The organism is Polaribacter litoreus, from assembly GCF_054584775.1.
On record NZ_JBTLRD010000005.1, the window covers coordinates 230,687 to 288,357 of the forward strand.

56 protein-coding genes (2 of these 56 running past the window's edge) are annotated in these 57,671 nt (G+C 31.1%); 24 read left to right on the forward strand and 32 right to left on the reverse strand.

The annotated features are described in order from the left end of the window. The 10 genes from ACW9UN_RS06075 to lpdA form a co-directional block, all read right to left on the reverse strand. Positions 1–17, reverse strand: the beginning of a protein-coding gene (locus tag ACW9UN_RS06075) for a hypothetical protein (protein WP_459484846.1). It extends 262 nt beyond the left edge of the window; 17 of the gene's 279 nt are visible here — the first part of the coding sequence; its start codon is at positions 15–17; its stop codon lies off the left edge, out of view. 5 nt (positions 18–22) lie between these two features. Then, positions 23–2,602, reverse strand: coding sequence for a phosphoenolpyruvate carboxylase (locus ACW9UN_RS06080; protein ID WP_459484847.1), 2,580 nt, complete (start codon positions 2,600–2,602; stop codon positions 23–25). 156 nt (positions 2,603–2,758) lie between these two features. Continuing rightward, positions 2,759–3,142 (reverse strand): hypothetical protein, encoded by a 384-nt coding sequence (locus ACW9UN_RS06085; protein ID WP_459484848.1) that lies wholly within the window; start codon positions 3,140–3,142, stop codon positions 2,759–2,761. 39 nt (positions 3,143–3,181) lie between these two features. Further along, a complete protein-coding gene (locus ACW9UN_RS06090) occupies positions 3,182–5,146 on the reverse strand; it encodes a protein-disulfide reductase DsbD family protein (RefSeq protein WP_459484850.1) in 1,965 nt (654 codons plus the stop codon). Continuing rightward, a complete protein-coding gene (tilS, locus tag ACW9UN_RS06095; protein WP_459484851.1) occupies positions 5,146–6,471 on the reverse strand; it encodes a tRNA lysidine(34) synthetase TilS in 1,326 nt (441 codons plus the stop codon). The genes ACW9UN_RS06090 and tilS overlap by 1 nt, the downstream gene beginning before the upstream one ends. A 31-nt stretch (positions 6,472–6,502) precedes the next feature. Beyond that, positions 6,503–7,324: an alpha/beta hydrolase gene (locus ACW9UN_RS06100; RefSeq protein ID WP_459484852.1), complete on the reverse strand. Its 822-nt coding sequence runs from the start codon at positions 7,322–7,324 to the stop codon at positions 6,503–6,505. A 2-nt stretch (positions 7,325–7,326) separates the two neighbouring features. Beyond that, entirely contained in the window at positions 7,327–7,560 is a 234-nt protein-coding gene (locus tag ACW9UN_RS06105; protein WP_459484854.1) for a hypothetical protein, read from the reverse strand. An 89-nt stretch (positions 7,561–7,649) separates the two neighbouring features. Next, positions 7,650–7,832: a hypothetical protein gene (locus tag ACW9UN_RS06110; RefSeq protein ID WP_459484856.1), complete on the reverse strand. Its 183-nt coding sequence runs from the start codon at positions 7,830–7,832 to the stop codon at positions 7,650–7,652. A gap of 64 nt (positions 7,833–7,896) precedes the next feature. Next, complete coding sequence (locus ACW9UN_RS06115) at positions 7,897–9,207, reverse strand: anthranilate synthase component I family protein (protein WP_459484858.1); 1,311 nt, start codon at positions 9,205–9,207, stop codon at positions 7,897–7,899. Positions 9,208–9,273: 66 nt separating this feature from the next. After that, positions 9,274–10,674 carry a dihydrolipoyl dehydrogenase gene (gene lpdA, locus ACW9UN_RS06120; protein WP_459484860.1) on the reverse strand — a complete coding sequence of 467 codons (1,401 nt, stop codon included), beginning with the start codon at positions 10,672–10,674 and terminating at the stop codon, positions 9,274–9,276. A 103-nt stretch (positions 10,675–10,777) separates the two neighbouring features. Between lpdA and ACW9UN_RS06125 the strand changes: the two genes are divergently transcribed. Then, positions 10,778–11,251, forward strand: a complete 474-nt coding sequence (locus ACW9UN_RS06125; RefSeq protein ID WP_459484863.1) for a heme-binding domain-containing protein — start codon at positions 10,778–10,780, stop codon at positions 11,249–11,251. Continuing rightward, positions 11,252–12,493: a glycosyltransferase gene (locus tag ACW9UN_RS06130; protein WP_459484865.1), complete on the forward strand. Its 1,242-nt coding sequence runs from the start codon at positions 11,252–11,254 to the stop codon at positions 12,491–12,493. Between the two features lie 71 nt (positions 12,494–12,564). On the opposite strand, the gene ACW9UN_RS06135 is transcribed toward ACW9UN_RS06130, so the two are convergent. The 4 genes from ACW9UN_RS06135 to ACW9UN_RS06150 are packed head-to-tail and all read right to left on the reverse strand — an operon-like array spanning position 12,565 to position 16,751. Continuing rightward, positions 12,565–14,580, reverse strand: a complete 2,016-nt coding sequence (locus ACW9UN_RS06135) for a M3 family metallopeptidase (protein ID WP_459484867.1) — start codon at positions 14,578–14,580, stop codon at positions 12,565–12,567. A gap of 55 nt (positions 14,581–14,635) precedes the next feature. Next, entirely contained in the window at positions 14,636–15,118 is a 483-nt protein-coding gene (gene purE / locus ACW9UN_RS06140; RefSeq protein WP_397444603.1) for a 5-(carboxyamino)imidazole ribonucleotide mutase, read from the reverse strand. Between the two features lie 2 nt (positions 15,119–15,120). After that, positions 15,121–16,278, reverse strand: coding sequence for a 5-(carboxyamino)imidazole ribonucleotide synthase (locus tag ACW9UN_RS06145; protein ID WP_459484868.1), 1,158 nt, complete (start codon positions 16,276–16,278; stop codon positions 15,121–15,123). A gap of 53 nt (positions 16,279–16,331) precedes the next feature. Then, positions 16,332–16,751 carry a Rieske (2Fe-2S) protein gene (locus ACW9UN_RS06150; protein ID WP_459484870.1) on the reverse strand — a complete coding sequence of 140 codons (420 nt, stop codon included), beginning with the start codon at positions 16,749–16,751 and terminating at the stop codon, positions 16,332–16,334. A gap of 195 nt (positions 16,752–16,946) precedes the next feature. Here ACW9UN_RS06150 and greA point away from each other — a divergent pair, with 195 nt between their 5' ends. The 5 genes from greA to arfB all read left to right on the forward strand — a co-directional run bounded on the left by greA (position 16,947) and on the right by arfB (position 19,617). Then, positions 16,947–17,420, forward strand: coding sequence for a transcription elongation factor GreA (greA, locus tag ACW9UN_RS06155; protein ID WP_459484871.1), 474 nt, complete (start codon positions 16,947–16,949; stop codon positions 17,418–17,420). 128 nt (positions 17,421–17,548) lie between these two features. Then, a complete protein-coding gene (locus tag ACW9UN_RS06160; protein WP_459484873.1) occupies positions 17,549–17,938 on the forward strand; it encodes an HIT family protein in 390 nt (129 codons plus the stop codon). 81 nt (positions 17,939–18,019) lie between these two features. Further along, positions 18,020–18,652: a nicotinamide riboside transporter PnuC gene (gene pnuC / locus ACW9UN_RS06165; protein ID WP_459484875.1), complete on the forward strand. Its 633-nt coding sequence runs from the start codon at positions 18,020–18,022 to the stop codon at positions 18,650–18,652. After that, entirely contained in the window at positions 18,613–19,209 is a 597-nt protein-coding gene (locus tag ACW9UN_RS06170) for an ATP/GTP-binding protein (protein ID WP_459484877.1), read from the forward strand. The genes pnuC and ACW9UN_RS06170 overlap by 40 nt, the downstream gene beginning before the upstream one ends. Before the next feature lie 3 nt (positions 19,210–19,212). After that, positions 19,213–19,617, forward strand: coding sequence for an alternative ribosome rescue aminoacyl-tRNA hydrolase ArfB (gene arfB, locus ACW9UN_RS06175; protein WP_459484878.1), 405 nt, complete (start codon positions 19,213–19,215; stop codon positions 19,615–19,617). Between the two features lie 4 nt (positions 19,618–19,621). On the opposite strand, the gene ACW9UN_RS06180 is transcribed toward arfB, so the two are convergent. Then, positions 19,622–20,791 carry a BamA/TamA family outer membrane protein gene (locus ACW9UN_RS06180; protein ID WP_459484879.1) on the reverse strand — a complete coding sequence of 390 codons (1,170 nt, stop codon included), beginning with the start codon at positions 20,789–20,791 and terminating at the stop codon, positions 19,622–19,624. Between the two features lie 480 nt (positions 20,792–21,271). Here ACW9UN_RS06180 and ACW9UN_RS06185 point away from each other — a divergent pair, with 480 nt between their 5' ends. Then, on the forward strand, positions 21,272–23,620 hold the full coding sequence (locus tag ACW9UN_RS06185; protein ID WP_459484881.1) for a TonB-dependent receptor: 2,349 nt from the start codon (positions 21,272–21,274) through the stop codon (positions 23,618–23,620). 132 nt (positions 23,621–23,752) lie between these two features. Here ACW9UN_RS06185 and ACW9UN_RS06190 read toward each other — a convergent pair whose 3' ends face one another. Then, on the reverse strand, positions 23,753–24,238 hold the full coding sequence (locus ACW9UN_RS06190; protein WP_459484883.1) for a hypothetical protein: 486 nt from the start codon (positions 24,236–24,238) through the stop codon (positions 23,753–23,755). Positions 24,239–24,699: 461 nt separating this feature from the next. Between ACW9UN_RS06190 and ACW9UN_RS06195 the strand changes: the two genes are divergently transcribed. The 3 genes from ACW9UN_RS06195 to ACW9UN_RS06205 all read left to right on the forward strand — a co-directional run bounded on the left by ACW9UN_RS06195 (position 24,700) and on the right by ACW9UN_RS06205 (position 26,772). Beyond that, positions 24,700–25,563, forward strand: a complete 864-nt coding sequence (locus ACW9UN_RS06195) for a sigma-70 family RNA polymerase sigma factor (RefSeq protein ID WP_459484885.1) — start codon at positions 24,700–24,702, stop codon at positions 25,561–25,563. A gap of 78 nt (positions 25,564–25,641) precedes the next feature. Continuing rightward, a complete protein-coding gene (locus ACW9UN_RS06200; protein ID WP_459484887.1) occupies positions 25,642–26,151 on the forward strand; it encodes a DUF3124 domain-containing protein in 510 nt (169 codons plus the stop codon). A gap of 6 nt (positions 26,152–26,157) precedes the next feature. Continuing rightward, on the forward strand, positions 26,158–26,772 hold the full coding sequence (locus ACW9UN_RS06205) for a MarC family protein (protein WP_459484889.1): 615 nt from the start codon (positions 26,158–26,160) through the stop codon (positions 26,770–26,772). A gap of 7 nt (positions 26,773–26,779) precedes the next feature. Here ACW9UN_RS06205 and truB read toward each other — a convergent pair whose 3' ends face one another. The 7 genes from truB to ACW9UN_RS06240 all read right to left on the reverse strand — a co-directional run bounded on the left by truB (position 26,780) and on the right by ACW9UN_RS06240 (position 34,204). Then, the gene (gene truB / locus ACW9UN_RS06210; RefSeq protein ID WP_459484959.1) at positions 26,780–27,469 is read right to left on the reverse strand and encodes a tRNA pseudouridine(55) synthase TruB; all 690 of its coding nucleotides are present in this window, start codon (positions 27,467–27,469) and stop codon (positions 26,780–26,782) included. 58 nt (positions 27,470–27,527) lie between these two features. Further along, positions 27,528–28,322, reverse strand: a complete 795-nt coding sequence (locus ACW9UN_RS06215) for an undecaprenyl-diphosphate phosphatase (RefSeq protein WP_459484892.1) — start codon at positions 28,320–28,322, stop codon at positions 27,528–27,530. A 3-nt stretch (positions 28,323–28,325) separates the two neighbouring features. Continuing rightward, a complete protein-coding gene (locus tag ACW9UN_RS06220) occupies positions 28,326–28,568 on the reverse strand; it encodes a DUF3098 domain-containing protein (RefSeq protein WP_459484894.1) in 243 nt (80 codons plus the stop codon). Positions 28,569–28,571: 3 nt separating this feature from the next. Then, positions 28,572–29,450: a cell division protein FtsX gene (locus ACW9UN_RS06225; protein WP_459484895.1), complete on the reverse strand. Its 879-nt coding sequence runs from the start codon at positions 29,448–29,450 to the stop codon at positions 28,572–28,574. A gap of 75 nt (positions 29,451–29,525) precedes the next feature. After that, positions 29,526–29,927 carry a methylmalonyl-CoA epimerase gene (mce, locus tag ACW9UN_RS06230; RefSeq protein WP_459484896.1) on the reverse strand — a complete coding sequence of 134 codons (402 nt, stop codon included), beginning with the start codon at positions 29,925–29,927 and terminating at the stop codon, positions 29,526–29,528. Positions 29,928–29,991: 64 nt separating this feature from the next. Continuing rightward, entirely contained in the window at positions 29,992–31,434 is a 1,443-nt protein-coding gene (locus ACW9UN_RS06235) for a DUF5689 domain-containing protein (RefSeq protein WP_459484898.1), read from the reverse strand. A gap of 19 nt (positions 31,435–31,453) precedes the next feature. Next, the gene (locus tag ACW9UN_RS06240) at positions 31,454–34,204 is read right to left on the reverse strand and encodes a carboxypeptidase-like regulatory domain-containing protein (RefSeq protein WP_459484900.1); all 2,751 of its coding nucleotides are present in this window, start codon (positions 34,202–34,204) and stop codon (positions 31,454–31,456) included. A 143-nt stretch (positions 34,205–34,347) separates the two neighbouring features. Between ACW9UN_RS06240 and ACW9UN_RS06245 the strand changes: the two genes are divergently transcribed. The 3 genes from ACW9UN_RS06245 (at position 34,348) to ACW9UN_RS06255 (ending at position 38,148) form a co-directional block, all read left to right on the forward strand. Then, entirely contained in the window at positions 34,348–35,403 is a 1,056-nt protein-coding gene (locus ACW9UN_RS06245) for an endonuclease/exonuclease/phosphatase family protein (RefSeq protein ID WP_459484901.1), read from the forward strand. A gap of 65 nt (positions 35,404–35,468) precedes the next feature. Beyond that, positions 35,469–37,145: an RluA family pseudouridine synthase gene (locus ACW9UN_RS06250; RefSeq protein ID WP_459484904.1), complete on the forward strand. Its 1,677-nt coding sequence runs from the start codon at positions 35,469–35,471 to the stop codon at positions 37,143–37,145. Between the two features lie 40 nt (positions 37,146–37,185). After that, positions 37,186–38,148: an L-threonylcarbamoyladenylate synthase gene (locus ACW9UN_RS06255; RefSeq protein ID WP_459484906.1), complete on the forward strand. Its 963-nt coding sequence runs from the start codon at positions 37,186–37,188 to the stop codon at positions 38,146–38,148. Here ACW9UN_RS06255 and ACW9UN_RS06260 read toward each other — a convergent pair whose 3' ends face one another. Together ACW9UN_RS06260 and ACW9UN_RS06265 are read right to left on the reverse strand one after the other, a co-directional pair. After that, the gene (locus ACW9UN_RS06260) at positions 38,149–38,493 is read right to left on the reverse strand and encodes a phage holin family protein (RefSeq protein WP_459484962.1); all 345 of its coding nucleotides are present in this window, start codon (positions 38,491–38,493) and stop codon (positions 38,149–38,151) included. A gap of 96 nt (positions 38,494–38,589) precedes the next feature. Further along, on the reverse strand, positions 38,590–39,906 hold the full coding sequence (locus ACW9UN_RS06265) for a serine hydrolase domain-containing protein (RefSeq protein WP_459484909.1): 1,317 nt from the start codon (positions 39,904–39,906) through the stop codon (positions 38,590–38,592). Positions 39,907–40,003: 97 nt separating this feature from the next. Between ACW9UN_RS06265 and ACW9UN_RS06270 the strand changes: the two genes are divergently transcribed. Beyond that, complete coding sequence (locus tag ACW9UN_RS06270) at positions 40,004–41,218, forward strand: aminotransferase class V-fold PLP-dependent enzyme (RefSeq protein ID WP_459484911.1); 1,215 nt, start codon at positions 40,004–40,006, stop codon at positions 41,216–41,218. Between the two features lie 80 nt (positions 41,219–41,298). Here the strand turns inward: ACW9UN_RS06270 and ACW9UN_RS06275 are convergent, their stop codons facing one another. Both ACW9UN_RS06275 and ACW9UN_RS06280 read right to left on the reverse strand, forming a co-directional pair. Continuing rightward, positions 41,299–42,831, reverse strand: coding sequence for an SGNH/GDSL hydrolase family protein (locus tag ACW9UN_RS06275; RefSeq protein ID WP_459484914.1), 1,533 nt, complete (start codon positions 42,829–42,831; stop codon positions 41,299–41,301). A 19-nt stretch (positions 42,832–42,850) separates the two neighbouring features. Then, positions 42,851–45,718: a TonB-dependent receptor gene (locus ACW9UN_RS06280; protein ID WP_459484916.1), complete on the reverse strand. Its 2,868-nt coding sequence runs from the start codon at positions 45,716–45,718 to the stop codon at positions 42,851–42,853. Between the two features lie 189 nt (positions 45,719–45,907). Between ACW9UN_RS06280 and ACW9UN_RS06285 the strand changes: the two genes are divergently transcribed. Continuing rightward, positions 45,908–46,846 (forward strand): bifunctional riboflavin kinase/FAD synthetase, encoded by a 939-nt coding sequence (locus ACW9UN_RS06285; protein WP_459484917.1) that lies wholly within the window; start codon positions 45,908–45,910, stop codon positions 46,844–46,846. Positions 46,847–46,968: 122 nt separating this feature from the next. After that, complete coding sequence (serS, locus tag ACW9UN_RS06290) at positions 46,969–48,243, forward strand: serine--tRNA ligase (RefSeq protein WP_459484919.1); 1,275 nt, start codon at positions 46,969–46,971, stop codon at positions 48,241–48,243. A gap of 72 nt (positions 48,244–48,315) precedes the next feature. Here serS and ACW9UN_RS06295 read toward each other — a convergent pair whose 3' ends face one another. Further along, positions 48,316–48,459: a hypothetical protein gene (locus ACW9UN_RS06295; RefSeq protein ID WP_459484921.1), complete on the reverse strand. Its 144-nt coding sequence runs from the start codon at positions 48,457–48,459 to the stop codon at positions 48,316–48,318. Between the two features lie 124 nt (positions 48,460–48,583). On the opposite strand from ACW9UN_RS06295, the gene ACW9UN_RS06300 reads away from it, so the two are divergent. From ACW9UN_RS06300 to ACW9UN_RS06310, 3 genes are all read left to right on the forward strand, one after another. Further along, positions 48,584–50,392 (forward strand): tetratricopeptide repeat protein, encoded by a 1,809-nt coding sequence (locus ACW9UN_RS06300; RefSeq protein ID WP_459484923.1) that lies wholly within the window; start codon positions 48,584–48,586, stop codon positions 50,390–50,392. 87 nt (positions 50,393–50,479) lie between these two features. Then, positions 50,480–50,809: a DUF4286 family protein gene (locus ACW9UN_RS06305; protein WP_459484926.1), complete on the forward strand. Its 330-nt coding sequence runs from the start codon at positions 50,480–50,482 to the stop codon at positions 50,807–50,809. 1 nt (position 50,810) lies between these two features. Continuing rightward, complete coding sequence (locus ACW9UN_RS06310) at positions 50,811–50,993, forward strand: hypothetical protein (protein ID WP_459484929.1); 183 nt, start codon at positions 50,811–50,813, stop codon at positions 50,991–50,993. A gap of 5 nt (positions 50,994–50,998) precedes the next feature. On the opposite strand, the gene ACW9UN_RS06315 is transcribed toward ACW9UN_RS06310, so the two are convergent. After that, a complete protein-coding gene (locus tag ACW9UN_RS06315) occupies positions 50,999–51,844 on the reverse strand; it encodes a hypothetical protein (protein ID WP_459484931.1) in 846 nt (281 codons plus the stop codon). A 125-nt stretch (positions 51,845–51,969) separates the two neighbouring features. On the opposite strand from ACW9UN_RS06315, the gene rsmA reads away from it, so the two are divergent. Together rsmA and mgtE are read left to right on the forward strand one after the other, a co-directional pair. Further along, positions 51,970–52,773 (forward strand): 16S rRNA (adenine(1518)-N(6)/adenine(1519)-N(6))-dimethyltransferase RsmA, encoded by an 804-nt coding sequence (gene rsmA / locus ACW9UN_RS06320; RefSeq protein WP_459484932.1) that lies wholly within the window; start codon positions 51,970–51,972, stop codon positions 52,771–52,773. Continuing rightward, entirely contained in the window at positions 52,763–54,112 is a 1,350-nt protein-coding gene (gene mgtE, locus ACW9UN_RS06325) for a magnesium transporter (protein ID WP_459484933.1), read from the forward strand. Before rsmA ends, mgtE begins: the two co-directional genes overlap by 11 nt. Before the next feature lie 238 nt (positions 54,113–54,350). Here mgtE and ACW9UN_RS06330 read toward each other — a convergent pair whose 3' ends face one another. The 3 genes from ACW9UN_RS06330 to purN form a co-directional block, all read right to left on the reverse strand. After that, positions 54,351–55,010 (reverse strand): hypothetical protein, encoded by a 660-nt coding sequence (locus ACW9UN_RS06330; RefSeq protein WP_459484935.1) that lies wholly within the window; start codon positions 55,008–55,010, stop codon positions 54,351–54,353. A 122-nt stretch (positions 55,011–55,132) separates the two neighbouring features. After that, positions 55,133–55,768 (reverse strand): ribonuclease H1 domain-containing protein, encoded by a 636-nt coding sequence (locus tag ACW9UN_RS06335; protein ID WP_459484936.1) that lies wholly within the window; start codon positions 55,766–55,768, stop codon positions 55,133–55,135. Further along, positions 55,761–56,333, reverse strand: a complete 573-nt coding sequence (purN, locus tag ACW9UN_RS06340) for a phosphoribosylglycinamide formyltransferase (RefSeq protein ID WP_459484938.1) — start codon at positions 56,331–56,333, stop codon at positions 55,761–55,763. The genes ACW9UN_RS06335 and purN overlap by 8 nt, the downstream gene beginning before the upstream one ends. Positions 56,334–56,506: 173 nt before the next feature. Here purN and ACW9UN_RS06345 point away from each other — a divergent pair, with 173 nt between their 5' ends. Beyond that, entirely contained in the window at positions 56,507–56,743 is a 237-nt protein-coding gene (locus ACW9UN_RS06345) for an acyl carrier protein (RefSeq protein WP_004569249.1), read from the forward strand. Between the two features lie 7 nt (positions 56,744–56,750). Beyond that, on the forward strand, positions 56,751–57,671 hold the 5' portion of the coding sequence (gene fabF, locus ACW9UN_RS06350; protein WP_459484942.1) for a beta-ketoacyl-ACP synthase II. Its footprint extends 333 nt past the window's final position; the window shows 921 of its 1,254 coding nt (coding positions 1–921); its start codon is at positions 56,751–56,753; its stop codon lies off the right edge, out of view.

The window sequence follows — 57,671 nt, forward strand, 5'->3', positions numbered from 1 at the left end:
TTAAAAACTTCTTTCATTGTATTTATGCAGAATTTCTACTAGCGTTTATGTTACCAAATAAAGATCGCATTACCATTTTTTCATACATTTCAATTTCACTAGCTTCTGCACCAGATTTCTGTAAATCTTGAACCTTTTTTAGCGCATATTGTTGAATAGTTAGTAATGGCAATACAATTTTTTCTCTTATCTCTATTGATGCTTTTCCTACAGGTTGATTTTCCATTAATTCTTTGTGTCCTGCAAGCTTTAGTAATAAACGTTTTGTAGTTTTATACTCTTTATGAATCAACTTCCAAAAATCGCCATAAAAAGGATCATCAGCCATATAAGCCGTTAACCCAAAGAACGATTTTGTTAAACTCATCATACTATTTTCTAACAACGTTTTAAAGAAATCTGAAGAGTTATAGAAATCAACTATTTCTTCAAATCTCCCTGCATCTTCGTATTTTTTTAAAGCTGTACCTACACCAAAAAAACCTGGTACATTTTGCTTTAATTGACTCCAACTGCCTACAAAAGGTATTGCTCTTAACTGAGAAAAATCTAAAGTATCTGAGTTTGATCGCTTACTTGGTCTACTACCAATATTAGTTTTGGCATAGTATTTTAAGGTACTCATTTTTTCTAAATACGGTAAAAAACAAGGATGATTTTTAAAATCTACATAAGCCTGATAACTTGTAGAAGCCAAATCTTCAATCAATTCTCTATGCGTATCATTAATTTGATCTTTGGTAAAAACTTCATTTTTAATTCCAGAACTTAACAATTGTTCTAAATTGTACTGTGAAGAATCTTCTGTACCAAAATTAGAACTTATAGTTTGTCCTTGTATTGTTAATTGTATTTCTTTATCTTCAATTGTTGGTCCTAAAGATGAGTAGAATTGATGCGTTTTTCCTCCTCCTCTTGCTGGTGGTCCTCCTCGTCCGTCAAAGAAAATAACTTCAATATCAAACTCTCTAGAAACTTTAGTTAAAGCTTCTTTTGCCTTAAAAATACCCCAATTTGCCATTAAATATCCACCATCTTTGGTTCCATCAGAAAAACCTAACATAATGGTTTGCTTATTTTTTCTTTTAGACAAATGGTATCTATAAGATTTATTAGAATACAACTTACGCATTACACTTTCTGAATTCTCTAAATCATCAACCGTTTCAAAAAGCGGAATAACATCTACAGGCAATTCATTTTCGAAACCGCATAAATTTAACATAGCAAAGGTTTGCATTACATTTAATGCTGTTTGGTTATTGCTAATAATATATCTATTTGCACCTCGTTCTCCATTTCTTTGTTGAATGGTTTTTAATGCGTAGATAGACTGAATGGTTTTTTCAGACATTTCATCAGTTAAAATAGCGGGATCTATGTTTCCTTTTACTACCGATAAAATTTCAATCTGTTCATCTTGAGACAAACTGTGATAATTTTTTGGAAAAGTAGTATCTCCTGAAGCCAATAAATCGTCAACAATTTGCGTAAAAGCTTTGTGATGAACTCTACTATCTTGTCTAAGATCTAATGTCGCAAAATGAAAACCAAATATTCTAACCTTGTTGATAAAGTCGTTCAATTCGTCTATAAATAATCCATCGTGCTTTTTTTCTACAATTTCTCTAGCTGTTTCTAGCTCTTTTAATAGTATTTTTTGTGAAAAATTTACTTTTGCATAACTTCTAACAACATGTTTATATAAACGTTTTTCAACGCCAACTAAAATTTCTTGAACACCATCAAAAGTAAAACGTCTTTTTAAACGTCTTACATCTCTATAATAACTCCTTAAGATAGATTGACGCAACCTTTCTGCAACATCTAAAGTAATTTGAGTAGTTACAAACGGGTTTCCATCTCTATCGCCTCCTGGCCAAAAACCAAGGTCTATAATTTCATTTTCTAAGGGTTTACCATCATAAATATGATGCTGAATGTAATTGTATATTTTAGGTACAGATTTATAAAAAACATGCTCTAAATACCAAATTAAGCTAACAGCTTCATCAAAAGGTGTTGGTTTTTTCTTTTTATAAAATGGTGTTTTACCTAATTGTGCAAGTAGCTTTTTAATGAGTAATAAATCGTCATTTTGTATAGCTTTATCTAAATCTGTAATGATACCCAAAACTGTACCTGGATAAAATTGCGTAGGATGTGCGGTTAATACAATACGAACCTTAAACTCCTCCAAGTGTTTTTTAAGTTCTTCTCTTTTATTTCTTAAAATTGCAGTTTCTTGCGAATTACGTAGCGTACCAAAACCCTCCATATTGTTTACAATAGGAAAAGCAGCGTCTTCTATGGCATCAAACAAAACTACTTGACGCTCTATATATTGTATAAAATGGAATAATAAATCTTTTTTTACCTCTTCTTTTGAAGAGTCTACATATTTTTTAAAAAATTTTTCAACTATTTGTGTAGGGTTCTTTCCATTTTTAAATCCTTTTTCACATAGTTTATGAAAAAGAGGTAACAAAACACCTGTGCTATTAATGGTATGGAATGGAAGTGTTGCAAATATGCTGTTATAAATTTGATATTTAGACAACACATTGTCGTTAAATCTAGTTAATTGTGGTAGTGCAGACATATTTTTGTATTTGTAGGGTAAAACTACAAAAATCAAAAATTAAAGAACCTGTGTTTTTGGAAATAATTATTCTAAAAATTACGAAAACCGTAGAAATTGAAGTCAATTTTCTATAATTGTTTAATTTCTGATAAAACTTATTGATTCTGTTGTTTTTTAATCTGTGGCTTGAACTGAAAGTAGATTTGGGCATTGCAAATTCCAACGAGTTGGATTGTTTTCAACTAAAAAGGCTATGGGTAAATTTCTATCTTGATGTCGTTTATAATCGTAAATAAAATCGGATTGCGTATTACTTAAATCTTCAAAAAAAAGTGAAGGTTGATTAAAATCTGAAATAAAATGACCTACATAAGCAAATTGAACATGACTTAAGTTTAATTTTTTATGAAGATTAGCAATTGAATTTGAGTTTTTAGATAAACTGGAAAATGTATAAATACTAACTGCTTTTTTTGAAGGTGCTTTTGTTGCGTTTTGAGCGTGAATAAAACATCCTAAAAATAAAGAGATGGTAATTAAGAAGTGTCTTAAGTTCATGCTAGTTGTTTTTCAAAAATGTATCAAAAATCATTCCATTTACTTCTTAAACCTAACTAATCCTTCTTGTAACCAAGAATAGTAAGTGTCTCTATCTGTATATTGTTGTGCATTATTTAAAATTTCTAAATCTGGACTTAACAAAACATAATAAGGTTGTGATGCGTTTTTAAAATTAACAACCTGAAAAGTAGACCATTTATCGCCAACTGTTTTTATTTTTTTAAGCTTACCATTTGCTTTTAAAAAGTCGAATTGTTGTGCTTTTGGTAATTGCTTTTCATTATCATCTAAATACAAAGAAATTAGAATATAATCTTCTTTTAAAGTTTGATAAATGTCTGGTTCGCTCCAAACATTTTCTTCCATTTTTCTACAATTTACACAGGCCCATCCTGTAAAATCTAATAAAATAGGCTTGTTAACTTCTGTTGCTTTTGCCAAACCTTCATCAAAATCTTTATAGCAATCTAAACCTAATGGGCAATCACTTTCTTGTTCGTAAATACTGTAAAATTGTGGAGGTGGAAAACCACTTAATAAACTTAAATTCCAAGAAGGATTTTTTAAAACTCCAGGAGCAATATAAATGATAAACGCTATTGTTAAAACACCAAAAGAGATTCTAGAAAAAGATAGTTTTTTGATTGGAGAATCGTGTGGGAATTTAATTTTTGCAAACAAATACAAGGCTAATCCTATAAAAACAATCACCCAAATTCCGATGAAAACTTCACGTTTTAAAATATCCCAATGTGCAACTAAATCTGCATTCGATAAAAATTTAAAGGCTAATGCTAGTTCTAAAAACCCTAAAACCACTTTGGTAGTGTTTAACCAACCACCAGATTTTGGCAATGAATTTAACCAATTTGGGAACAAGGCAAACAACGCAAAAGGCAAAGCCAAAGCCAAACCAAAACCAGACATTCCTGCAGTTAATTGTGTTGCTCCTCCATCCGAAGTTAAGGAACCAGCTAATAAAGAACCTAAAATAGGGCCTGTACAAGAAAAAGAAACAATTGCTAAAGTTAATGCCATAAAAAAGATTCCAATAATTCCGCCAACAGAAGAAGCAGAATCCATTTTATTACCCCAAGAACTTGGTAAAGTTATTTCGTAAAAGCCGAAAAAAGAAAACGCAAAAAACACTAAAACAGCAAAGAAGAAGATGTTTAACCAGACATTGGTGGAAATTGTATTTAAAATTTCTGGATCTAAATTGTCTAAAAAGTGGAAAGGTAAACTTAATAAGATGTAAATTAAAACGATAAATAAGCCGTACAAAATGGCATTAAAAATTCCTTTCTTTTTGTTTTCTGATTGTTTTGTGAAAAATGAAACCGTTAACGGAATCATAGGAAAAACACAAGGCGTTAACAGTGCTAGTAAACCACCTGCAAAACCAAGAAAAAAGATACTAAATAATCCGCTTGAACTTTCTGATTCTGCATCAGAAGTGTTTACTAAAAGTTCTGTATTTTTTAAATCTAACTTTAATTGTTTGGTTAAAGCAGCACTTCTTTCATCAACAGTATTTGTGATTTTTATAGGGTTTTTGGTAAGTGAAACCGTAAAATCTTCATCGATATTTATACATGCAGTTTCACAAACTTGACCAAAGAAATTTAATTTTACTTGTGTAATTTTTTTGTTGGTTAATTGAATTCTTTGGGTAATTGTTGCCTTCTCTTTAAAAACAACTTCTTCTACTTCCCAAACATCAGAATATTTTTTAAAAGTATCTTTTTCATCTGCTTTGCCAATTAATTTATAGCCAGTTTCGCCTTCAGGAATGGTAATTTCTAAAGGTAATGAAGCACCATCAGGATTGTATTGTGAGTACAAATACCAACCTTTGTATAATTTTGCATTAAAAATAATATCGTATTCTGTGTCTGATATTTTTTTTACAGAAGTGGCAATGGTTATGGGCTCATTTTCAGTTTGTGCTTTTAAAACAAAAGCGGTTAAAAAGATGAATAGCGAGATGAATTTCTTCATTATATGGTGGTAATTTTTAAATAATTTTTTGTGTTTTTGGTTGATGAAAAACGACGATCTTGCCTGTGGTTAATCACCCAAATAATTTCGTTATCTGCATTACAAAGTAACCAAGTTTGTTCTTTTTCTAAGAGCGAAAATTTTTCGTCTTTAAAGTATTTACTCAGTTTCTTTTTTCCTAGCATTCCTGTTGGATAAAGATAGTCTCCATTTTTCCATTTTCTAACAAGTAAAGGGTATTTTAACAAATCTTTATCAATGTAAATTGTTTGCTTGTTTTCGATTGATTTTTCATCAATATCTTCTAAAACTAAATGAATTGGAGTTGTTATTTCTGATTGATCTTTCTGTATTTCAAATGTCATATCTTCAGAAGTTGACAAGTCTAATTTCGATACAATTAAAAAAGTTCTATCTTTTAATAGTCGATGCGTTTTAGAAAAAACTTGTTTACCAGATTGTGCCGATAATAGAGCGTAAACATCATTCCATTCTGTAAAATTATACTCCTTTAAAAGTTGATATAAATAAGCTTTTGGATTAGAAAGTTGATGGATTTTATCAATATTAATTTTTGTTATTTCGATTGTATTAGAAATATCTTTTTTAATAATTTTTGATGAAATATCTTCAATGCGATCTTCGATAATTTGTTGAGATTCTTGTAAATTTTCTAAAGATTTGGCAAAAGTTTCTAACAAACTCGGGTTGATTTCCTTTAAAACAGGCACCACTTGATGCCTAATTTTATTACGTACATATTTGGTTGATGCATTGCTTGCATCTTCTCTCCAAGCAATATTGTTTTCTTTTGCATAAGTCAGAATTTCATCCCTAGAAAAAGGTAAAAGTGGACGAACAATATTTGCGTTTATTTTTGGGATGCCTGTAAAACCATCTAAACCAGAACCTCTTGTTAGGTTAATTAGAAAAGTTTCTAAATTATCATCTGCATGATGTGCTGTTAAAACATAATCGAAATGATGTGTTTCTATCAACTCTTTAAACCAATTGTAACGTAATTCTCTTGCTGCAATTTGAGTAGAAAGTTTGTTTTCTTTGGCAAAATTTAAAGTATCAAATTGAATTGTAAAAATTGGATTGTTGTTTGTTTTGGCAAGTTTTTTTAGAAACTCTTCATCTAAATCGCTTTCTTTTTCTCTAAGCTTAAAATTGCAATGTGCTAAAGAAATGTCTATTTTTAATTGATTAAAAAGATGATGAAGAACAACAGAATCTATACCTCCAGAAATGGCAAGTAATAGTTTTTTATCCTTTAAAAAAGGAAAATTTTTAGTGATATGTTCTTTGAATTTCTGAAGCATTTACGCATCAAAAATACGCAATTCTTGTCATTTAAATTTTAGAATTCAACCAGTTTACAACATCTTGCAGCATTTCTTCTTTGCAAAGATCATTGTGCAATTCATGGTAGCCACCTTTGTACAATTTTAAAGAGGCAAATTCTGAATTATTTGCAAATTCTTCTGTACCTTTATAGTCGATAATTTTATCATCGGTTCCATGTAAAAGATACATTGGGGTTTGTAATTTGTTTGCATTTTCTATAGCCCAATTGCCAGTTTCTATAAAGGTTAGCGAAAAATTCGGACTAATTTTATCGTGTACTAAATCATCATTTTTGTATTTTTCAACTTCTGTTTGATCTCTAGAAATATGATTTACATTTAATTCATTACTCAACGTAATTGAGGGTGCAATTTTTTGTAAAATTTTACCAATTGCCAATTTAATTTTTGGTGGTTGAAAAGCTAATTTTAAAAACGGACTAGTTGCAATAACTCCTTTTAATGAATGCTTTTTTCTTAAGGTATAATTGATAACTGCATTGCCACCCATAGAATGGCCGTATAAAAAAACGGGTTTGTTAGGGTACAATTCTGTTGCTTTAGCAATGGTTTTTGAAATGCTTTCTAGAACCGCTTCAAAATTAGGATTATGACCTCTTTTGCCTTCCGTTTTTCCATGGCCAAAATGATCAAAAGCAACAACAGCAAAATCATTTTCAGTTAATTTTTTTGCAACGTGTTTGTAACGATTAGAATGTTCGCCCATTCCATGTGCTAAAACAACTACAGCTTTGGTTTCTTTTCCTTGCCAATATTGACCATAAAATTCAGTATTATAAATAGTAAAATTGAATTCTTTTTGAGTCATAATTATTGCTTTTTTAACCAAACACGAAGCTCTTTTTTTAAAGACTGTTCTGGTTTTGGTAATGGAATCGTTTTTCCAAATTGTTTACTCCTGTTAAATTTAGAAAATGAAATTTTGAGCTGCTTCCAGTCATCAGGATATTTATTTAAAAAACTCCTAAACATGGTTTGTTCTGTTTTTTTATCCTGTAAACTATCAAAAATATTTTGAAATTTTTCTTCTTTGTTTGTAATCATCTTGTAAAGATATAAATATAAAAGTATATCTCTATAGGCTATTATACAATAGCATTTCACAAAAAAGAATTCAATTTATACAGCAAATATTAAGTGTTTTGATTTGCTAAAACCTCATTTACTGCAGTTGCAATTTGTTTGGCTTGTAAGGCAATATTTTCGGCATTAAAAACTACATCATTTTCTCTTTGCACAAGTACAGGACTTATGTTTTTGGCAATGTCGATAACGAGTTTTTTATATTCCTTTTCTGATAATTTTGTAGTCATCATTTTTATTGCAAGATATTTTAGAACAAACAAAATTTGTTTATCTAAAAATTAAGGAATTGTAAAATTATTTAGAATTCTGCAATACGTATTTCATTGCTTTTGCTTTTAGTAAACATTCTTCATACTCTTTTTCTGGCACAGATTTTACTGTAATTGCACTACCAACAGAATAAGAAATGTACTTTTTTTCTTCGTTATACAAAATACTTCTAATCACTACATTAAAATCGAAATCGCCATCTGGAGTAATATAACCCACAGCACCAGAATACAAACCACGCTTGGTTTCTTCTAAATTTTCAATAATTTTCATAGCAGCAAATTTTGGAGCGCCTGTCATGCTTCCCATAGGAAATGTGTCTTTTAAAACTGTTACAGGATGTATATTTTCTTCAATTTCAGCAACCACAGTAGAAATCATTTGATGCACTTGTTTAAACGAATATACCTTGCATAATTCCTCTACTTTTACGCTTCCTTTTGTTGCAGATTTAGATAAATCGTTTCTTACCAAATCTACAATCATTACATTTTCTGAGCGTTCTTTAATGTCGCTAGATAAATCTGATGCTATTTTCTCATCGTCAATTTTGCTTCGTAAACGTTTAGCTGTACCTTTTATAGGCTGAGAAATTATTTTATTGCCTTCTTTTTTAAGATATCTTTCTGGAGATGCAGACAATAAATATTGATGTTCCATTTTTAGAAAAACAGCAAAGGGTGGTTCAGAAATGTTATTTAAATCTTGGTAAACTTTAATCGGATTTATGGTCGAATTTTCAGCATAAAATTCTTGACAAAAGTTGGCTTCATAAAGATCTCCGATTTTAATATGCTCTAAAAGTTGATTTACCTTTTGATGATATTCGTCTTTATGAATTCGTAGTTTTATTTTTATATCATTTTCAGATTTTAGATTTCTCGACTGCGCTCGAAATGACATTTTAGATATATCATCAAAATCACTTTCCATTTCATCATCAACCATTCTTAAATAATGGAATTCTACTGTATCTCCTTTGATAAAAAACAGTTTTTGAGGCTGAAAAAAATACAAGTCAGCAAAGTCTAACCCATCAAAATTATTAGAAGAAAGTTGTTCAACATCATTTTTAACATCATAAGAAATATACCCAAAAATATAATCTTTAGTTGTGGATTGATATTCTTCTAATTTATCGAAAGCATTAAAATAATCTGTTTTAATTGAGGTAAATTCTTCAACAGCCAAAGCACAATCGAAACTAGAATATTGTTGTTTGTAATTGTTAGAATCTAACCAAATTGCAGTTTCAAATTGTTGAGCCCATAACAACAAATGTTCTTTAAATTTTGGAACATTTTTAATAGAAAAAGATTTTATGGTTCTCTGCATTTCTTAAATTAAAAAGACCTCACAGGTTTTAAAAACCTGTGAGGTCTAGTATACTATTTTATAATTTTAAGCATTTAAAGGTTTACCATCCCAAGCCGCTTTTGCAGCTTCTTTTACTGCCTCTGAATAGGTTGGGTGTCCATGACAAATTCTAGCTAAATCTTCTGCAGACGCTCTATATTCCATAGCAACTGCAGCTTCCATAATTAAATCTGCAACTCTTGCACCAACCATGTGTACTCCTAAAATTTCATCCGTTTTTTTGTCTGCTAACACTTTTACAAAGCCATCTATATCTCCACTTGCTCTAGAACGTCCTAAAGCACGCATTGAAAATTTACCTGATTTATAATCTACTTTAGCATCTTTTAATTCTTGCTCTGTTTTACCAACAGCTGCTGCTTCTGGCCAAGTATATACAATACCAGGAATTAAGTTATAATCGATATGAGGTTTTTGTCCTGCTAAATACTCAGCAACTACAACACCTTCTTCCTCTGCTTTGTGAGCCAACATTGCACCCTTTACAACATCACCAATGGCATAAATATTAGAAATATTCGTTTGTAAATGATCGTTCACATCAATTTGACCTCTTTCATTTACTTTTACCCCTGCCTTTTCTAAGCCTAAACCTGCTGTGTATGGCTTTCTTCCTACAGAAACCAAACAATAGTCTCCAGTAAAAGTTACCTCTTCACCTTTTTTGTTGTTGGCTTTTATGGTAATTTCATCACCATTTCTCTCAACAGCAGTCACACCATGATTTACGTTAAATTTCATACCCTGTTTCTTGAATACTTTTTGCAATTCTTTAGAAACATCTGCATCCATGCCAGGTGTAATTTTTGGAGCATATTCTATAACAGTTACCTCTGCACCTAATCTTTTATACACAGAACCCAACTCTAAACCAATAACACCACCACCAATTACCAATAAATGCTTAGGAACTTCTTTTAGTTTTAAAGCTTCAGTTGAAGTGATAATACGTTCTTTATCAATTTCGATAAAAGGTAAAGTAGCCGGTTTTGAACCAGTTGCAATAATGATGTTTGTACCTTCAATTACTTCAGAAGAATCATCGTTTTTTGTGATTTTTACATGGGTAGCATCTTCAAAAGATCCTAAACCTTCGTAAACATCAATGTTATTTTTATCCATTAAATACTTGATTCCACCAGTGGTTGTTTCTACAACTTTGGCTTTTCTATCAATCATTTTAGAAAAATCAAAAGTAGGTTTTTCTACAGAAATTCCATGTTCTTCAAAATGATGCACTGCATCATAATAATGATGAGAAGAATCTAGTAATGCTTTAGAAGGAATACAACCCACGTTTAAACAGGTTCCTCCAAGAGTACTATACTTTTCTATAATGGCCACTTTTTTACCCAATTGTGAGGCTCTAACTGCAGCAATATATCCTCCAGGACCAGAACCGATGACAATAATATCGTATTTCATAATGTATTTTAATGGAAATTTTACAACAAAAATACATATATTTTTAGAGAATACTATTCAAATTATGTAGATTTACTTTTTGATAATTTATAAAGCAAATCTGATGAAAGTTTTAAAAAAAATAGGGATAGTTTTACTTTTAATATTGATTATAGCACAGTTTTTTGGCCCTGAGAAAAATGATGGGAATTTAGATACTGTAAATGCATTTATTGCTGAAACAAATCCACCTGAAGATGTAGTTGCTATTATGAAAACAAGTTGTTTTGATTGCCATTCAGCCAAAACAAACTATCCTTGGTACAATGCAATAACTCCAGTAAATTATTGGTTAGATGAGCATATTAGAGATGGAAAAAAACATTTAGATTTTTCTAAATGGAGCGAATATTCATTAAAAAGAAAAGAGCATAAAATGGATGAATTGTATGAAGAAGTTGAGAAAGGTGAAATGCCTTTAGATTCTTATACTTGGACGCATTCTGAAGCAAATTTAACACAAGAACAAATTAATGCAATTGTAACTTGGGGTAAAAAAGTACAGGCAGATTACAAGCAACAAATGACCGCAAAATAGTTGAAAAAACAATCTATTTTAATTATTGGTGCAGTTTGGGTAGAGCCCAATTCTTCTGCTGCTGGCAGTAGAATGTTGCAATTGATTGCACTTTTTTTAAAACATAATTTTACAATTACTTTTGCTGCTACTGCTCAAAAAAGTGAAAACGCTTTTAACCTAGATTCTTTAGGGATTGCAACAGTAGCTATTGAGCTGAATTCATCTTCTTTTGATGATTTTATTCAAAAATTAAACCCAAATATTGTTGTTTTTGATCGATTTATGATAGAAGAACAATTTGGTTGGCGAGTTGCAGAAAACTGCCCAAATGCTCTACGAATTTTAGATACAGAAGATTTACATTTTTTACGAAAAGCCAGACATCAACAATTAAAAAAAGGAGAGGAGTTTACTAACGAAGCTTTGTTAAAAGCCGATGAAACTAAAAGAGAAATTGCTTCTATTTTACGATGCGATTTGTCTTTAATTATATCAACTTATGAAATGGAATTGCTAAAATCTGTTTTTAAGATTGATGAAAATATTCTATATTATTTACCTTTTTTGTTAGATAAGCTTGATGAACATCAAACAAAAAAATGGAAATCATTTGAAGAAAGAGAACATTTTGTTTTTATTGGAAACTTTTTCCACAAACCAAATGTTGATGCTGTACTTACTTTGAAAAATGAAATTTGGAAAGAAATCAGAGAATATTTGCCAAAAGCAGAACTTCATATTTATGGAGCATATGTAAATCAACAAATTGAGCAATTGCACAATAAAAAAGACGGATTTCTAATTAAAGGTTTTGCAGAAAATTCAAGAGAAGTTGTTGAAAATGCAAGATTAGTATTAGCACCTTTGCGTTTTGGAGCAGGTATAAAAGGGAAATTGACAGAAGCCATGCTTTGTGGAACACCAAGTGTAACCACAACAATTGGAGCAGAAGGAATGTGTGGTAATTTTCCTTGGCCAGGTTTTATTGAAGATGATTTCTCAAATTTTGCATTAATTGCAACTCAATTGTACATAAGCAAATCTCTTTGGGAAAATGCACAATTAACTGGAGTGGAAATCATCAATCATATATATAATAAAGAAAAATTAGAAGTCCCTTTTATGAATAAAATAAAAGAAATTCAAAATAATTTAGAACAACACAGATCTCAGAATTTTTTAGGAAGCATGTTGCAACATCAAACATTACAAGCAACTAAGTTTATGAGTAAATGGATTGAGGCTAAAAATAAGAGTTAATTACAAAATTTCAATTACGAATTATGAAAACGAATAACCATAAATCGTAATTGAAAATTATTAATTTGTAATTATATAAGTCCTGCTCTTCTTAATAAAGCTTCTGGTTTTGGTTCTTGACCTCTAAAGCGTTTGTACAATTCCATTGGTTTTACAGTTCCACCTTTAGAAAGTACGTTTTCTTTAAATTTTGTAGCTACTTCTTTGTTAAAAATTCCTTCTTCTAAGAAATATTCAAAAGCATCAGCATCTAAAACTTCTGCCCATTTGTATGAATAATATCCAGCAGAATATCCACCTTGAAAAATATGAGAAAATGCTGTACTCATACAGTTTTCTGCAACATCAGGATACAATCTGGTTTCAGAAAAAGCATCAATTTCAAAACCTTTTACAGAAGTAATTTCTGATGGATCTTCTGAGTGCCATTTCATATCTAAAAGTCCGAAACTTAATTGACGTAAAGTTTGCATTCCTTCATGAAAACTTGCAGATTCTTTAATCTTTTCTACATATTTCATAGGGATAACTTCGCCTGTTTCGTAATGCTTTGCAAACAACTCTAAAGCTTCTTTTTCATAACACCAGTTTTCTAAAACCTGACTTGGTAATTCAACAAAATCCCAAGAAACAGAAGTGCCAGACAAACTGTTGTAAGTGGTGTTTGCTAACATCCCATGCAAAGCATGACCAAACTCGTGAAACAAAGTTGTAACCTCATTAAAAGTTAATAAAGAGGGTTTTGTAGCTGTGGGTTTTGTAAAATTACACACAATAGAAACGTGAGGTCTTTGGTTTACTCCGTTTTTAATTTGTTGGGTTTTGTAACTCGTCATCCAAGCACCATTTCTTTTGCCTTTTCTAGGATGATAATCCGCATAAAAAACAGCAATAAAATTACCATCATTATCGGTTACGTTATAGGTTTTTACCTCTGGATGATATTTTTCGATGGTATCTACTTCTTCAAAATTTAAATCGTACAAACGATTTGCGATTTCAAAAACACCATCAATTACATTTTCTAATTTAAAATAAGGCTTTAAAACCTCTTGATCTAAATCGAATAGTTCTTTCTTTAATTTTTCTGAATAATAAGCACCATCCCATTTTTGGAGTTTATCTATTCCGTCTAAATTTTTAGCATATTTTTCTAAATTTTCAAATTCTTTTTGAGCAGCAGGTTTCGCTTTTGCCAATAAATTGTTGGAAAATTCAATTACTTTTTCTGGAGATTCTGCCATTCGTTCTTCTAAAACAAAATGAGCATGCGTTTTATATCCCAATAAATTTGCTCTTTGCTGACGTAAGTTTACAATTTCTAAAACTATTTTTTCGTTGTTAAACTCATTGTCTTGAAACGCTTTTTTACCAGCTGCAATTGCCATTTTTTTGCGCAATTCCCTATTGTCTGCATAGGTTAAAAAAGGAATGTAACTTGGGTAATGCAATGTAAAAATATAACCTTCTTTGTTTTGCTCTTGTGCTAATTGTTGAGCAGCTTCTTTTGCAGATTCTGGTAAACCAGAAACATCTTCTTCATTGGTTAAATGCAGTTCGAAAGCATTGGTTTCTGCCAATACATTTTCGCCAAACTGTAAAGATAATTTAGATAGTTTTGAATCTATTTCTCTTAATTTCGATTTTTTATCATCACTTAAATTTGCACCATTTCTAGCAAAACCTTTGTATTGCTTTTCTAACAACATTTGTTGTTCTGGTGTTAAATCTAAATTTTCTCTATCATCAAAAACAGCTTTTACTCTTTCAAAAAGGGCTTCGTTTAAAGTAATGTCGTTTCTAAATTCACTTAACCAAGGCGAAACTTCTTGTGCTATTTTCTGAATAGCATCATTAGTTTCAGCAGAATTTAAGTTAAAAAAGATAGAAGTAATACGATTCAGTTTTTCACCTGTAAAATCTAGAGCAACAGTAGTATTTTCAAAAGTTGGTGCTTCTGTATTATTAACAATTTCGTCTATTTCTGCTTTTGCAATTTCTATCCCTTTTTTAATAGCTGGTTTATAATCATCAGAAGATATTTTTGTAAACGGAGCTGTATTAAAATCTTGTAAAAGTGGGTTCATTCTGTTATGTTCAATGTTTAAAATTTAATATTCAATGGTAACTTTGAATCCTGAACTAGGAATTTTGAATTTTTTTAGCGGCTTTTTCAACTTTAAGTTTTAAGCCTTCTTTGTAAGCGATAATTTTATCTAAAACACATTTATCTGAAGCACCAATAATTTGAGCTGCTAAAATACCTGCATTTTTTGCACCATCTAAAGCTACAGTTGCAACTGGCACACCTCCTGGCATTTGTAATATTGATAAAACAGAATCCCAACCATCTATAGAATTTCTGCTTTTTACAGGAACTCCAATTACAGGTAAAGGACTCATACTTGCCACCATTCCTGGTAAATGAGCAGCACCTCCAGCACCAGCAATAATTGCTTTTATACCTCTTTTGTGTGCATTTTTAGAATAGTCGAATAATTTTTCTGGAGTTCTATGAGCAGATACAATATCTACTTCTATTTGTATGTCAAAACTTTCTAAAATGTCTATTGCTTCTTGCATTATTGGAAGATCTGAATCGCTTCCCATTATTATTCCTACCATAATTATTTGCTTATCACTCTAATCGTTTCTTTAACTTTTTGTGCTATTTCTCTAGCTTTATCAATATCAGAATTCACAATGGTTACATGTCCCATTTTTCTGAATGGACGCGTTTCTTTCTTTCCGTAAATATGAGGCGTAACTCCATCAATTTTTAAGATGTCATTTAAGTTTTCATAGATTACATCACCAGAAAAACCTTCTTCTCCAACAAGGTTTACCATTATTCCTGCTACTTTACTTTCTGTGTTTCCTAAAGGAAGATTTAAAATAGAACGTAAATGTTGCTCAAATTGATTGGTATAACTGGCTTCTATAGAATAATGACCAGAATTATGTGGTCTTGGAGCAACTTCGTTTACCAATATTTTATCGTCTACTGTTTGAAACATTTCTACAGCCAATAAACCTACAAAATCTAATTCGCTAACTACTTTTAACGCTATTTCTCTTGCCTTTTCTGCAACTTTAAAATCGATTCTTGCTGGGCAAATTACATACTCAACTTGATTTGCTTCTGGATGAAATTCCATTTCTACAACTGGATAAGTAGATAGTTCTCCATCAGAATTTCTAGCCACAATAACTGCCAATTCATTTTTAAACGGAATTAATTTTTCTGTAATGCATTCTACATTAGGTAAACTGTGTAAATCTTCTACATTTCTTACAATTTTTACGCCATTACCATCATAACCAAAACGTGCAGCTTTCCAAACAAAAGGAAAATCGATAATATTGTTTTCAAAAGAATGCTTTAATTCTTCTAAATAAGCATAATGAGAAAATTCTGCTGTTGGTATTTGATGATCTATATAAAAATTTTTCTGTCTTGCTTTACTTTGAATAATTCTTAAATCTTTTGGCTTTGGATAAATGGTTAAGCCTTCATCCTCCAGTTTATCTAAAGCATCCAGATTTACGTTTTCAATTTCTATGGTTATTAAATCTACAGTTTTACCAAAATTGTAAACGGCATCAAAATCTAATAAATCTCCAACAACAAATGTGTTGCAAATTTCTGCACAAGGTGCAGTTGCATTGCCATCTAAAATTGAAGTATGAATGTCGAATTTTTGAGTTTCTGCTAACAACATTCTACCTAGCTGACCACCACCTAAAACGCCTAATTTAAAGTCTGAAGAAAAATAATTTTTCACGATAATTGTAATTGTATTTTAGCAAAAATAAGCATCTAAAAGCTAAGAAACTATTAAAAATTACTGATTCGAATTGAGTTACCCACTTTAACTACATTGTATTCTACTGCAGGGCATTCAAATCCTTCAGTCTGTGGTGTTCCTCCTAAATCAACGCTGTATTCACTATTATCACAAGAACATTTTAACACCAAATTTTCCTCGAAACTCATAGGTACATTACAATTATTTACAGGACATCTTCTATCAAAAGCAACAAACTTATCGAGACCTTTATTCAATAAAAAAATACCATTAGAACCTCCATTAATATAAACAAAACCCCTATCCGTTAAAACACCATTAAGTTCAGAAGTGTTTAAAGATTTGGTAATACTTAAGGATAAAGGTCTAATACAATTGGCTGGCAAATTATCATTTAAACAGCTAAAAAACAGCAAAAAACAGAGCAAATAAAGTGATTTTTTAATCATTTTTAATAATAGTTTATTGATATATGCGTGAGCAAGTTACAAATATTTTGTACATTTGTAGTACAATCTCATTCCTGCGAAGGCAATGAGATTTTTAAATTTAACCCTTATAGGGCTAAAAAATAGTTGTACTATCTCTTTTTTGATAAATTGTATGTTTTGCAAAGAAAAGGATAAGTTTTAAATATAAAGAAAATGAGCGAAATTTCATATTATTCTCCAGAAGGATTAAAAAAATTAAAAGAAGAATTGCATCAACTAGAACAAGTTGAAAGACCAAGAGTAACTCAAGAAATTGCAGATGCCAGAGATAAAGGTGATTTGAGTGAAAATGCGGAATATCATGCCGCAAAAGAAGAACAATCTCACTTAGAAACCAAAATTGCCAAGTTAAAAAATATAGTAGCAAATGCACGTATTTTAGATGAAAGCCAACTAGATACTTCTAAAATATTGATTCATTCTAAAGTAAAAATAAAAAATACTACAAACGGAATGGAATTCAACTATACACTTGTTGCTGATTCAGAAACAGATGTTAGAAATGGAAAACTGTCTGTAAACTCGCCAATTGGTAAAGGATTGTTAGGTAAAAAAGTAGGTGAAATTGCAGAGATTAATGTACCTAGTGGTATTATGAAATTTGAAATTGTTGAAATTTCAAGATAAGTACTTTCTATATTTTTTTGCGAAAGCAAGCATCTACAAATCATAAATTCGGGTTTTGGAATCACCAAAACCCGAATTCTTTTTTATATTTACTTAGATTAAAGAATTAAATTTTTAATATTGCATAAATGAGCATTTTTACCAAAATAATTGAAGGAAAAATACCAAGTTATAAGGTAGCAGAAGATGATAATTTTTTTGCTTTTTTAGACATCAATCCGAATGCAAAAGGACATACTTTAGTAGTACCCAAAAAAGAAGAAAATAAAATTTTCGATTTATCTAAAGAAGAATATTTAGCGTTAATGGATTTTTCTTACAGAGTTGCAAAAGCATTAGAAAAAGCAATACCCTGTAAAAGGATTGGGATAAGCGTTGTTGGATTAGAAGTGCCTCACGTTCATGTGCATTTAATACCCACAAATATTATGGCTGATATGCAGTTTACCAAAAAAGAGCCGTTTACTGATAACGAATTTGTAGAAATCGCTAAATGCATTGCAGAGAATTTTGTTTAATTTGCCAAATAACGTAACATTTTACCAACAATAAAATATTACAATTTCACTTTTTTACTTTTAATTTTTACAAATTAACGAATGTTAAACATTTTTGATTTCTTTTTTGGGCAATATAAAGACTACGCAACAACTGATATCATTTTAGAAATAACAGCTGTTTTTTTTGGTTTTCTTTCTGTCTGGTTTTCTAAACAGAATAAAATATGGGTATTTCCAACAGGTTTGGTTAGTACTTCTATTTTTGTATACCTTCTTTTAAAATGGGAACTTTTAGGAGATATGATGATTAACATCTACTACTTTGTTATGAGTGTTTATGGTTGGTACATTTGGACAAGAAAAGTTGATGAAACACATGTTACACCTATTTCTAAAGTAACAAAACAAGAAAAAAAAATTGCTATTTATATCTTCTTAGCAACCCTAATTTTTGTTTTTTTAGTATATAAAAGTTTTGATAAATGGACGTCTTGGGTGGCTTATGTAGATACTCTTACCACTGCAATTTTCTTTGTAGGTATGTGGTTAATGGCAAAACGTAAAATAGAAAATTGGCTTTTTTGGATTCTAGGAGATATCATTTCTGTACCTTTATATTTCTATAAAGGATTTACGTTTACCAGTTTTCAATACTTAGGTTTTACGTTTATTGCAATATTTGGTTATTTAGCATGGAAAAAAAGCTTAAACAAAAACCCATTAACATTGTAAAAGTTGTTTTATTTGGGCCCGAATCTACAGGAAAAACAACACTTTCTAAACAATTAGCACATCATTACCATACAGTTTGGGCGCCTGAATACGCTAGAGAATACCTTCAAAAAAAATGGAATAAAGAACGTAAAACTTGTGAAGCTGATGATTTATTACCTATTGCCATTGGGCAAATGAAATTAGAGAATAAGTTGGCAAAAAAAGCAGATAGAGTATTAATTTGTGATACAGATTTACTGGAAACAAAAGTCTATTCGCAAGAGTTTTACGGTGGTTTTGTAGATAAATTGCTAGACAAAGCAGCATACGAAAATCAATACGATTTGTATTTACTAACTTATATAGATACCCCTTGGGAAGCTGATGATTTAAGAGACAGACCAGAACAACGTTTAGAGATGTTTACTGCTTTTGAACAAGCTTTAATAAACCACAACAAACCATATATTTTACTTAAAGGAGACAAAGAAAAAAGGTTAAATACGGCAGTAACTGCTATTGATAAAATTATTGCTACCAAAGAAAATTTATACGCTTACACTAAGAAAAATTAATTGATGACTACCAAAAATATTCTCTTAGAACTAAAATTCAAAGCCATTAGAAGTTCTGGTGCTGGTGGCCAACATGTTAACAAAACGTCTTCTAAAATAGAATTGACTTTTGATTTAGAAAACTCGCTAGTACTTTCTGAACATCAAAAAACAATTTTAAAAGAAAAGTTAGCTTCAAAATTAACAAAAGAGCATGTTTTAATTCTTTTTTGTGAAGACACCCGTTCTCAACACAAAAACAAAGAACTGGCCATCAAACGTTTTTTAAAAATTATAGAAAATGGTTTAAAACGTCCTAAAAAAAGAAAGCCTACAAAACCAAGTTTTTCTTCCATCAAAAAAAAGGCAGAAAACAAGCAACGTAATTCTCTTAAAAAAACTTTGCGAAAAAAACCAAGATTAGAATAATATCTTAAAAAGCTTCTGCAATATTTACGTATAAGTTTCCTGAAGATGCATTTCCAGCACCATAATCGAATCTAATATTTAACTTCTCTCTTTTATCTAACATAAAACGTAAACCTAAACCATAATTTAGCTTTATATCACTCAAATTCAATTCTTTAGAATCACCATAAACATCTCCTAAGCCTAAAAAAGTAACAAATCCGAACCTGCTATTTTTAAATGTTCTTCGGTACTCAACCTGTGTTGCCAATAGGTTTTTTTCAATATATCTTCCTTCAATATAACCACGCATAATTTCTTCGCTTCCAAAAATGGCGTGCTCAGCCAGTGGCACATCTCCGTTTGAAAAATGTCCTTTTGCTTGAAAAGCTAAAACACCATCATTATTTTCGCTCAGTTTTTTATAATAACGTACATCAAATCTTGTTAAATCAAATTTATGCGTACTCCCCATAGATGGGTAGTAAAAGCCTCTTGTAAATTCTAAGTACCATCCCTTGGAGGCATTTAAAATATTATCTCTACTGTCATATAAAGCTGCAAATTCTAGTCCTACCGAAGTTGAACCATCAAAACCTGTTGGCTTTGTTGTGTCTAACAATCCACCAGCTTCTATTTCGGTTTTGTAAATGGTATTGTAACGCAAGCCACCACCTAAAAATAAGTAACGTGTAAACACTCTTTTCATCAGTATGGGTTCTATCAAAAATTGATAACTATCATACGCTTCTTCATTACTTTCTGGAGTACTCTTTCCAATTCCATAAAACAGTCTTGGATAGTTTTGAAATATTACGTTTCCTGTAATTACCCACTTTTCTTGATTGGTGAATACCTCAAAACCCGAAAAAATAAAAAACTGATTTTTTAAAGTGTACAATAGCGAAATTGGCATATTAGATGTTCTTGTCTCTTCACCACTTCCTTTAAATTTAAAGAGGTATTTGGATCCAATACCAAATCCTAAACTTGTTTCTGGTGAATAATAGATAATTGGGGCTGTTATAATTTTAGATGGGTATATACTTGAGTCTTTTTCTACACTTTTTTTATTAGGATGAAATGTAAAAAAATCTACAAACTTATCTAAACCATTCTCTTTTTCTTGAGAATGTAAATTTGCTCCAAAACATACGAAACAGATTAAAATTAAGAACCTTTGTAAAATATTCATAAGCAAATTTTATGATGTAACTAATTGGCTTTATGTTCTGTTATAACTACAATCAACTACAAAGTTAATCTTAACAAATCTATTGAATAGTTATTAAAGTCACACTATTTATTTGGAAAATAAAATCCTTAAAATGTACTTCTAAATTAAAAAAATCACTTTTTTGTTTCGCATTAAAAAAATCCAACTTAATTTTGCATCGTTCTCATAAAGGGGTGCTGTTATTGGTAATTAATAAACAGTAATCAGTAGGCAGTATTTCACTGTTCACTGAGCACTGTAAATTAATCACTGAAAATCGGCTGAGATCATACCCATTGAACCTAGAACAGGTAATGCTGTTTAGGAAGCGAGCGTTAAGAAAAGGTCTTTTAGACCTTTTTAACCAGTGCAAAAGCGAAGTTATACTTCGCGTATTTAATTATTCAATATTAACCACAAGAATAATTACCTCTTTTTATTCGTTTTAAAATTTTTAAAATGAAAAAAATCACTTTTTTTTTATTCTTGTTTGCAAGTATACTTGCAAACGCCCAATCATTTACAATTAAAGGAACTGTATATGATGAAAACAAAAACCCATTGCCAAGTGCAAGTATTTTAATCAAAGAAATGAAGAAAGGAGTTTCTACCGACAACAAAGGTAACTTTAGTATTCAATTACCAAAAGGAACCTATACTTTTGAAATTTCTTTTTTAGGGTTCAAAACAATTGTTGATAAAATTACAGTTACTCAAAATGAAGAGTATGTAGTTCAACTAAATTCTGATACTGCACTTTTAGATGAAGTTTTGGTATCTGCTGTTCGTGTAAATGCAGATTCGCCAATTACACATTCTAATGTAGACAAGGAGGAATTAAAAAAACGTAATTTAGGGCAAGATATTCCTATTTTATTGAATTTTTTACCTTCTGTAGTAACTACCAGTGATGCTGGTGCAGGAATTGGGTACACAGGAATTCGAGTACGTGGTACAGACGCAACTCGTGTAAATGTTACTATTAATGGAATACCTTATAATGATGCTGAAAGTCAAGGCACTTTTTGGGTAAATTTGGGTGACTTTGCTTCATCTACCGAAAGTTTACAGTTACAACGTGGTGTTGGAACTTCTACAAACGGTTCTGGTGCTTTTGGAGCTAGTTTAAACATTTTAACAGACGCTGTAGCCGAAAATGCTTTTGGAGAAATTTCAAACTCTTTTGGTTCTTTTAATACCAGAAAGCATACAGTAAAGTTTAGTACAGGTAAACTAAATGATAGAATTGAAATTTCTGGAAGACTATCTAACATTTACTCTGATGGTTATATAGATAGAGCTTTTACCGATTTAAAATCTTATTTTTTGCAAGGTGTTTATCAAGATGATAATACCTTAATTAAAGCACTTACTTTTGGTAATAAAGAACAAACCTACCAATCTTGGTTTGGTATTACAGCAGATCAACTTCAAGAAAATCGTCGTCAAAATCCTTATACATATGATAATGAAACAGACAATTACTGGCAAGATCATTACCAATTGCATTGGAATGAACAAATTAACAGCAACTGGTCCACTAATATAGGTTTAAACTACACAAAAGGTAGAGGATATTTTGAGCAATATGAAGATGATACTGATGAGATTAGTAGCTATAATGGTATTGTACTAGCAACAGACCTTAGAGAAGAAGAGGATGAAAATGGAAATCCAGTATTTATCCCGATTACAGATGTTATTAGAAGACGTTGGTTAGACAACGATTTTTATGTAGCCAATGCCAATGTAACTTATAAAAATAGTAAAGTAGAAGTAATTTCTGGTTTATCTTACAGTAACTACTCTGGAGATCATTTTGGCGAAGTAATTTGGGCAAGAGAATTTGCAAATACTGCTAACATTAGAGATCGATATTATGAAGGAGATGCTACAAAAAACGATTTTAGCGTTTTTTCTAAAGCAACTTTTAAAATCAGCAATTCTTTACTAGGTTTTGTAGATTTACAAGGGCGTTTTGTAAACTATAAAACAAACGGTTTAAGCTCTCAAGGTCAACCATTTATTACAGATACTGATTTTAGTTTTTTTAATCCAAAATTTGGTTTAACCTATAAAACTAGCCTAAATAACAGCTATTACTTGTCTTATGCAAGAGCAAATCGTGAGCCAAATAGAAACGATTTTGAAAATGGAGTAACTGAAAATGAAACTTTAAATGATATTGAATTAGGTTGGAGATATAATACTGAAAAAGTGGCTTTAAGCACCAATTTATATTATATGTTTTATCAAAATCAACTAGTACTTACTGGTGAAGTTGATGATGTAGGAAGCCCAATTAGAGCCACAAGTGGCGAGAGCTATAGATTAGGTTTAGAAATAGATGCTAATGTAAAATTAAATGATATTTTTAGTACGTCTACCAATATTGCATTAAGTAGTAACAAAAATATAGATTTTAATACCACTACAAGTGCAGGTTTACTAAACTTAGGAAATACAAACATTGCATATTCACCAGAATTGGTTATTGGTAATGCCTTAAATTATACTCCTGTAGAAAACCTACAAATATCATTTTTAAGCAAATATGTTGGTGAGCAATCTTTAAATAATATAGATGATGAAAGAGGTATCTTAGATTCTTATTTTGTAAATGATTTGAATATCATTTACGAAATTAAACCAAATTCGATATTTGAATCTATTGTATTTACTGGGTTAATCAATAATATTTTTGACTTAGAATATTCTTCTAATGCTATTGATTATGGTGGCGGATTTGTATATTATTACCCACAAGCTACACGAAACTTTTTGTTAGGAGCCACATTAAGATTCTAAAAAATTAGGCCAATTAAAGTGTAAAAGAGGCTGTCTGAAAAATAAATTTATAAGTCATTTTAAACAAAATTGAAATGACAAGTTTTAATACTTTTTCAGATAGCCTCTTTTTTTTATTTCATCAACAAAAAATTAACTGTTGGTGTAATTTTTAACAGTGTTTTTTACTTCTTTTTGCAGCTCATTAAACTCTTGGTTTAACTCCCTACAATTTGCTCTTATTACCTGAGTTGACTCATCCAATTGTTCAATTAATGTGTCAAATTGAGTTTCAACATCATCAATTTCTTGATTTACACTAGTATTTTGCAACCAATTCGGCATGGTTGTAGACAGGTTATTTATAAATTTTTTTAAATAAATAATTCTATTTTTAGAAATTTTATACTCTTCGTTTTTCATTAAAGATAATTGTGTATGCACCATATTGTAGGCATTCCAATCCTCAAAAATAAAATCATCTTCATAATTTTTTTTAACAATTTCTTTTTCTCCATTCTCTAGTTCAATTCTAAATACATTCGGATTATCTAAAAAAATAGCTTTATCCTGTTTTTTTGTAGAACACGAACTAAAAACCACGATAAGTACTACTGTTAATAACTTTATTTTATTCATAATATTGATATTGTATTTAATTGACAACAAAGGTATTTTATAAACAAATTATTTATTACCTTAAACAGATCGATTGTTAGCTCTTTCTATTAATTACTGAACTAATGTATCATATTTGTTTAACTAAGAACACTTTTTAATTGCAATTCACTGATTTCAAAAACTCCACAAAAATATCAAAAACCGCTCCATTTTTGGCTATTTTTGACCTAAAAATAATAAAAACGGTCTTTTTTTAGTAAAATCGACTTAATTTTTGTAATTTTGCAAACGATGAAAAAAACAAATTTATATCAGTTGCAAACTACTAACTTTCTTCAAAGCAAAACTGATTACTTCTTAAATTTCGTTTTCTAATTTATCTACCTGTACATTTTCGTCTATAAGTTTTAAGCTTCATTCATAAGTTTAATTTGTACAACCTATTCTTAAAATTCAACATTTAAATTCAAAATCTTACTATGAGACAACTTAAAATTACAAAGCAAGTAACCAATCGCGATGCAAAATCTTTAGAAAAATATTTTCAAGAAATTAGTAAAATAGGTTTAATTACTGCTGATGAAGAAGTAGAGTTGGCTATAAAAATTAAAAAAGGAAATCAAAGAGCTTTAGATACACTAGTACAAGCAAACTTAAGGTTTGTTGTTTCTGTTGCAAAACAATATCAAGGCCAAGGTTTAAAACTATCTGACTTAATTAACGAAGGAAATTTAGGCTTGGTAAAAGCTGCTAAACGTTTTGATGAAACACGAGGTTTTAAATTTATATCGTATGCAGTTTGGTGGATTCGACAGTCTATAATGTCTGCTCTAGCAGAACAATCAAGAATTGTTCGTTTGCCTTTAAATAAAATTGGTAGCATCAGTAAAATAAAAAAGGTGTACTCTAAACTAGAGCAACGAAGCGAAAGAATACCAACTTATGTAGAGATTGCTAATGAGTTAGACACAACAGTTAGCAATGTAGCACAATCTATGAAAAATTCTGGAAAACACCTTTCTATGGATGCGCCTTTTAGAGAAGGTGAAGATTCTAATTTATATAATGTGTTAAGGTCTGATGAATCTCCAAGACCAGATAAAGATTTAATGAAAGAATCTTTAACTACCGAAATTGATAGAGCTTTAAGTAAGCTTACCCACAAAGAAGCTAAGGTAATTAAAATGTTTTACGGCTTAGGCAACCACACTCCATCAAGTTTAACTGAAATTGGAGAAACATTCGATTTAACTAGAGAACGTGTACGACAGGTAAAACAAAGAGCCATTAGACGTTTACAAAACAAGTCTAAAAATGAAGTTTTACGTTATTATCTTGGGTAAAGATAAAACATATCAACACAAAAATAATATATTTGATTTTACAAATTAATGGGTTAAGATCTTAAAATATATACTTTTATGAAACCAAAATATTTAACCATACTGTTATTACTTCTATTTTTTAGCTGTAATCAAAAAAAAGGGATAGATACTTTTAACTTTGAAAATTGGTCTAAACGAAAAGTACATACAGCTTTAAAAGACTCATTAGAATATGGTAAATCTTACTTATCTATTTATTCAGAAATTTACAGCTTTACAGAAAGCAAAAAAATAAGTTTAACATCAATGATAAGTTTAAGAAATACCAGCGATTTAGATACCATATATCTTTTAAAAGCTGAATATTTTGATACAGAAGGCAAATCGATTCGAAAATATTTTGATTTTCCTGTTTTTTTAAAACCTTTAGAAACAGCAGAAATAATTATAGATGAAATAGATGTTTCTGGAGGTACTGGCTCTAATTTTATTTTTGAATGGAAAATACCCAAACGAAGTCCTGAACCAATTTTTGAAGCAATTATGAGTTCTACAATGAGTCAACAAGGGTTATCTTTTACAACACAAGCTAAACGTATAGAATAAACTAAAATGGCAGAATTTTTAACAACCATTTTTTTTGTATTGGCTGTAATAGATCCTGTAGGAACTATACCTGTTTACCTAGAGGCTACTAAAGAATTTGATTTAAAATACAAGAAAAAAATTGCAATTCGTGCTTCTGTAATTGCATTTTTAATTCTTTTATTTTTTATTGTAATTGGGCAATTGATCTTAGAAGGCATGTCTGTTTCTTTGGATGCTTTTCAGATTTCTGGTGGAGTAATTTTATTCTTATTTGCCCTAACTATGATTTTTGGTGATGGCAAACCTGAACTTGAAAAAAAAGGAATTACAGATTACAAACATGTTACTATTTTTCCTATTGCAATACCATCTATAGCATCTCCAGGAGCAATTATGGCAGTTGTTTTAATGACTGATAATCATCTTTATACAATTCAACAACAAGTGATAACAACAGCAATTGTTTTATTAGTAATTGGGGTTACTTGCAGTATTCTTTTGGGTGCAAATTTGTTACAAAAACGCGTTGGAAACTACGGAATTACTGTAATTAGTAAAATTATGGGATTAATTTTGGCAGCTTATGCAGTACAAAGTGTTTTAACTGGTATTACAGGTTATTTTACAAACTTATCTTAAAGGATATTTACACTAAATCTTCTATAAATCGATCTACAGAAACTGCATCATCAACAGAAAAATCACCAATTTTTGTTCTTCTTAATGCGGATAAATGTGCACCAGAATTTAACGCATTTCCAAAATCGTAAGCTAAAGAACGGATGTAGGTTCCTTTGCTACAAACCACTCTAAAATCAACTTTTGGTAAATTAATATTTGTAATTTCGAATTCTGAAATTGTTATTTCTCTTGATTTTATTTCGGTAGTTTCCCCTTTTCTTGCTAATTCATACAAACGTTTTCCGTCTTTTTTTATAGCAGAAAAAATAGGTGGTTTTTGCTGAATATCACCAATAAATTGTTGTGTAGTTTCTTTTAATAAAGCTTCTGTAATATGATCTGTAGCAAAAGTCTCGTTAACCTCAGTTTCTAAATCGTAACTTGGTGTTGTTTCGCCTAAAGTTATAGTGCCTGTATATTCTTTTATTTGACCTTGATACGTGTTTATTTCTTTAGTTTGTTTACCAGTACAAATAATTAACAAACCTGTTGCAAGCGGATCTAAAGTACCTGCATGACCTACTTTTATTTTTTTGATATTAAAACGTTGTTTAATATGCCAACGGATTTTATTTACAACCTGAAAAGAGGTCCAAGTTAACGGTTTATCAACCAATAAAACCTGGCCGTTTTTATAATCTTCTTCTGTTTTAATCACAAGTATTGTTCATATTTATAAGTAGATTCCTGCTTTTGCAGAAATAACAAGAAGCTTAGCTTAACAAAGCATACCCAATTGCAATAATACCTACAATTGCACAGTATAATGAAAAGTAAGATAATTTACTCTTTTTAACCAAAGCAATCATCCATTTACAAGCTAATAAACCAGATAAAAATGCAGCTATAAATCCTGCTGAAATTCCTATCATTTCTGAAGATTGAAAATTTAAATCGCCTCCTAAAACATCTTTTCCAATTTTTCCAAAAATTAACGGAACTACCATTAAAAAAGAAAAACGAGCTGCTCTTGTTCTATCAATTCCTAATAATACAGAGGTAGAAATGGTTGCTCCAGATCTAGAAATACCAGGTAACATTGCTATTGCCTGAGAAACCCCAATAATTACTGCATTTACAAAAGAAACTTCTTTGTTTGTGTTTTTAGCTTTGTCTGCCAACAATAAAAGTACAGCAGTAACCAATAACATAACACCCACTAATAAAATTTTACCCCCAAAAAACGATTCTAATTGTTCTTCGAAAAGTAAACCTACAATAACAGCAGGTATCATAGAAATGATAATTTTTATAGAAAATTTAAATTCATCATTCCATTTAAATTGGAATAATCCTTTAAAAATTTCTGCAACTTCTTTTCTAAAAATAACCAAAGTACTTAAAGCAGTTGCAAAGTGCAAAACTACTGTAAAAGTTAAACTTTCTTCGGGTACAGAAGTATCACCTAAAATAGCTTTTGCTAATTCTAAATGACCACTAGATGATACTGGTAAAAATTCGGTTAACCCTTGTATTATGCCTAATATAATTGCTTCTAAAACATCCATAGCTTATTTTTTTGGGTCTACTAATATTGCATAAATTTCTATTCCAAGGCCTATAATTACTAAGGTTGGTGCTAATCGAATTCGTTGCCAATTGTAGATTTCTTCGTTAAAAACAGTAGGATCATCACTACCACCACCAGCCATTGCAATAAAGCCGACTGTAATAAACAAAATTCCTACAAGCATTATGATGTAATTTTTTTTACCAAATAAAAATTCTTGTTTTGGATTGGTTTCTTTTTTCATATTTTAATAATAAAGTTCGTCTGTTTTTAAATTTAAAAAACGCTGAGTTGCAAAAAATGTACTTATCCAAGTAATGATAAATGCTGATAAAACAACACCACTTGCAATATATGCTAAAGTATAATAATCTTCTATAAAATCTAAGCTTGGTATGTATTTATCTAAGTAATACACTAAAACTGCTAAACCTATTAGCGCCAAAAGTGCACCCAACATTCCTAATTTTATACTTCGCCAAATAAATGGTCTTCTAATAAAGCTTTTGGTAGCACCCACCATTTGCATGGTTTTAATGTTAAAACGTTTTGCATAAATAGATAGTCGTATGGAGCTGTTAATTAAAATCATTGCAATTAAAGCGAAAAAGCTACTTACAATTAATAACCAAAAGCTAATTCTTTTGATATTTTTTGTTAGTAGATTTATCAGTGGTTTATCATAAGAAACATCAGCCACAAATAAGTTTTTGGTAAATCTTTGCTCTAATGCTGCTACTTTTTCTGGGGTAACGTACTCTGATTTTAAGTAAATATCAATTCCATTCTTTAGTGGATTTTCTCCAAGAAATTCCAAAAAATCCTCACCAATTTCTTTACTATATTTTTTTGCAGCTTGTGTTTTACTGGTATAAATTGCTTTTTTTGTAAACGCTTCTTTTAAAAGCGATTCTCTAAAGGTTTTAATTTGTTTTTGAGTTACGTTATCTTTTAAAAATAAAGTAATAGCTACTTTTTCTTTAACGTAGTTAGCTACTTTTGTAGACTTTAAGACAATCAACCCTAAAACCCCTACCATAAAAAGCACCAAAGCAATGCTAATTACAACAGAAATGTAAGAAGATGCTAAACGTCTTTTTTGATAAGAGTCAAATTTTGATGACATACAAGAGTCCTTTAAATAATGGTTGCAAGATAATAATTAGAAATCAGTTGATAGTATCTGTTTGCAGTATTTTAACTAATCGATTTCTTGGCATAGTTCTATAAGTACGCCATTGGTAGATTTTGGATGTAAAAAAGCTACTAACTTGTTGTCTGCGCCTTTTTTCGGAGTTTCATTTAAAATGATAAAACCTTCTTTTTTTAATCTTTTTATTTCTGAAACAATATCATCAACAGCAAAAGCAATATGATGAATTCCTTCGCCTTTTTTAGCAATAAACTTTGCAATTGGACTTTCAGGATTTGCAGCTTCTAAAAGCTCAATTTTATTAGGTCCTGATTTAAAAAAAGAAGTTTTTACACCTTCTGACAAAACTTCTTCTGTTTTATAATGCTTTTCACCAAAAAGTGATGCAAATAAGGTATTCGATTTTTCTAAATCTTTTACTGCAATACCAATATGTTCTATTTTATTCATTTTGTAAAAATAAAAAAACCAGTAGAAAAAATTCTACTGGTTTGTATTTTAAAATATTTACAAATTAATCTGCAGCTATTTTAATATTGTCTAACTCATAAGTACCATCAAAAGCAGTTTCGCCACTTCCTGTATACTTAAATGCAAAATGTATTGTACCTGAACCACAAGATAAATCTACAATACCAGACTCGAACCAAGAAGAGAATGAATCTGTATCTTGAGTGATGTACGCTGCAGGAACTACACCCCAAGTTGCAGTTGCTATTCCTTCTGTAGTTCCATCCCAGTTTTCTGAAAATAATAAATCTAAAGTACTAGAATCTGCAAAACTGTTTGAAGTTTCAAAAGAAAGCGTAACGTTGTTATTTGCATCTAAATCAATTTCTGGTGTAATTAACCAAGCCACTGTTCTATCGTCTCCAGATCTAAAAGAACCTACTGCTGCAGAAATTCCCTGAGATGCATTAGAACCTGTTGCTCTGTATGCTTCCCATGTTTCTGTACCTGCTTCTTGGTAGTTTGTCCAACCGTTTCCAGAGATAGGGCTATTCGTGCTTTGTGTTTCAAACGCATCTTCAAAAAGAATTGTTGTACCTTCTTCAGTTGCGATACCACAATCTAATTCTGGTGGATCACATCTTTCACCAGTTACAGTAATATCGTTCTTATCATTTAACACTAAAATTAAGCTGCTACCATCAAAAGTTTTTGAAACTACACTATTAATTGTAAAGCTTCCTGCTGGTAATGGCGCAAATTTAAAGGTAGCAAAAGAGCTAGTTTCTAAAGAAATAGAACCCCCATCTGTACAACTTTCTAAAAAACGTTGTGTATCGAATTGCTCATCAGGATCACCAAAAGTTAAGTCCATAATTTCTTTATCAAATTGTGCATTTTCAACTTGTACAAACATCCCTAAATGTGCAGAAGAAATTTCGGATAAATTCATGATTTTAGGAACCAAATCTGCAGTTACAGAAGATCTAAATACGTTTTCTTCTATTTGTTTTACTGATAAATCATCAACGGCATCTCCGTTAGCAACACCACCAATAGTAATTACACCATCTCCAGTTCTTGTTTCTCCAATCAATAATCCATTTAATTTTATATAAACTTCTCTACCAAAATTGTATTTGTTGTAGGTGTCATTTAAATTCAGCACCACTTTAATGGCAGCTGTTGGGTTTTCTGCAGCATCTTGTATAAATATTTCTTTAAAAAAGTTTCCTGTTCTATCTGATGAAGTAACATAGCCTTTTACTACTAAGTCTGAGGTAATTTCAGTAGCTTCTCCTGTAAACAAGGTTTTAAGATTAGTAATAGAGATTAAATCTAAACTTCCATTAGGATTGTTTAAATCTGCTATAATTTTCTCAACTTCTTCGTTTTCTACTTGTCCTAAATCGTTAGGTACTGTATAATCTCCATCCTCTACACAAGAGTTCAAAGAAACCCCCATAATAAAGGCAAGAGCCAAGATGATTATTGTATTTGTTTTCATATTCGTTTAATTATAATATTTAAAATCTTAAGTTTATGTTTAAAAAGTAGGTTGTACCTCTACCATACCAATATCTATTGCCAAATACTGGTTTATCTAACGCTTTATCGTCTCTTAATTGTCTGAAATTTGCGTTTCTACCTTGTTCAAATCCACCTGATTTGTATTCTGTATTCAACAAATTATTTACTGTTGCAAATACACTAATAAATTTGTCACCGATTTTCCATGATTTTCCACCAATTAAATTTACAACCATATAATCGTCAAATTTTTCTTGTTGTAGTAATTCTCTTGCTAACTCAGGATCGTAATCAGAAAAAGGCAACCCATCTGCATCTTCGTAAAAGTTTGCAGAACGATTTAATGGAGCAACATCTACATATATGTTAGAGAAGAAGTTTGCTGTTGCACCAAACCACCAATAATCTGGGTCGCGATATTCAAACCCTACAGAATAGGCATTCTGTGGACCAGAAGCTAATTTATAGTTCTCTAATAAAGACACATAATCTTTAGATCTAAAATCGCTATCAAAACCACCATTATCTGCTACATCAGAAGTAAGGTATAAATCTGGATTGTTTGCATAAGTAAACTGCCCAATTGAAGCTGCTCCTTTTAATTTAATGGTTGGTGTAACTTGGGCTTCAATTCCTAATTCTACACCAATATGATCTTTTTCTATACCTGATAACACTTCTTGTACAAAGGCAGTATTATCACCTCCAACTCCATCAGCAAAATAAAAAGATATTTCAGTAGCATCTTTTATATTGGTATAATAGGCTGTTAATCGAGAGGTAATGATAGGGCTTCTAACAATGTAACTAAAATCTGTAGAAAACACTTTTTCGCTTTGTAAATCATCTACTACGTTGTTATTTTCTCTTGAGTTAGAAAATGAGTTTCTGATAGTTGGTGCTTGTGTTAAGTAAGCTGCATTTACGTCTAATAAATGACGACCCGTAATTTTATACGTTAGCCCCCCTTTTACACCAAAATTGGTAAAGTCTAATTTTTCTGATAAACCTAACGAGTTGTTTTCAAAACGTCCATTTTGGTACAGACCCTCTCTTTGATGTGTAGTTCTAGATACGTTAAAAGCCGTATAAAAATCTACCTTATTGTACTTAAATTGTGCTTGAGTAAAAGCGCTCAGTACATCAGAATTTAAAAGGAAATTGTATCTAAACATATCTCCCTCACCAACTACTCTATTTGGTGCTAAAAGATTGTTTTGTTGTTTGTTTTCTGTATCTGCAAAAGGGTTGATATCTAAATATCCAGTACCTCCTAATAAATCAATTACCTCTGCAAAGTTGTTAGAACGTAATCTTCTGTATTCTAATTTTGCATTGATGGTAATATTATTGGTTATTTCTGTATTAAGAATACTGTTTACCGTTAATTGCTTATCATCATTTCTGTCTTCATACAAAACATAGGCATTATCAAGTCCATTGTTGGCATTGGTAACGTTGGCATCAATTATTCTATTCCAATCTAATTGACCATCATTTTCAAAACGTTCTCTTGCTTCGTAAGCACCTGCCAAATCGCCATTTCTTTCGTAAAAACTTGGTAAATATTGATAATATGTTGGGCTTGGGTTTGCACCTCCGTTAAAATCAATACGACTATTTCCTATTTTACCATATTGATATGCTACGTTGGTTTGTAAAGTTGTTTTATCGGACATGTTCCAATAATGATTCAGCATTAAAATTGGCTCTTCTACTTCTTTTATTCTAGAGTTGGTTTTTCTTCCATTTAAATAGCCCCAGTAATCATTATAAGCAATACCTTTTAAATCAAAAACTTCTTGAGTGTTTGGTGATGATTTACCTCTTCTATTAGGAGTAAAAATTGATGTAAAATTAATACTATGATTTTCTCCAATCTGTTTTTCTATGGATGCAAATAAAGAATACGCATTATAGCTTGTACCTTCATTAAAACCTTCTAAACCTGCCCTTCTACTTCCAGAAAATGTCATAGACCAGCCACCTTCTAAAGTTCCAGTTGAATGAGTGGCCATAACTCTGTGTACGTAACTTCTGTTAGAAGATGAGTATGATATTCTAGTACCTGCTCTTTGTGCTGAAGCTCTAGTATCTATATTTGTAGACCCTAAAACACCACCAAATGTATAGTTAGATGGCGCCAAACCGTTACTAAATTCTTGATTTCGTAAAACATCATTTAAACCACCCCAATTACTCCATTGTGCTCTTCCATCGTAAAGTTTGTTCATTTCTATACCATTAATAAGTACTTTACCATTTCCAGAATCTAAGCCTTTAATTCTAAAAAATGACGAACTGAATTCAAACGCGGCTGTTCTTAAATAAATGTCTCTAGTAGCTTGTAGTAAACCTGCTATATTATCTGCAGCACTAGCATCATCATTTAACTCGTCGTCTGTAATGGTAATTAAACTTAAATCTTGGTCTTCTGTGATGTCTTTGTAAAAAAGAATACTACCTAAGTCTACAGTTTTTCCAGAAAGTTCTACAGGAAAGTTTTGAGTTTCGTAACCCGTTAATTTTAGCTCTACAATATAGCTTCCGTTTGGTATTTTTGTTATTGCAAATTTCCCTTCAGAGTCGGTTACTTGACTCAAATTGGCATTTACAATACTTACCAAAACACCTTGCAGAGGATTTTCTGAATCGCTATCTGAAACGACTCCTTTTACAATATTCTGTGCATTAATTCCTAAAAATAGAAATAACATCATGAATATTGATAAAACAATTTTTCTCATAAATGTTTGATTGATTTTTTTAAATTTACCGAAAATAATATCGGCAAAATTAACAATTTTTAACAAACACCTATGTTAAAATAACATTATATCATCTTTGACTTGCATTTTGTTTTATAAGTTTGCGACATAAATTACAATCAATGAAAAAATACATCCCTTTTTTAATGCTTCTTTTGTTGGGAATTTCAGTTACTACTGCCCAAAAGAAAGGTAAACAATATAATATTAGAACCATTGCGTTTTATAACTTAGAGAATTTATTTGACACTATAAATGATACCTCTATAAATGATGAAGCCAGCCCAATGATGGAACTAAAATCAAATAGATCTAAAGTATATTGGGATAAGATTGATAAATTAGGCAGTGTAATTGCACAAATTGGAGCAGATAAAGCCAACACAAGTCCTGCTATTATTGGAGTTTCTGAAGTAGAAAATTTAAATGTTTTAGAAGATTTGGTAAAAAACAAACACTTGGCTAAAAAAAGATATGGCATTATTCATTACGATTCTCCAGACAAACGTGGTATTGATGTAGCCTTATTATATCAAAAAAGATATTTTAAACCGGTTTTTCATGAGGCTTATAATCCAAATATATACAGAAATAATAGAAAGGTGTATACAAGAGACCAATTATTAGTTTCTGGTTATCTAGATGACGAATTGATTCATATTATTGTAAACCACTGGCCTTCTAGAAGTGGTGGTGAAGCAAAAAGCAGACCTTTACGTGAAAAAGCAGCTTATCAAAACACTAAAATAATTGCCCAAGTGCGTGAAAAAGACCCCAATGCAAAAATTTTAATTATGGGCGATTTTAATGATGACCCAACCAACTCGAGTTTTAAAGAGGTTTTAAAAACCAAAGCAAAAAAGAAAAACGTAGGCGAGTTAGACATTTACAACCCGTATGAAGATTTGCATAGAAGAGGTTTTAACACACTAGGCTACAGAGATAATATCAACTTATTTGATATGGTTCTTATTTCATCTCCATTATTAGACAAAGGCAAAAAAGATTTTTCTACCTATAAAATGTACCAAGCTAATATTTTTAATAAGCGTTTTTTAACCGGTAAAAAAGGTCAGTTTAAAGGGTATCCTTTTAGAAGCTTTTCTTGGGGTGGTTATACAGGTGGTTATTCAGATCATTACCCTGTTTATATGTATTTGATTAAAGAGAAAAAATAGTTAATAAAACACTATTAAAACACAACAAACGTATTGTAAATTTAGAGTATTGATATCTTTTTTAAATGAAACTAAAACACTTTTTACATTTTAAAAGAGATGTGTCTGGCATTCAATTGCCTAATAAATTTACTTTTCCTTTTTATTATGAACCTCATCTTTTGGCACAAATTGCGGCTAACGAAATTCAAGAATATTTAGAACATCAAACCGATTTTAAACATAATTTTGGATTAAAACAAAGCAACACTAACGAAGCCATTGGTAAAATGTTTGGCGTTTTGGTGGTACAAACTCAACAAAACGAGATAGGCTATTTAGCAGCCTTCTCAGGAAAATTAGACGACAATAGTTTGCCTGAAAAATTTGTTCCGCCTGTTTTTAATATGAGAACTGATGGAAGCTTTTATACAAAAGGAGAATCCGAAATTGATGCAATCAATACTAATCTTAGTCTTTTAGAAAAAAATAAAACCTATTTAAATTTAAGAGAAAAGCTCAATAACTTATCCATAGAAATACAAACCGATTTAGCTTTACAAAGAAAGAAAATGAAGCTTGCAAAAGCAGATAGAAAAGCAAGAAAAAAAAAGGGTATTTCAAGTTTACCTCAAAACGATTTTAAAAAACTAGTTTTAGAGTTACAGCAAGAAAGTTACAATCAACAGTTTTTCTACAAAGAATTACAAGAATATTATCAAACTAAAACTGATAAAATACAAAACCAACTTTCTGTTTATGAGGATAAAATTGCAGCCTTAAAAAAACAACGAAAAGAAATATCAAATTATTTACAGCAAACTTTATTTGAACATTATGCTTTTTTAAATCAACAAAAAAAGCAAAAACATTTGTTAGCTATTTTTGATGATCCAAACGTAAAACCACCTGCGGGTTCTGGAGAATGTGCTGCTCCTAAATTATTACAATATGCTTTTGCCAATGATTTAAAACCGATTACAATGGCAGAATTCTGGTGGGGAATATCGCCAAACTCGGCTGTAAGAAAACATAAAAACTATTATCCTGCTTGCCAAGGCAGATGTAAACCCATTTTAACACACATGCTTCAAGGTATTGAAATGGATAAAAATGTTTTATTAGAAAACTTAGCAAAAAACCAAGAACTTAAAATTATTTATGAAGATAATGTTTTAGTGGTTGTTAACAAACCTGCTGAGTTTTTATCTGTACCTGGAAAAGCGGTTAAAGATTCTGTGTATACTAGAATTAAACAAAAATACCCAAATGCAACTGGCCCTTTAATTGTGCATAGGTTAGACATGTCTACCTCTGGTATTTTAGTATTAACAAAAACCAAAGAAGCCAATGCTTTTTTACAAAGTCAGTTTATAAAAAGAACAGTGAAAAAACGTTATATTGCTTTATTAGATGGAGTTGTAACAAAGAAAAAAGGAACGATTCAGCTTCCTCTTCGAGTAGATTTAGAAGATAGGCCCAAGCAATTGGTAGATTTTAAATATGGCAAAAATGCAGAAACTAATTGGGAAATCATCAATATAAAAAATAACAAAACCCGTGTTTATTTTTATCCTGTTACTGGCAGAACGCATCAATTAAGAGTACATGCTGCACATAAAAACGGCTTAAACACCCCTATTTTAGGCGATGATTTGTATGGTAAAAAATTAAACCGATTACATTTACATGCAGAATATATTGAGTTTTTACATCCATCAAACCAAAAAAAAATGAGTTTTAGAGTTGCTGCCGATTTTTAAAAAACTATTCATTTTAATGTGTAATTTTGCAATCGCAAAGATGAGTATTATTTCTAAAGACATACAAAAAGCAGTTGTTCTTTTAAACAACGAAGAATTGGTTGCCATACCTACAGAAACTGTATATGGTTTGGCTGGAAATATTTTTAGCAATAAAGCAATTCAACGAATTTTTGAAACGAAAAAGCGTCCATTTTTTAATCCTTTAATAGTTCATATTTCTTCAATACATCGTTTAAATGATATTGTTGCAGAAGTACCACAAAAAGCAAAACTATTGGCCGAAACTTTTTGGCCAGGCTCTTTGACTTTAGTGTTAAAAAAACATCCTAAAATTCCTGATTTAATAACAGCAGGAAAAGATACTGTTGCTGTTCGTGTACCAAATCACGCAACAACTTTAGCACTTTTAGATCAGTTGAACTTTCCTTTGGCTGCACCAAGTGCAAATCCGTTTAACAACATAAGCCCTACAAAACCAGAACATGTAGAACGTTATTTTAAAAATGACATTAAAATGGTTTTAGATGGTGGTGCTTGTAAAAACGGCATAGAATCTACCATTATTGGTTTTGATAAAGGAGAACCCATAATTTACAGATTAGGTGCTTTAGCTTTAGAAGACATAGAAGCTGTTGTTGGAAAAGTTAGTATAAAAAACAAGAAAGAACAAGGCCCAGATGCCCCAGGAATGTTACAGAAACATTATTCGCCATTAACTACAACCTTATTAACTTCTGATGTTGTAAAAACTGTTGAACAGTACCCTAATAAAAAAATTGGGCTATTAACCTTAAGCAATTCTTATCAAGATAAAGTTGTACATACTACAATAGTTTTATCAACAACTAACAACCTACAAGAAGCTGCTTCAAAATTATATGATGCTTTGCATGTATTAGATCATCAAAATTTAGACATTATTATTGTTGAAAAAATGCCTGATACTGGCTTAGGTAAATCAATGAACGACCGTTTACAAAGAGCCGCATTTCAAGAATAATTATTCTTTTTCTTTCAATAACGAAAAGAGAAAAGACCTAAAAATTGATAGTAAAATACTAAAAAAGAAGGCTGCAAAAAAACCAGATACTGCAAAACCATCTACCAATTTATCTGCCAACAAAATAATAATTGCATTGATTACAAACAAAAACAACCCAAACGTAACAAGGGTTGCTGGCAGTGTAAAAAAGATTAAAAGAGGTCTAACAAACAAATTCAATAAAGAAATTACAATTGCCACAATTATTGCAGCTCCATAGCCTGTAACAGCTACACCTGGTAAAATATTAGCCAAAATAACTACAGCAACAGCCGTTAATAAAATTTTTAAAAAGGTTTTCATTTTAAATGTTTTTAACCTATTAATTACCAAAAACGTACCAAAATGAATTTCGGTAGTTTTGGCAGGTTTCATTATTTATGATGTTTATTAAAGCTACTATTTTATAGAAGTAAGCACACCTTTTAAAAAAGTATTTTCATCCATCCAAGATAATGCCATTCTAACAATTACCAAATCTTGATCTGGTAAAATATAGACTCTTTGTCCTTGATATCCATCAGCATAAAACATGTTTTTTGGTACATCTTTAAAACCTCCATTTACATTTAACCAAAACTGTGCACCATAGCTTCCGTTTGAAGTTGGTGTTGGTGTTGTTACATATTTTACCCAATCTTTAGCAAATATTTGTTGTCCATTCCAGTTTCCTTTATGCAAATATAAAAGTCCGAATTTTCCCCAATCTCTTGGAGTTGCCCACGCATATGAAGACGCTACATAGTTGCCTGCCAAATCTGTTTCTAAAACCATAGAATTCATTCCGATTTTATCAATTAAATCCGAATACCAATAATCTAAGTATTCTTGATGGGTTTTAAACTGACTTCTAACGATACCAGATAATAAATTTGAAGTTCCAGAAGAATAGTTCCAAGATGCATTTATTTTACCTGTTAAGGGCTTTTCTGCTTGCATTTTAGTCATATCTCTTTCTAAAAATAACATTGTAGTGGCATCCGAAATTTCATCGTAGTTTTCATCCCATTCTAAGCCAGAATTCATTTGCAGTAAATTATGAATCGTTATATTTTTACGTTCGTCATTTTGCCAAGAATCAATTGGTGCTTTGTCTGATACATTTAACTTTCCTTGATGTTGCATCACCCCAAAAACCGTACTTAGAATGCTTTTGGTCATAGACCATCCTAATATTTTAGAATCTTTAGTAAAACCTTCTGCGTATTTTTCTGCTATAATTTGATCTTTATAAATCACCACAACTGCTCGAGATTTATTTTTTCCAAAAACAGAAGCCACAGTTTCGTTTAGATTTGTATAATCTACATTTGCAAAAATGGTATCTTTCTGTGCTGCATTTCCATAAGGATATGGAGTTACATTATCTGGTTGTGTTCTTTTAGGTGATAAATACGTAGCTGTTTCATCTTCTTTAGTAAGGGTTAAAACAGTGCCCAAACCTTCTCTATAGATTGCTTTTCGAGTCAATAAACCAAATGCTGATGATGTTGCTACCTTTTTATTGGTATCAATTTCATCCGAAGCCAAATTTACAGGCGAAAAATTATTGTCGGTTTTATCTGTAAATTCTAAGGTTCTATTAGCCACAAAAACCGATGACGCAGTATTTTTTGCTGAATACCCAGATAAAATATTTAATTTTGGATAATTGAAAAATACGATTAAAATAATAGCTATCAGCAATAATAGCAGAATTCGTTTAAAAATTTTCATTTCTTAATGATTTGGTTATATAAAAATAGGAAAATCATATGGTCTTTTGTATGGCTTTCAAAAATCAACGTTTATCTTTGTATTTAAAATGATTTGTATGATTAATGTTGATAAAATTAGAGAAGATTTCCCAATTCTAAAAAGAACTGTTCACGGAAAACCATTGGTATATTTTGATAATGCCGCAACTTCACAAACTCCACAAATTGTAATTGATACGATTGTAGATTATTACAGCAATTACAACGCAAATATTCACAGAGGCGTGCATACCTTAAGTCAGGAAGCTACTGATAAATATGAAGAAGCACGCATTAAAATTCAACATCATTTTAATGCAAAAGAAGCTTACGAAATTATTTTAACTTCGGGCACTACACATAGTATAAATATGGTTGCATCAGGATTTGCATCTCTTTTAAATAAAGGTGATGAAATTATTGTTTCTGCCTTAGAGCATCATTCTAATATTGTGCCTTGGCAAATGTTGTGCGAAAAAACAGGAGCTATTTTAAAGGTGATTCCGATGACTGATGAAGGTAGTTTAGATATGCAAACTTATCATAAATTATTGAATGATAACACAAAATTGGTTTTCTCAAATCACGTTTCTAACGCTTTAGGAACTGTGAATCCTATAGAAGAAATTATTGATGCTGCTCACAAATTTGGTGCTGCTGTTTTAATAGATGGTGCACAAGCCACACCACATATAAAACCAGATGTACAAGCTTTAAATGTTGATTTTTACGTAGCTTCTGCACATAAATTATGTGGGCCAACAGGAGTTGGAATGCTGTATGGAAAGCAAGAATGGTTAGAAAAATTACCTCCATATCAAGGTGGAGGAGAAATGATAGCCACAGTTTCTTTTGAAAAAACGACGTATGCAGGTTTACCTCATAAATTTGAAGCAGGAACACCTAATATTTGTGGTGGAATTGCCTTTGGAGCTGCAATTGATTACATGAATTCTGTTGGTTTTGATGCTATTGCTAAATATGAAAATGAGCTTTTAGAGTATGGAACATCAGAATTATTAAAAATTGATGGTTTAAAAATCTATGGAACATCAGCAAAAAAAACGGCTGTTATTTCATTTAATATTGATGCTATTCATCCTTATGATATTGGTGCTATTTTAGACAAACTGGGTATTGCTGTTAGAACTGGGCATCATTGTGCACAACCTATTATGGATTATTATCAAATTCCAGGTACTATAAGAGCTTCTTTTAGTTTTTACAATACAAAAGAAGAAATAGATATTTTTATTGCGGGTGTAAAACGTGCAAAAATGATGTTATCTTAAATAAAAGATGATTTTAAATATTAAAAAAGGTTGAGAAAATTTCTCAACCTTTTTTAATTCCTCTAATCTTTTCAAATTTTCTATCTTAATGTAGGAGAATAATTTGTAGGATAATCTCCTGCTTTTGCCAAACCATTGGTTGCTTCTGTAAAGTTTGTACCAAATTCAGCATCCATAGCTGCTAAAATTTTATTTGCCATTAGCGCATATCCTCTAGCTGTTAAATGTACACCATCTAAACTTACTAAACCACCTGTAACTAAGCTTGTTGTAAGTGTATAATTATCAAAAACAATACCATTTGAAGCTTCAGCTAATACTCCTTTAAAGTCTACTAAAGCAATATTGGGGTTTGCTGATGCTATAGAAGATATTGTTGCATTGTAAGAATCTGTTGCTGTTTTTATAGCTGCTTGCTCTTCTGGTGTTAATACCCATTGATCTGCTAAAGGTACAGAAACACCATTTATCAATTGCGGATTTCCGCCAACTGTAGTACCTAATACAGCAGAACTAGAAAGCAATAATAAATCGTCTGCAGTTGCTTGTCTCATATTAGTTAATGCAGGATTTATTGGTGCTAAGTTAGATAAATCTTCATCTAAAATTAATACTGCATTTTGACCAGCAACAAAATTAACTTGTCTTCTATCTACTTCAGCTTGATCGTAATTAGCCAACAAAGGTAAAACTTGAGCAGGTAACATATTTGCATTTTTCAAATCTAAAACTTGTTGTAAGCCTGCATTATATGCTGCAAAAGCAGTATTTAATTGACCTGCTGTAGCTGCATCTAAAGGAATAGCATTATAAGACACTGTTGTAAAGTTTGCCAAATCTGTGATGTATGGCACATTTGCCACAACTCCTTTAGCACCATTTGCAGTTAATGCTGTAACCATATCACTAAATACTTGTGCAAAAACATTTGGATTGGTTATATCATTTACTCCATAATTCGCAGGATTTAAATTTTCTGGTGTATTCGGACTTCTATCAACACCAGAACCACCAGACAAAGCATATCCTAAAACATCATTTCCTCCTATTTCAGATAACGTAAAAAAGGTTGGGTTTTGAGCTAAAGCATCTCCCATAACTGTAGCTGTTGGGCTAGACGCCATTCTTCCAAAGTAAGGATTTAACTGTCCATATCCAGGAACACCTAAGTGAAAACTTTTAGCACCTGGGGCACCAAAGTTATGAAATGGCCCACCTGAAGCTGGTACTCCTAATTGGGTTGTAGGCACAGCTGGTAATACTGCTGGCCCTGCGCCATCAAAGAAAAACCTTGGTTCTTGAACAACAGTTCCGTTAAAAACCAAACCACCTATATTATCATTCATTAATGGTTGAGCAAAATCTGTACCGAACTTTGATGCTAGAATATTTGGAAAAGAATTTTCTTGAGCTGCTTTAAACATCGCTCCGTCAGTAAATCCAGCTGTAAACGACGCTCCAAGAGCAACGTAACTAGAAAAGTCTAAACCGTTTGTATTTAATTCTACTACTGGTACGACTTCAGCTTCAATTTCATCTAAATCATTATTCACATCACAAGAAACAATGCTTAATGATAAAAGAAATAAGCCTATATATTTATAATTTTTCATAAAATACTTAAAATTTTTATTAGTTATTAATTGTCCAAGCTAAATAATATTGAGAACCAATTGCACCAACTCCTGGCGCACTTAAGTACTCTTGCCCTGTTAAGTTAGCACCACCTAATTTAAATACAGATTTAATGCTTGGTACTGCATAGTTAATTTGAGCATCAATAACAGTTCTAGCTTCGATAGTTGCATCCATAAAAGTAGACTCCCACAAGTACTCATCTTGCCATCTTGCATTGATGTTAAATCCGAAATTTTCAAATAAGTCTGTTTTACCAAACTGTATTTTAACTTTGTGCTCTGGTGTATTAAAACCTGCCTCAAAATCTGGATCTGTAGATTGATCAAAATCAAACTTGGCATACGTATAATTTAGGCCTAAATTAAAACCATTAAATATTCTGGTATTTAAACCAATTGATGCTCCATAAGAATTGATATCGGCTGCTGAATTTGTATAGGTTTGAAAAACAGTAAAATCATCACTAGCTAATGCAGCAAGTGCTAAAGGAACTGGGGCACCTCCTGGACCAATTGGTGCTGTATCTGATAAATCTGTTTGCCCATAAAAAGGAACAACAACATTTTTATTAGCGATAAAATCTTTATAATTATTGTAATACACACTTAAATCTACGGTTATTCTTTGATCACCAGCATTTACTAAACCTCTATACCCAATTTCTGCAGCAGTAACTCTTTCAGGCTTTACCAAATCTACATTCACTGTTTCTGGCACAGCCAGTTGCCCTGCAGCAAAAGCGGTTACAGAAGATGCAGTAAATGCGTTTTCATAAGCATCTCTACCAGAAACTGCAATTGTTGGTGATCCTGTAAAGTTTTGCCCATTACCGCTAACAATTAAAGGTTGTGTTTGATATCTATCTAAATTATCTGGTGCAGAACCAATTAAATAGGCTCTACCTGCATTTAATCCAATATATTGATCTTGTGTTGTTGGGTTTCTAAAACCTGTTTGAAAAGACAGTCTGAAATTTTGATTTTTATTTTCGCCAGCTGCATAAGCTAAAGATACTCTTGGTGAAAAATTACCATCAAAATTTTGTGCTTTATCATAACGAACAGACGCTGTTAGTTTTAAACGATCGTCCTCTAAAAATTTCTTTTGCATTTGTGTGTATAAACCAAATTCATCATAATTTATAGGTCCGTCATAATCTGTAAAAATACTTCCATTAGAGTTTAATGAATACAATCTGTAAGAACCACCAACTTGAAACTCTGCCCAATCTATTTGGTCTTGAAAATTGTAATTTGCATCTGCATGATACAATTTTGTATTGTCTTGAAATTTTGAACCAGTAATTAGGTCTGGATCAGCAGTAACTCTATCAAAAGCTTCTTGAAACTCTTCTGTACCTGGCAGTAACCTTCCTGTTTCTGCTGTTTGTCTTGCTACAGCATGTGCTTGGTCTGAATTTGCACCTGCCAAAGTACTTTGTAAATACGCCCCAACATACTCTCCAAACCATGTATTATCGTCTTTCCATGCTCTGTTGATATTAATTGCAGCGAAACGAGTATCGTAAGAATTACCAGCATCTTCACTTGTTAAATATCCTCTTACAAAGAAATTTCTACCTCTAAATTCTAATTTATGCTGCTCCATAAAAAAGTCTTGAATATTGTACCTATTTGTACCCTGATAAATGGTATTACCCACACCAAATTTAGAGTTCCAAATTACCTCTAATCGATCATCTCCAAAAGGACGATAGTTTAAAGAACCTCCAAATTTAACGCTTTTTGCCTCGTAATTCATCAAGTCTCTTTCATCATAACCTGTTCTACTGATATTTTCACTTGGTATTAAAGCTGATGCTCCATTTGGTATAATTCCTAAACCCTCTAAGGTTTCTGCGACACCTTTTATATTGGTAGTCACCTCATCTCCATATACATTTAAACCATCATAATTTCTATCAGAGTTTCTATCTCCAGGAATAAAATCTCCATCTAATGCAGAACCCTCTCTACTGTTTCTATAATCAGTGGCAAACCATTCTGTACCATCTAAATATGCTAAAGTTGCTTTTGCTGCAAACTTTTCTGAAAAAGCATAAGCCATTCTTAAATTTACATCTGTATATAAATTATTTCCTGCAGCTTCTTGACTAGTAGCACCTCCTTTAATAGAAACACTAATACCCTGATCTTCAAAAGGGTTTTTACTAGTCATAAACATAATACCGTTAAATGCATTTGCCCCATACAATGCAGAGGATGCACCTGGCAACAATTCAACTGTTTTTACATCTAGTTCAGACATTCCTAATAAATTACCTAATGCAAAGTTTAAGGCTGGTGATGAGTTATCCATACCATCTACCAATTGCATAAAACGGGTATTTGCAAACGTAGCAAACCCACGAGTATTAATAGATTTAAATGTTAAACTGTTGGTGTTTACATCTACTCCTTTTAAATTTTCTAAACCATCATAAAAAGATGGAGATGAGGTGTTTTTTATGGCTCTTATGTCCATTCTTTCTACGGTTACTGGAGATTCCATAATTCGTTCAGGAGTTCTCGATGCAGAAACTACAATTTCATCTAATGCGGTTTCGTTTTCATTAAGTGCTACCTCAACTTTTTGATTATTTTTGGTGATTTCGACTTTTGTTATTTGAAATCCTAACATAGAAACTTCTAAAGTAAAAGGTGGATTATCTGTAACTTGTAAAACAAAATCTCCATCAAAATCTGAAGTAGTACCTACGGCTTTTCCAGAAATTTTAATGTTTGCTCCAGGAAGTGTTTCTCCTGTTTTTGCGTCTTTTACTGTTCCAGTAACAACGGTTTGCCCCACCATTGCTAAACTACTGAAAACTGCAAATACAATTAGTAAAATCTTTTTTATCATAATTTGAATTAATTTGTTAACGGTTGTGCAAAATACGACTTTTTTTGAATTTCTAAATAAATCATCACTTAATTTATGATTATAACAAATTAAACCGAATTAATTTGCCATTTAGATACCTGAAAACCCAATCTTAATGTTCTTTTTAATAAGCCTTTATTGTACATTTGTAATATTAAATTTTTGTTTTTGAAGATAGTACAAGACATTTCAAATTTTACTTCTGATAGTCAGACATTTGTAACTATAGGTACCTTTGATGGCGTGCACTATGGGCATCAAAAAATAATAGAAAAATTGGTTTTTGAGGCAAAAAAAGCCAATAAAAAATCGGTTTTGCTTACTTTTTTTCCTCATCCAAGAATGGTGCTTCAAAAAGAGGCTAGCATAGAAATGATTAACACCATTGACGAACGTGCTTTTTTGTTAGAAAAAACAGGGTTAGATTATCTAATAATTCATCCTTTTAGTAAAGAGTTTTCTAGAACTTCTGCTTTAGAGTTTGTTAGAGATATTTTAGTAAATCAATTAAATATTTCTAAATTAATTATTGGCTACGATCATCATTTTGGTAAAAATAGAGAAGGTAATATTATACAACTTACAGAATACAGCCACGTGTACGATTTTAAAGTAGAAGAAATACCCGCACAAGATATCGATGATGTTTCTGTAAGTTCCACAAAAATTAGACGCGCTTTACATGCTGGTAACTTAAAAACTGCCAATAATTATTTAGGATATTACTTTATGCTAAATGGTAAAGTAATAAATGGCAAACAGTTAGGTGGTAAAATTGGTTATCCAACAGCAAATATAGACGTTAAAGAAACTTATAAATTAATACCTAAAACAGGTGTTTATGTGATAAAATCTTTAATTGATAAAAAAACAGTTTTTGGGATGATGAATATTGGTAATAGACCTACTGTAGATGGTAATCATCAAACCATTGAGGTTCATTTTCTTGATTTTAATGAAGATTTGTATAACAAAAACCTAACCATAGAATTGATTTACTTTTTGCGAGATGAACAAAAATTTGATTCTGTAGATTTGTTAATTCATCAACTTAAAAAAGATGAAGAAACTACTCGAAATTATATTAAAAAGAATAAGCCCCTTTAATTCCCCAAAGGGGAAAAATCTCTCGTGCTAAAATTTCTCTTTTTTAGAAATTAAGATCGATTAATATTCGTGTATTCATGGCAATTATATTATATATTTGCTGTTTTAAATTTCTACAGAAAATGTTACAAGTACACTTTATTAGAGAAAACAAAGCCACTGTTTTAGAAGGTTTGGCAAAACGTAATTTTGCTGATGCTGAAACAATTATTGAACAAGTTTTAACTGCGGATGAAAACAGAAGAGCAACTCAGGTTGAGCTTGATAATACATTAGCTGAATCTAATAAAATATCCAAAGAAATTGGAAATTTGTACAAAAGTGGAAAAGCACAAGAAGCAAACGTTTTAAAAGAAAAAACTGGTGAATTAAAAGAAAGCGCCAAAGAATTGTCTGAAAAATTGAATGTTTATGCAGATGAATTGCAAACGCTTTTGTATCAAATACCAAATATTCCTCACGCTTCTGTAAAAGCGGGTACTTCTGAAGAAGATAATGAGAACATTTTTAGTGAAGGTATTATTCCTGATTTAGGTGATCATGCACTTCCTCATTGGGAATTAGCCAAAAAATATGATATTATTGATTTTGAATTGGGTACCAAAATTTCTGGTGCTGGTTTTCCTGTTTATAAAGGAAAAGGTGCAAGATTACAACGTGCTTTAATCAATTATTTTTTAGATAAAAATACAGCTGCTGGTTATACAGAAGTACAAGTGCCTCATTTGGTAAATACGGCTTCTGCAACTGCAACTGGGCAATTGCCAGATAAAGATGGGCAAATGTATCATTCTACCATAGATGATTTGTATTTAATACCAACAGCAGAAGTGCCAATTACAAATATGTTTCGTGGAGATTTAGTGCAAGAATCAGATTTTCCGATCACTTTAACTGGTTACACACCTTGTTTTAGACGCGAAGCAGGTAGTTATGGTGCGCATGTACGTGGTTTAAACAGATTGCATCAATTTGATAAAGTAGAAATTGTAAGAGTAGAACATCCAGATAATTCTTACAAAGCTTTAGATGGAATGGTTGAACACATTAAAAATATTTTAAGAGAGCTTAAATTACCTTATAGAATTTTGCGTTTGTGTGGTGGTGATACTGGTTTTACGTCTGCATTAACGTTCGATTTTGAATTGTTTTCTACAGCACAAGACAGATGGTTAGAAATCAGTTCTGCCTCTAATTTCGAAACTTTTCAGGCAAATAGATTAAAACTACGTTTTAAAAATAAAGAAGGTAAAAGCGAATTAGCACACACACTAAATGGTAGCTCTTTGGCTTTACCACGTGTTTTGGCTGGAATTCTAGAGAATTATCAAACAGAAGATGGAATTCAAGTTCCGGAAGTCTTGATTCCTTATGCTGGTTTTGATATTATAAAGTAAACAGTCTTCAGTTGGCAGTTTTCAGTCATAAACTGACTGCTTACTGAATACTGATAAACTGCAAACTGTTTTTTAGTTAGCCAAAACAGCTACCATTAATCTTTTATATTTATTCATTTCTAAAAGCGCATTTAAATAAGCACTAATTTGTCCGTTTTTCATAAACTCAATAGAGTTTTGTTTTGCGTTTTCGTATTTGTTGGTTAGCTCGTTCATAATTTTGTTTTGATTGGTTATATATCCTATAGACAAGTTTCGTGCCAAAACGTTACAAAGAAGTAAATGAAATAAGATTGGTTTAGCAAAAATTTAACATTTATGTTAGTTATCTTTGAATTTTATGAAGCAGTTTTTCCTCATCATATTTATAAGTTGTAGTGCCATTTCCTTTTGCCAAGAAAATGAAAATCAAAACGATTTTTTCTTAGCAGAAAGCTACTACAGACAAGGAGAATACGAAAAAGCTACTCAGATTTACAAAAAATTGTATGATAAAAGTCCGTTTAACACCACCTATTTAAATCGATTAATCAGCTGTTATCAACAAACAGAAAAATTTTTAGTTGCCCAAAATTTATTATCCGAAAAAATTAAAAAAAACCCAACTCAAAACTACCTCTATGTATTTTTAGGTTATAATTTCGAAAAACAGCAACTCAACGAACTTGCAAAAGCGAATTACGATAAAGCCCTAAATTCTTTAGATGTTACTGCTGCTTATGGAGGAATAATAGGAAGATTGTTTAAAGACTACAACAAGTTAGATCTTGCCATTTTAGCTTATAAAAAGGCAATGCAACAAAACGAAAACTCAAACTACAACTTTCAAATTGCTCAGATTTATGGAGAAAAGGGTGATTTTAAGCAAATGTTTGAGTATTACATTAATTTAATTGATAAAAACGGGAGTTATTTAAATTTAGTGCAACGTTATGCAAGTAGGTTTATTACCGATGATGCAGAAAATGAAACCAATATTTTATTCCGAAAAACCTTATTAAGAAAATCGATAAGCAACCCCAAAGAAGAATGGAATATATTGTTGAGTTGGTTATTTGCGCAACAAAAAGATTATGGTAAAGCGTTAATTCAAGAAAAGGCTTTGTATCAAAGAAACCCTGTTGATTTGTCTGAAATTTTTAGTTTAGGTAAACTTTCATTTAATAATAAAGCTTATGAAACTGCTTTGCAATGTTTTCGTTTTATTGATGAAAAATCAGTTTATAAAGAAGAAAAAATTGAGGCCAATTTATACCTCGCTAAGATTGCTGTAGCTACTAAAAACAAAGAAATAGAAGCTTTATTTCTAAATTTATTCAAAAAGTTTGGTAAAAACCAGGCAAGTATAGACTTACAAGTAGCATATGCAGATTATTTAACTTTTAGTAAAAGCAAACCAGAAAAAGCAACAGTTGTTTTAGAAGAAGCCTTAGGTTATTCAAAATCAAAATTTGAAAAAGCCAGAATAAAATTAAAATTAGGTGATGTTTTAGTGTTTAGAGGACGTTTCAACAAAGCTTTAATTTACTTTTCTCAAATTCAAACCCAATTAAAAGGATCTGAATTAGCACAACAAGCACGATTTAAAGTAGCACAAACCAGTTATTTTAAAGGCGATTTTGAATGGGCAAAAGCGCAGTTAAAAGTATTAAAAGGCTCTACAACTCAACTAATTGCTAATGATGCTGTAGATTTGTTTTTAAAAATTACAGATAACGAACCTGTAGATTCTATTCCTTCTGGCTTAAAACAGTTTGCAAAGGCAGAATTATTGGCATATCAAAACAAAAATAAAGAAGCTTTACAAGAAATTGCAAATCTATTTTCATCAAAAGAAATATTAATAAATGGTTTGGTGCCTGGCGAAGTTATTTATGATGATGTTTTGTATTTACAAGCAAAATTACTCATCAAACAAGAAAAGTATTTGGATGCCATTACGAGTTTAGAAAAAATTATTGCAGCAGATAATCAAGGTTTTTTAACAGATGATGTTTTATTTTTAATCGCAGAAACCTACAATACAAAACTTGGTGAAGTTGAAAAAGCAAAAGAATACTATCAAAAAATAATTTTCGAACATCCTTCAAGCATTTATTTGGTTGATGCACGAAAAAAATTCAGAAAATTAAGAGGAGATACCATTTAGTTTGTCGTTAATGGTTGTTTGTTATTTGTTAAAAAAAATTAATGGCAACTTTACTATCAACTAAAAACCAATAACTAAAAACCAACTATGTACATATACAACGTAACTATAAATATAGATGATACTGTTCATAACGAATGGTTAACTTGGATGGAAACCCATATTTTAGAGGTTTTAAACACTGGTAAGTTTACTTCTGCAAAGCTTACGCAAGTTTTGGTAGAAGAAGAAATGGGTGGCAAAACCTATTCTGTACAATACACCACAAATTCACGTAAAGATTTAGATGCGTATTATTTAGAAGATGCTGAAAATCTACAAATTAAAAGTCTGCAAAAGTTTGGCGATAAAATGCTAGCTTTTAGAACAGAGTTACGTTTAGTTAAAGAGTTTTTTCCTACTAATACTAAAAATTGATATGAATGCATTCTTTTCTAAAAATAGAAAGCTAATTTTAGCAATAGCCATATTACTACTAATTATTGGTGCTGTAATGGCCTTTGTGTTTTGGGGCATTGAACCCCAAGAAACCATTGCAGGTACATTTTGTGGTATTGGTTTATCTATAGCTATTTTTTCTTTATCACTAAAGAAAGGATAACAATATTAAAAACTAGCACCAACACCTACGGAAAAAGTAGCTATTTTAGAAACTCCAATTTTAAAATGCTCGTAACCAGATAAAATTTGATAATTTTTGATGTGATATTTTAGCAACAATTTTGTTTTATGAACTTCTTCTTGGTTAATATTTGTCCATTTATGAGAAAAATCTATACTAATTGGCTTTACAACAAACAGCTCTGCTCCCACCCCCACACCAAAACCAGATTTATCAACATCACTACCAACGTGCATTATTCCTAAACCAAACCAAGCATCAAAACGCTGAGTTCTAATTCTATGATATTTTAATAATGCGGAATATAATGAAAACGATTCGTGATGATTTTGCACTTTTTCAGTCAAATACAAATATTCTAAATCAAGAGCAAAACGCTTAAAAAATCGAAAATTTACTCCAAAATTGTTTCCATATAAATTTCTGTTTTCTCTCACAAAAGTATTGGTAACATCAAACCTTGTACTATTATAATTTGTAGAATCTGTATAAATAAAGTTGCCATAATTAGATGCTTTATAACTATAATTTGAGATCTCAGCATCGTGCATACGTCCATTTTTTTCATAAACAGATTCAATAGCAACTCCATAAAATGTATGAGCAGCTATACTCCAAATAATCCTAGCAAAAGGGTTAGAAATATCATCACTAAAATGACTTCTATTTCTACCATTACCTGTGGTTCTTGTTGTTCTCTTACCTGTATTTCTAGTAGATTTTGTAGTTTTTAAACGTTCTTTTCCTTTTTTTAATTTTCCTTCTTGAGCCAAAGTAGAACAATGTGCGCCAAACAAGAAAACAGTTACCAGCAGCAATTTTTTTAGCATTTTTATCGATTTTTTAAATCACATATCAACAATAATTATGCCGATTTTAACTGTATCTTTGTTCAAATACTAAATACTTTAGTTTAATTTTAGTATGTATTATTTGTAATGAATGAAAAAAAGATATGTCTGTAAAAGCAAAAAAACATTTAGGTCAGCATTTTTTAACGGATGAAAGTATTGCAAAAGATATTGCTGATGCTTTAACCGAAAGCGGTTATGAAAATATCTTAGAAATTGGTCCAGGAATGGGGGTTTTAACCAAATATTTATTACAAAAGAAACCGAAAGTTACTGTTTTTGAAATTGATACAGAATCAGTTATGTATTTAAAAGATGTTTTTCCTGTTGAGCAGATTCAAGTAAACACATCTAAAGAAAAATTTGAAATTATTGAAGGTGATTTTTTAAAAAGTAACCTCAAACAAATTTTCAACGAAAAGCAAGTGGCTATTATCGGTAATTTTCCTTACAATATTTCTTCTCAAATTGTTTTTAAAGCAATAGAAAACAGAGCAATAGTTCCAGAATTTGCAGGCATGTTTCAAAAAGAAGTGGCTATGAGAATTGCAGAAAAAAAAGGCAGCAAAGTTTATGGAATTCTCTCTGTTTTAACACAAGCTTTTTTTGATGTTGAATATTTATTCACAGTACCTCCCACCGTTTTTAATCCGCCACCAAAAGTAGATTCTGGCGTAATTAGATTTATCAGAAAAAAAGATTTTACATTACCTGTAGATGAAAAATTATTCTTTCGTGTGGTAAAAACAGCCTTTAATCAGCGTAGAAAAATGTTACGTTCTAGTTTAAAAAGCTTCAAACTTTCGGATTCTTTAAAAGAAGACCCTATCTTTGCCATGCGACCAGAACAACTTTCTGTTTTGGAGTTTATTTCACTCACCAAAAAACTCTCAGAAAATGGCATTTGAAATCACAGATGAATTTTTAGAAAAGCTTAGTGAACTTATAAAAGTTAACAACGAAGTAGCAATTACAAAATTGTTTAAAGAGGTGCATTATGCAGATGTTGCTGAGGTTTTAGACGAAGTAAATTTTGATGAAGCCATTTACATTATTAAACTTTTAGATAGTGAAAAAACATCTGAAATTCTTACAGAATTAGAAGATGATATTCGTGAAAAAATTCTTGAAAATTTATCAGCCCAAGAAATTGCAGACGAAATTGGCGAAATGGATACTGATGATGCTGCTGATATTATTGGAGAACTCTCTGATGAACGCCAAGCACATGTAATTAATGCTTTAGACGATGATGAATTAGCTGCAGATATAAAAGAACTATTATCTTACCAAGACAATACTGCTGGTGCTTTAATGGCCAAAGAACTGGTAAAAGTTTATGAAACATGGACAGTTGCTGGTTGCATGCGTAGAATTCGAGGCCAAGCCAAAGATGTTACAAGAGTGCACTCTATTTATGTAGTGGATAAGGATGACAAGTTAGTAGGCAGATTGTCTTTAAAAGATTTAATCATTGCCAAATCAGACCAGCATATTGCAGATATTTTAAAAACAAAAGTTGATGCTGTAAACGTACACGAAGATGATGAAGAGGTTGCAAAAATAATGGCTAAATACGATTTAGAAGCTATACCTGTTGTTGATGACAATAATGTATTATTAGGCAGAATTACTATTGATGATATTGTAGATGTACTAAAAGACGAAGCGGAAAGAGATTACCAATTAGCAGCAGGTTTAACAGAAGATGTAGACTCTGATGACAGTATTTTACAACTAACAAGAGCTCGTTTGCCTTGGTTGTTTTTGGGTTTAATTGGCGGAGTTGGTGCTTTTTTAATTATGGAAGGCTTTCAAGGTGTTTTTGCAAAATACGCTGCCCTATTTTTCTTTACACCTTTAATTGCTGCCATGGCTGGTAATGTTGGTGTACAGTCTTCTGCAATTATTGTGCAAGGTTTGGCTAATGATGATGTAAAAGGTAGTATCAACAGTAGGTTGATAAAAGAAATGCTTTTAGCGGCTTTAAACGGAGTTATTTTAGCGCTATTTTTATTTCTATTTGTTTGGGCGTACGAAGGTAAAATAAATACAGCTTTAGCAATTTCGTCTTCTTTAGTTGTGGTAATTATTGTGGCTGGTTTAATTGGTACTTTTGTACCTTTATTTTTAAACAAACGAGGCATTGACCCAGCAATTGCAACTGGTCCTTTTATAACTACTTCAAATGATATTTTTGGTATTTTAATTTATTTTTTAATTGCAAAAATGATTTTAGGTATCTAAATACATTTTACTTAAACCGTAAAATCATATTGATTTATTTTATCAGTTTTCATCCTAAAAATAGTCAAAAAAAATGAGGTTGTTTTAAAAGTATTACAACTTATCATTTTGCCTGCAATAAAGAAAATTTACGCTTTGATAATCAAATGTATTATTTTCAACTTTCTTCAAAATCACATATATACCTACTTTTTAAATAACCTCATTTTTTTCTTCTATTTCAACTGCAGAATAAAGATTATGGCTTGTCTTCTACATTCTTATCTAAATTTCTAATTTCCTCGTTAAATTCTTCAATTACATCTTCATGTGCTTTTATATACGTTTCTATAGTTTCGTATAACTCTTCTTTTAAATCATCAAATTTCTCATAAACCTCCTCTAAATTTTCTTTCATTTCATTTTCAGATACATATTTTTCTGATATTAGCTCTAAATACTCTTTTTGAACATCTGCAACATCTTCCAAAACCTCTTCTGTTTGCAACCAATCTGGAATTGTATTTCTTAAATTAGCTACTCTGTAGTTTAAACTTTCAATTCTTTCTTTGGTGTTTGGCTCGTTTGATTTTCTGATGTTTACCAGCTCATTATTTACTGTTGTAAAATCTTCCCAATCATCAAAACCCACAACTCCATTTATATCCAAATCATACACAATTGGTGTTGCCCTATCTTTTAGTTTGTAAGTACGTGTTTTTATTTGATTTGTATTGAAATCTTCATTTTTCACTTTAACATCTACATTATCTTTCTCAACTTTTATTGCTTTACTAACCTCTTTTTTATCTTCTATTTCAGTTTTGTTTTTTGTCTTGTTGCAAGACGTCAGTATAATACTTGATAGAATTAGCAGCATTAACATTGTCTTTACCGAATTTATATTCATAATTTTCATAATACTTCTATTTTAAGTTCATCACAAACATATAAGATTCACAAAGTATGAGTTAACGCAAATGATACATATCTTTGCTCTTTAGTAAAAGAAACATTAAGAAGATTTATAAGACACCATGATTATTTCCTACCAAAATCTGCAGGAATTTCTCCCCAAGCTTTGGTTTCCCATTTTAAAATTGGGTTTTTAAAAGAATTGTTTTTAAGCCAGTTTTCGGCTCTTTTAATCAGCTCTAATAAGTCTTTGTTAGCAGTATCAAAATGAAGGTTGGTTTTGCATTTTTTTTGACGAATCCAACTCATGGCAATTCTAGAATCAGAATAAATAGGAATGTTTTCTTTGTTTTTACGCTTTAATAACGCAATTCCATGCACTAAAGCTAAAAACTCACCAATATTATTTGTTCCATTTTGGTAAGGTCCTTTTCTAAAAATTTCTTTTTTGCTGTGTGTAAAAACACCTCTGTATTCCATTTTACCAGGATTTCCAGCACAAGCAGCATCAACAGAAATACTTTCTAAAATATGTTTGCCAAACTTTTCTTTTTCTTTGGATGATAATGTGGTTTTTTTAGTGTTTTTCCCTTTATAATCTTCATATTTTCCTTCGGATGCTTTTTCGGCTTCGTCTAAATTGACAAAAGATTTGTATTGGGCACCCTCAAAACCATCAATTTGTGCTTTGCAAACTTTCCAAGAAGTAAAAACACCTGTTTTTCTTCCTTTCCAAACTACATAAAACTTTTTTTTAGGCATTTGTAGATACAATTACTTCTTCAATAACTTTCGGAAAATATTGTTGTTCTAAAAGATGAATCTTTTCTGCAATTTTTTCTGGAGTATCTGTATCATTTAACGCTGTTTTTGCCTGAAAAATGATAGCACCTTCATCATAATTGGCATTTACATAATGAATTGTAATTCCTGTTTCTGTTTCTTTATTTGCAGCAACAGCTTTGTGAACATTCATGCCATACATTCCTTTTCCACCATAATTTGGCAATAAAGCAGGATGAATATTTATAATTTTATTAGGAAAAGCATCAACTATTTTTTCAGGAATTTTCCATAAAAAACCAGCCAAAACAATAAAATCTGCTTCTTCTTTTAAAAGATTAAGAATAAAATCCGAAGAAAAAAACTGCGTTCTATTAAAGTGTAAAGATTTGGTTTTTAATCTTTTGCACCGTTCAAAAACCTTGGCATGCTCATTGTTACATAACACTTGAGTAACCTTAGCGGTTTTAGTATGATTAAAAAACTTTATAATGTTTTCTGCGTTCGTTCCAGAACCAGAAGCAAAAACAACAATACGCTTCATAACTACATTTCTAAGCTACAAAAAAAAGAATAAATATTAACAAAATGATGATTTTTAAAGGGAGATTAATTTTTTTTATTTACTTTTAGTAATCATTTTTCGAGCAAAAATTAGTTATAATTATAAAGATTCGTATTTTTGCGCCGATTTAAATTTTAAAAAACAAAAAAATTATGTCAGACATTGCATCAAGAGTAAAAGCTATTATCGTAGACAAATTAGGAGTAGACGATAACGAAGTAACAACAGAAGCTAGCTTCACAAATGATTTAGGAGCAGATTCTTTAGATACTGTTGAGTTAATTATGGAGTTCGAAAAAGAATTCGATATTCAAATTCCAGATGATCAAGCTGAGAACATAGGTACAGTAGGTCAAGCAGTTAGCTATATAGAAGAAGCAAAAAAGTAATATTTATATGCAGTTAAAACGAGTTGTAGTCACTGGACTTGGCGCATTAACGCCAATTGGTAATAATATTGAAGAATATTGGAACGCTTTAATTAACGGAGTTAGTGGAGCAGCACCTATCACACACTTTGATGCTGCCAAGTTCAAAACTCGTTTTGCATGTGAATTAAAGAATTTTACGGTTACCGATTTTATCAATAGAAAAGATGCCCGTAAAATGGATAAATTTACACAGTATGCAATGGTAGCGTCTGATGAAGCTATTGCTGATGCTGATTTAAATTTAGACGAAATTAACAAATTACGTGTTGGCGTAATTTGGGGAGCAGGAATTGGAGGATTGGAAACATTTCAAGACGAAGCCATTAATTTTGGCGCTGGTGATGGAACTCCAAGATTCAACCCATTCTTTATCCCTAAAATGATTGCAGATATTGCGCCTGGAAACATTTCTATCAAAAATGGTTTTATGGGGCCAAACTACACCACAGTATCTGCCTGTGCATCTTCTGCAAATGCCATGATAGATGCACTAAACTATATTCGATTAGGACATTGTGATATTATTGTTACTGGTGGCTCTGAAGCAGCTATTACACAAGCTGGTGTTGGTGGTTTTAATGCCATGAAAGCACTATCTGAAAGGAACGATGATTGCCAAACTGCTTCTAGACCTTTTGATGCAGAACGTGATGGTTTTGTTTTAGGTGAAGGTGCTGGTGCTATTGTTCTAGAAGAATACGAGCATGCAAAAGCAAGAGGTGCAAAAATCTACGCAGAAGTAATTGGTGGTGGTATGTCTTCTGATGCGTATCACATGACAGCTCCACATCCAGAAGGAATTGGAGTGATTGCAGTAATGAAAAACTGTTTAGAAAATGCAGGTATAAAACCAGAAGATGTAGATCATATCAATACTCATGGTACT

What these genes read in the sequence shown, in the direction of transcription:
- ACW9UN_RS06255 (WP_459484906.1), top strand. Translation starts at nt 37,186, where the DNA reads ATGAGTATTATTTCTAAAGACATACAAAAAGCAGTTGTTCTTTTAAAC.
- purN (WP_459484938.1), bottom strand. Translation starts at nt 56,333, where the DNA reads ATGAAGCGTATTGTTGTTTTTGCTTCTGGTTCTGGAACGAACGCAGAA.
- ACW9UN_RS06195 (WP_459484885.1), top strand. Translation starts at nt 24,700, where the DNA reads ATGAGACAACTTAAAATTACAAAGCAAGTAACCAATCGCGATGCAAAA.
- rsmA (WP_459484932.1), top strand. Translation starts at nt 51,970, where the DNA reads ATGTCTGTAAAAGCAAAAAAACATTTAGGTCAGCATTTTTTAACGGAT.
- ACW9UN_RS06315 (WP_459484931.1), bottom strand. Translation starts at nt 51,844, where the DNA reads ATGCTAAAAAAATTGCTGCTGGTAACTGTTTTCTTGTTTGGCGCACAT.
- serS (WP_459484919.1), top strand. Translation starts at nt 46,969, where the DNA reads ATGTTACAAGTACACTTTATTAGAGAAAACAAAGCCACTGTTTTAGAA.
- ACW9UN_RS06100 (WP_459484852.1), bottom strand. Translation starts at nt 7,324, where the DNA reads ATGACTCAAAAAGAATTCAATTTTACTATTTATAATACTGAATTTTAT.
- ACW9UN_RS06330 (WP_459484935.1), bottom strand. Translation starts at nt 55,010, where the DNA reads ATGAAAATTATGAATATAAATTCGGTAAAGACAATGTTAATGCTGCTA.
- ACW9UN_RS06275 (WP_459484914.1), bottom strand. Translation starts at nt 42,831, where the DNA reads ATGAAAAATTATAAATATATAGGCTTATTTCTTTTATCATTAAGCATT.
- ACW9UN_RS06245 (WP_459484901.1), top strand. Translation starts at nt 34,348, where the DNA reads ATGAAAAAATACATCCCTTTTTTAATGCTTCTTTTGTTGGGAATTTCA.
- ACW9UN_RS06305 (WP_459484926.1), top strand. Translation starts at nt 50,480, where the DNA reads ATGTACATATACAACGTAACTATAAATATAGATGATACTGTTCATAAC.
- greA (WP_459484871.1), top strand. Translation starts at nt 16,947, where the DNA reads ATGAGCGAAATTTCATATTATTCTCCAGAAGGATTAAAAAAATTAAAA.
- arfB (WP_459484878.1), top strand. Translation starts at nt 19,213, where the DNA reads ATGACTACCAAAAATATTCTCTTAGAACTAAAATTCAAAGCCATTAGA.
- ACW9UN_RS06280 (WP_459484916.1), bottom strand. Translation starts at nt 45,718, where the DNA reads ATGATAAAAAAGATTTTACTAATTGTATTTGCAGTTTTCAGTAGTTTA.
- ACW9UN_RS06085 (WP_459484848.1), bottom strand. Translation starts at nt 3,142, where the DNA reads ATGAACTTAAGACACTTCTTAATTACCATCTCTTTATTTTTAGGATGT.
- ACW9UN_RS06170 (WP_459484877.1), top strand. Translation starts at nt 18,613, where the DNA reads ATGGAAAAAAAGCTTAAACAAAAACCCATTAACATTGTAAAAGTTGTT.
- ACW9UN_RS06190 (WP_459484883.1), bottom strand. Translation starts at nt 24,238, where the DNA reads ATGAATAAAATAAAGTTATTAACAGTAGTACTTATCGTGGTTTTTAGT.
- ACW9UN_RS06240 (WP_459484900.1), bottom strand. Translation starts at nt 34,204, where the DNA reads ATGAGAAAAATTGTTTTATCAATATTCATGATGTTATTTCTATTTTTA.
- lpdA (WP_459484860.1), bottom strand. Translation starts at nt 10,674, where the DNA reads ATGAAATACGATATTATTGTCATCGGTTCTGGTCCTGGAGGATATATT.
- ACW9UN_RS06160 (WP_459484873.1), top strand. Translation starts at nt 17,549, where the DNA reads ATGAGCATTTTTACCAAAATAATTGAAGGAAAAATACCAAGTTATAAG.
- ACW9UN_RS06115 (WP_459484858.1), bottom strand. Translation starts at nt 9,207, where the DNA reads ATGCAGAGAACCATAAAATCTTTTTCTATTAAAAATGTTCCAAAATTT.
- ACW9UN_RS06260 (WP_459484962.1), bottom strand. Translation starts at nt 38,493, where the DNA reads ATGAAAACCTTTTTAAAAATTTTATTAACGGCTGTTGCTGTAGTTATT.
- ACW9UN_RS06310 (WP_459484929.1), top strand. Translation starts at nt 50,811, where the DNA reads ATGAATGCATTCTTTTCTAAAAATAGAAAGCTAATTTTAGCAATAGCC.
- ACW9UN_RS06105 (WP_459484854.1), bottom strand. Translation starts at nt 7,560, where the DNA reads ATGATTACAAACAAAGAAGAAAAATTTCAAAATATTTTTGATAGTTTA.
- mce (WP_459484896.1), bottom strand. Translation starts at nt 29,927, where the DNA reads ATGAATAAAATAGAACATATTGGTATTGCAGTAAAAGATTTAGAAAAA.
- purE (WP_397444603.1), bottom strand. Translation starts at nt 15,118, where the DNA reads ATGGTAGGAATAATAATGGGAAGCGATTCAGATCTTCCAATAATGCAA.
- pnuC (WP_459484875.1), top strand. Translation starts at nt 18,020, where the DNA reads ATGTTAAACATTTTTGATTTCTTTTTTGGGCAATATAAAGACTACGCA.
- ACW9UN_RS06335 (WP_459484936.1), bottom strand. Translation starts at nt 55,768, where the DNA reads ATGCCTAAAAAAAAGTTTTATGTAGTTTGGAAAGGAAGAAAAACAGGT.
- ACW9UN_RS06345 (WP_004569249.1), top strand. Translation starts at nt 56,507, where the DNA reads ATGTCAGACATTGCATCAAGAGTAAAAGCTATTATCGTAGACAAATTA.
- tilS (WP_459484851.1), bottom strand. Translation starts at nt 6,471, where the DNA reads ATGCTTCAGAAATTCAAAGAACATATCACTAAAAATTTTCCTTTTTTA.
- ACW9UN_RS06270 (WP_459484911.1), top strand. Translation starts at nt 40,004, where the DNA reads ATGATTAATGTTGATAAAATTAGAGAAGATTTCCCAATTCTAAAAAGA.
- mgtE (WP_459484933.1), top strand. Translation starts at nt 52,763, where the DNA reads ATGGCATTTGAAATCACAGATGAATTTTTAGAAAAGCTTAGTGAACTT.
- ACW9UN_RS06215 (WP_459484892.1), bottom strand. Translation starts at nt 28,322, where the DNA reads ATGGATGTTTTAGAAGCAATTATATTAGGCATAATACAAGGGTTAACC.
- ACW9UN_RS06080 (WP_459484847.1), bottom strand. Translation starts at nt 2,602, where the DNA reads ATGTCTGCACTACCACAATTAACTAGATTTAACGACAATGTGTTGTCT.
- ACW9UN_RS06185 (WP_459484881.1), top strand. Translation starts at nt 21,272, where the DNA reads ATGAAAAAAATCACTTTTTTTTTATTCTTGTTTGCAAGTATACTTGCA.
- ACW9UN_RS06205 (WP_459484889.1), top strand. Translation starts at nt 26,158, where the DNA reads ATGGCAGAATTTTTAACAACCATTTTTTTTGTATTGGCTGTAATAGAT.
- ACW9UN_RS06220 (WP_459484894.1), bottom strand. Translation starts at nt 28,568, where the DNA reads ATGAAAAAAGAAACCAATCCAAAACAAGAATTTTTATTTGGTAAAAAA.
- ACW9UN_RS06200 (WP_459484887.1), top strand. Translation starts at nt 25,642, where the DNA reads ATGAAACCAAAATATTTAACCATACTGTTATTACTTCTATTTTTTAGC.
- ACW9UN_RS06265 (WP_459484909.1), bottom strand. Translation starts at nt 39,906, where the DNA reads ATGAAAATTTTTAAACGAATTCTGCTATTATTGCTGATAGCTATTATT.
- ACW9UN_RS06090 (WP_459484850.1), bottom strand. Translation starts at nt 5,146, where the DNA reads ATGAAGAAATTCATCTCGCTATTCATCTTTTTAACCGCTTTTGTTTTA.
- ACW9UN_RS06180 (WP_459484879.1), bottom strand. Translation starts at nt 20,791, where the DNA reads ATGAATATTTTACAAAGGTTCTTAATTTTAATCTGTTTCGTATGTTTT.
- ACW9UN_RS06300 (WP_459484923.1), top strand. Translation starts at nt 48,584, where the DNA reads ATGAAGCAGTTTTTCCTCATCATATTTATAAGTTGTAGTGCCATTTCC.
- ACW9UN_RS06125 (WP_459484863.1), top strand. Translation starts at nt 10,778, where the DNA reads ATGAAAGTTTTAAAAAAAATAGGGATAGTTTTACTTTTAATATTGATT.
- ACW9UN_RS06225 (WP_459484895.1), bottom strand. Translation starts at nt 29,450, where the DNA reads ATGTCATCAAAATTTGACTCTTATCAAAAAAGACGTTTAGCATCTTCT.
- ACW9UN_RS06295 (WP_459484921.1), bottom strand. Translation starts at nt 48,459, where the DNA reads ATGAACGAGCTAACCAACAAATACGAAAACGCAAAACAAAACTCTATT.
- ACW9UN_RS06150 (WP_459484870.1), bottom strand. Translation starts at nt 16,751, where the DNA reads ATGATTAAAAAATCACTTTATTTGCTCTGTTTTTTGCTGTTTTTTAGC.
- ACW9UN_RS06135 (WP_459484867.1), bottom strand. Translation starts at nt 14,580, where the DNA reads ATGAACCCACTTTTACAAGATTTTAATACAGCTCCGTTTACAAAAATA.
- ACW9UN_RS06250 (WP_459484904.1), top strand. Translation starts at nt 35,469, where the DNA reads ATGAAACTAAAACACTTTTTACATTTTAAAAGAGATGTGTCTGGCATT.
- ACW9UN_RS06235 (WP_459484898.1), bottom strand. Translation starts at nt 31,434, where the DNA reads ATGAAAACAAATACAATAATCATCTTGGCTCTTGCCTTTATTATGGGG.
- ACW9UN_RS06110 (WP_459484856.1), bottom strand. Translation starts at nt 7,832, where the DNA reads ATGATGACTACAAAATTATCAGAAAAGGAATATAAAAAACTCGTTATC.